Here is a 57,671-nt window from a genome sequence, read left to right as displayed (position 1 = left end):
TGTAGCCGGTCAGCCGGCAGAAGCCATCGTTGACTTCCACATAGCGACCGCTGTGGCGCTCGGTGATGGTGATGGCGTCCGGGCTGGAGTGAAATGCCTTGGCGAACTTCTCTTCACTGGACTTGAGCGCCGCTTCGGCCCGTTGCTGCTGGGTTATATCGCGCAGGGTCGTGACGCTGCAGGGCTGGTTGTCGACGCTGACCAGCCGGCTGGAAATCACACAGGTCAGTGGTGAGCCGTTGCGGTGGTTGACCACCACGGCGACATTGCTCAGGGCCTGTTCGCGGATAACCCGTTCGATGCGGTGGGCGCGTTCGATCGACTCGGCCCACAGGCCGATCTGTTCGGCGGTGCGGCCGATCACCTGTTCGGCGCTCCAGCCGAAGGTTTGGGTGAAGGCCGGGTTGATCTCGATGAACTGGCCAGTGTCCTGGCGGGTTACGCAGATCGGGTCGGGGCTGACCTGGAAAAGGCTGGCGAACTTCTCTTCCGAGGCGCTAAGGCGCAGTTCGCGCTCGACCTGCTCGGTGATGTCCAGAAGGGTGCCAGCCATGCGCAACGGGTTGCCGTGCTCGTCGCGGTACAGGCGAGCGCGGCTTTCGATGTAGCGTGAAGCGCCGTTTTCCAGTTGCACCCGGTAGGTTATCTGGTAGTTGCCTTCTGGGCCTTCGCGCAGGCTGCGGTAAGCCTGGCGCATGCCATCGCGTTCGTCCTGGGGCACGCCTTCGAAAAATGCGTCGAACGATTCGTGAAAGGGTATCGGGTCCAGCCCGTGCAATTGTGCGGCACGGGCCGAGCCATAGAGCATGCCGCTGGGTATGTGCCAGTCCCAGGTGCCCAGTTGCGCCGAGTCCAGGGCCAGGTCAAGGCGTTCCTGGCTATCCTTGAGCGCTTGCTCGGCGCGTTTGCGCTCGGACGTGTCGACGAAGGTGCTGAGCAGGAACGTCACCCCTTCCAGTTCGATGCCCTGGGCGCACAGGATGCCATCGTGGATCTTGCCGCTGCTGGCGCGCAACTGCACTTCCAAGATGGCCGGGCCGCCGCTGGCACGGGTCGCATCCAGTACCAGGTGGCGCTGCTCCGGGGTTGCCCAGAGGCCCAGCTCCAGGGTGGTCTTGCCGATCACTTGGTCACCGGGCCAGCCGAACATGTCTTCGAAATGCTGGTTGACTTCAAAAATCATGCCGTCGTGGTGGCGGGTGAGCAGAATTGCGTTGGGGCTCAGGTGGAACAGGGTGGCAAAGCGTTTCTCCGAGTTGATCAGGGCGGTTTCCCGCTCGCGCTGGCGGGTTATCTCGCGGATTACCCCGATCATCTGAGGCCGGCCCTGGCGGTCATGGGTCAGGCTGCCGTTGATTTCCAGCCAGTGCAGGCTGCCATCCGGCCAGCGGATGCGATGGCGCATGGCTTTCTCGGCCGGTTCACCGTTGACCACTGCCTGGAACAGTTGGCGTGTGCGGGCGCGATCTTCTTCCGGCAACAGGTCCAGGTAGTCGATGTCGTTGGGCAAGGGGCGCTGCGGATCGAAACCGAACAGTGCCTGGGTGCCGCGCGACCAGCTGACCCTGCCACTGTCGATGTCCCACAGCCAGGCGCCCAGGCGGGCACCATTGAGCGCAGCCAGCAATTGCGGAGCGTTCTGCCAGGCCAGTTCCGACTCCTGGGGGTCGGCCGCAGGGATGCGCGGCAGGCGCGGAAAGCGGTTTGCTGATTTGGGCATGGATACCAGACCTTTGGCGTTTGACGCGTCCCTGGTTGGAATTGCAGGGCTGACGACCGGTCAGGCGGCCCCTGCGTGACTGTCGAGCAGGGCCATGAAGGCCCTGGCGGCGTTCGATAGCGTTCGCTCGGTATGCAATATGTAGCCTAGCTGGCGTGACAGCTGTATGCCGGGTAAAGCGATGGGTGCAACCTGATCGTCGAGCATGGTGCGCGGGAGCACGCTCCAGGCCAGGCCGATCGAGACCATCATCTTGATGGTTTCCAGGTAGTTGGTGCTCATGGCGATGTTCGGGGCCAGGCCCTGGCTTTCGAACAGGCGCTGGACGATGTGGTGGGTGAAAGTATTGCCACCTGGAAATACCGCCGGATGGCGGGCAACGTCAGCCAGGCTGACCTGGGTATTGCTGGCCAGCGGGTGCTCGGGGGCGGCGACGAAGTCCAGTGCGTCGTCCCAGACGGGGATGGCCTTGATCAGGTGATGGGGCTCTGGCGCCAGGGTGATGACCGCTATCTCGGCGCGGCCATGCAGAACCTCGTCATAGGCCGCCTCTGAATCGAGGAACTGGATATCCAGCGCAACGGCCGGGTACTGGCGAGTGAATGCCCGCAGCAGCGGGGGCAGGCGGTGCAGGCCAATGTGATGGCTGGTGGCGAGGGTCAGGCGACCACTCACCTGCCCGGTCAGGTTGGTCAGCGCACGTCGGGTATCATCGAGGACGTTGAGGATCTGATAGGCACGCGGCAGCAGGGCACGGCCGGCTTCGGTCAGGGTCACCTCGCGGCCCAGGCGATCGAACAGGCGCACGTCCAGCTGTTGCTCCAGCCCGGCAATGCGCTTGCTGATGGCCGGTTGGGTCAGGTGCAGGCGTTCGCCGGCCCCGGAGAAGCTGCCGGTCTCGGCAATGGCAATGAAGGCGCTGAGGTTGGCCAGGTCCATCGTTCGAATTCCTGATGGTTATGCAAAGCATGAAAATTATGAATTTGAGTTATTCAATCTATCGCCATAGCATCGTCCGTACAAGCCAAGGGGTCTTTGGCATAGAAAGACGCTGATGAGGAACAGTCTGATGGCTGGCAAAACGCTCTACGACAAACTCTGGGAAGCCCATGAGGTCAAGCGCCGTGATGACGGCTCGTCCTTGATCTACATCGACCGCCATATCATTCACGAAGTGACCTCGCCCCAGGCCTTTGAAGGCCTGCGCCTGGCCAACCGCAAGCCGTGGCGCATCGATGCCAACATCGCTACCCCCGACCACAACGTGCCGACCACCCCGGAACGCAAGGGCGGGATCGAGGCCATCGTCGACCAGGTGTCGCGCCTGCAGGTGCAGACCCTCGATGAGAACTGTGACGAATACGGCATCGTCGAATTCAAGATGAATGACGTGCGCCAGGGCATCGTCCATGTCATCAGCCCCGAGCAGGGCGCCACCTTGCCCGGCATGACCGTGGTCTGTGGCGACTCGCACACTTCCACCCACGGCGCCTTCGGAGCCTTGGCCCATGGTATCGGCACCTCCGAGGTCGAGCATGTGCTCGCCACCCAGTGCCTGGTCGCCAAAAAGATGAAGAACATGCTGGTGCGCGTCGAGGGCACATTGCCTGCCGGCGTGACGGCCAAGGACATCGTGCTTGCCGTGATCGGCAAGATCGGTACCGCCGGTGGCAACGGCCACGCCATGGAATTTGCTGGCAGCGCCATCCGCGCCCTGTCCATGGAAGGCCGCATGACCATTTGCAACATGTCGATCGAGGCCGGTGCACGGGTTGGCCTGGTTGCGACCGATGCCACCACCATTGCCTACGTCGAAGGCCGCCCTTATGCGCCCAAAGGCGAGCAGTGGGAGCGTGCGGTCGAGGCGTGGAAAGACCTGGTATCCGATGACGATGCGGTATTCGACACCGTGGTCGAGCTCGATGCAGCGCAAATCAAGCCGCAGGTCAGCTGGGGCACGTCGCCCGAGATGGTCCTGGCCGTCGACCAGCGTGTGCCGGACCCTGCCGCCGAAGCCGATCTGGTCAAGCGTGGCTCGATCGAGCGCGCCCTCAAGTACATGGGCCTGAGCGCCAACCAGGCGATCACCGATATCCAACTGGACCGCGTGTTCATTGGCTCCTGCACCAACTCGCGGATCGAAGACCTGCGCGCCGCAGCCGAAATCGCCAAAGGCCGCAAGGTCGCTGCCACCGTCAAGCAGGCCATCGTCGTGCCGGGTTCGGGCCTGGTCAAGGCCCAGGCCGAGCGTGAAGGCCTGGACAAGATCTTCCTCGAGGCTGGTTTCGAATGGCGTGAGCCAGGCTGCTCGATGTGCCTGGCGATGAACCCGGACCGCCTGGAAAGCGGCGAGCATTGCGCGTCCACGTCCAACCGCAACTTCGAAGGCCGTCAGGGCGCCGGTGGCCGTACCCATCTGGTCAGCCCGGCCATGGCTGCCGCTGCGGCGGTGACTGGTCACTTCATCGATGTTCGCGAGTTGATCCAAGGGAGCGCAGCATGAAAGCCTTTACCCAGCACACCGGCCTCGTCGCGCCGTTGGACCGTGCCAACGTCGACACCGATCAGATCATTCCCAAGCAGTTCCTCAAGTCGATCAAGCGTACCGGCTTCGGCCCCAACCTGTTCGACGAGTGGCGTTACCTGGACGTCGGCCAGCCTTACCAGGACAACAGCAAGCGCCCGCTGAACAAAGAGTTCGTGCTCAACCACGAGCGCTACCAGGGTGCCAGTGTGTTGCTGGCGCGGGAGAACTTCGGCTGCGGTTCGAGCCGTGAGCACGCCCCTTGGGCGCTGGACGAATACGGCTTCCGCAGCGTGATCGCGCCGAGCTTCGCCGACATCTTTTTCAACAACAGCTTCAAGAACGGCTTGTTGCCGATCATTCTGAGCGATGAGGAAGTCGACGAGCTGTTCAAGCAGGTCGAAGCCAACCCTGGCTACCAGTTGACCATCGACCTGCAGGCACAGGCGGTGACCCGTCCGGATGGCAAGGTGCTGCACTTTGAGATCGACGCGTTCCGCAAGCACTGCCTGCTCAATGGCCTGGACGATATCGGCCTGACCTTGCAGGACGGCGAGGCGATCAAGGCGTTTGAAGGCAAACACCGCACCGCACAGCCTTGGCTGTTCCGTGATGCCTGAATGATGTAATCGGGTTTGCTGGCCTCATCGCCGGCAAGCCGGCCCCCACATCGACCCCGCACTGTGCAGTCGCGGTGGGAGCCGGCTTGCCGGCGATAGCGGCCGTAGAGACAACCCAAAATCAAAAGGAATGCGCCCATGACCAGCACCACCCACACCGATGTGGTCCAACGCCAGTTCGGCGAACAGGCCAGTGCCTACCTCAGCAGCGCCGTGCACGCCCAGGGCAGTGAGTTCGCCCTGCTGCAAGCCGAGCTGGCGGGGCAGGGTGCGGCTCGCGTGCTGGACCTAGGTTGTGGTGCCGGTCATGTCAGCTTCCACGTAGCGCCTCTGGTGGCAGAGGTGGTCGCCTACGACCTGTCGCAGTCGATGCTTGACGTGGTTGCCAGCGCCGCCGCCGAGCGCGGCCTGGGCAATATCACCACCGAGCATGGTGCCGCAGAATGTCTGCCGTTCGCCGATGCCTCGTTCGATTACGTCTTCAGCCGCTACTCGGCGCACCACTGGAGCGACCTGGGTGTGGCGTTGCGCGAAGTGCGTCGGGTGTTGAAGCCGGGCGGGGTGGCAGCCTTCATTGACGTGATGTCGCCGGGCAGCCCGTTGCTCGATACCTATTTGCAAACGGTTGAAGTGCTGCGCGACACCAGCCACGTACGCGATTATTCTGCCGCCCAGTGGCAGCGCCAGGTCAGCGAAGCTGGCCTGCATGCCCGCAGCCACACCCGTCAGCGCCTGCGCCTGGAGTGGGCCTCGTGGGTCGAGCGCATGCGCACGCCCGAGCCGCTGCGCGTGGCCATACGCCAGTTGCAGCAAGCCATGGGCGAGGAAGTGCGGCAGTATTACCAGATTGAGGCAGACGGCTCGTTCAGCACCGACGTGATCGTGTTGTGGGCAGAGCGCTGAGTTTTTTACGGTGCGGCCGGGCTGGCCGCACCGCTTGAATGGATAGAGGAAAGCATGAGCAAGCAGATTCTGATTCTCCCAGGTGATGGCATTGGTCCGGAAATCATGGCCGAGGCGGTCAAGGTGCTGGCGCTGGCCAACGACAAGTTCCAGCTCGGCTTGAGCCTCGAGCACGACGTGATCGGCGGTGCTGCCATCGACAAGCACGGCGTGCCGCTGGCCGACGAGACCCTGGAACGTGCGCGCCAGGCCGATGCCGTTCTGTTGGGCGCTGTGGGCGGGCCGAAGTGGGACAAGATCGAGCGGGACATCCGCCCTGAGCGCGGCCTGCTGAAAATCCGCTCGCAGCTGGGCCTGTTCGCCAACCTGCGCCCGGCCATCCTCTACCCGCAACTGGCCGATGCCTCGTCGCTCAAGCCGGAAATCGTCTCGGGCCTGGACATCCTCATCGTCCGTGAGCTGACCGGCGGCATCTACTTCGGTGCCCCGCGTGGCCAGCGTGAACTCGAAGGCGGCGAGCGTCAGGCCTACGACACCCTCCCGTACAGCGAGAGCGAAGTGCGCCGTATCGCCCGCGTCGGCTTCGACATGGCCCGCGTGCGTGGCAAGAAGCTGTGCTCGGTGGACAAGGCCAACGTCCTGGCCTCCAGCCAACTGTGGCGTGAAGTGGTCGAGGACGTGGCCAAGGACTACCCGGACGTAGAACTGAGCCACATGTATGTAGACAACGCCGCCATGCAACTGGTGCGCGCGCCCAAGCAGTTCGACGTGATGGTGACCGACAACATGTTCGGTGACATCCTGTCGGATGAAGCTTCCATGCTGACCGGTTCGATCGGCATGCTGCCTTCGGCGTCGCTCGATGCCAACAACAAGGGCATGTACGAGCCTTGCCACGGCTCGGCGCCGGACATCGCCGGCCAAGGCATTGCCAACCCGCTGGCGACCATTCTGTCGGTGTCGATGATGCTGCGTTACAGCTTCAACCAGCAGGCCGCAGCCGAGGCCATCGAGCAGGCGGTAAGCCAGGTCCTGGACCAGGGCCTGCGTACCGGTGACATCTGGTCGGCCGGTTGCAGCAAGGTAGGTACGCAGGAAATGGGCGACGCAGTAGTCGCAGCGCTGCGGAATCTGTAATCTCTCTGGCCCGCCACCGTTTTTGGTCGGTGGCGGCCCACTTTTAGCAAAGGTGTAGTTGCGATGAAACGTGTAGGTCTGATCGGTTGGCGCGGCATGGTCGGTTCCGTGCTCATGCAGCGGATGCTGGAGGAGCAGGATTTCGACCTTATCGAGCCGGTGTTCTTCACTACCTCCAATGTCGGTGGCCAGGGCCCGAACGTGGGCAAGGATATTGCTCCGCTCAAGGACGCTTATTCGATTGAAGAACTCAAGACCCTCGACGTGATCCTGACCTGTCAGGGCGGCGACTACACCAACGAGGTCTTCCCCAAGCTGCGTGAAGCCGGCTGGCAGGGGTACTGGATCGATGCTGCCTCGTCGCTGCGCATGCAGGACGATGCGGTGATCGTGCTCGACCCGGTCAACCGCAAGGTGATCGACCAGCAGCTCGATGCCGGCACCAAGAACTACATCGGCGGCAACTGCACCGTCAGCCTGATGCTGATGGGCCTTGGCGGCCTGTTCGAAGCGGGCCTGGTCGAGTGGATGAGCGCCATGACCTACCAGGCGGCGTCCGGTGCCGGTGCGCAGAACATGCGTGAGCTGATCAAGCAGATGGGTGCTACCCACGCGGCAGTTGCCGATGACCTGGCCAACCCGGCCAGCGCCATCCTCGACATCGACCGCAAGGTGGCCGAGGCCATGCGCAGCGAGGCCTACCCGGCCGAGAACTTCGGCGTGCCCCTGGCGGGCAGCCTGATCCCATGGATCGACAAGGAGCTGCCGAACGGCCAGAGCCGTGAAGAGTGGAAGGCCCAGGCCGAAACCAACAAGATCCTCGGCCGCTTCAAGAGCCCGATCCCGGTCGATGGCATCTGCGTGCGCATCGGCGCCATGCGCTGCCACAGCCAGGCACTGACCATCAAGCTGAACAAGGACGTGCCGCTGGCCGATATCGAAGGCATGATCAGCCAGCACAACCCGTGGGTGAAGCTGGTGCCGAACCAGCGCGAGATCAGCATGCAGGAGCTGACCCCGACCAACGTCACCGGTACCCTGAACATTCCGGTGGGCCGTTTGCGCAAGCTGAACATGGGCTCGCAGTATCTGGGCGCGTTCACCGTCGGCGATCAGCTGCTGTGGGGTGCTGCCGAGCCGCTGCGCCGCATGCTGCGGATTCTGCTCGAGCGTTGATCGTTCTGCGTTGAACAGAAAACCCGCGCTGGTGACAGCGCGGGTTTTTTTATGGTGCGCGCCCCACGGGGCCAGCACAGACAAAACGGTACAATCCGAGTAAAGTGCCGCCCCCCGCCGTTACAGCAAAAGGATCCTCTCCATGACCCAACCCCTGGACATCGCCGTCGTCGGCGCCACCGGTAGCGTCGGTGAAACCTTGGTACAGATTCTCGAAGAATTGCACTTCCCGGTCGGCACGCTGCACCTGCTGGCCAGCATGGAGTCGGCGGGCAGCAGCGTGATGTTCGCCGGCAAGAAGGTCAAAGTGCGTGAAGTCGACAGTTTCGATTTCACCCAGGTCAAACTGGCCTTCTTCGCCGCCAGCCCGGCCGTCAGCCGTAGCTTTGCCAGCAAGGCCCGTGAGGCCGGCTGCACGGTCATTGACCTGTCTGGCGGCCTGGATGACGCCCTGGCGGTCGTGCCTGAGGCCAACGCCGAGCGCATCGCCAGCCTGGCGCTGCCGGCGTGCATCGCCAGCCCCAGTGCTGCAGCCGTGGCCTTGGCCGTCGCGCTGGCGCCACTGAAGGGGCTGTTGGAGATCGAGCGTGTGCAGGTCATGGCCGCGCTCGCGGTGTCTGCCCAGGGCCGGGAGGCTGTCAACGAACTGGCCCGGCAGACCGCCGAGTTGCTCAACGCCCGCCCGCTGGAGCCGCGTTTCTTCGATCGCCAGGTGGCGTTCAACCTGCTGGCCCAGGTCGGTACGGCAGACGAACAGGGCCACACCGCGCTCGAACGCCGCCTGGTTGATGAGCTGCCGGTGCTGTTGGGGCAGCCGGAACTGAAGATTTCCGTGACCTGCGTTCAAGTCCCGGTGTTTTTTGGCGATAGCTTCAGTGTGGCGGTACAGAGCCGTAATCCGGTGGATCTTGTTGCGGTCAATGCCGCGCTGGAGGGTGCCGACAGTGTCGAGCTGGTCGAGCGGGATGATTATCCGACCCCGGTAGGGGACGCAGTAGGGCAAGACGTGGTCTATGTTGGTCGTGTACGCCATGGTGTTGACGAAGACCAGCAGCTCAACCTGTGGCTGACCACCGACAACCTGCGCAAGGGCGCTGCGCTCAACGCCGTGCAGGTGGCGCAATTGTTGATTAAACACATAGCGTAAAAGATACTGGCGAGCACTTTTGTCCCGCACCGCATGCGGTTTCGGGACGATTCATACAAGGGATGAGGTCATGCTTCGAATTCGCAAACTGGTTCTGGCCATGGCGGCAGCGTCGGCGCTGTCATCTGGCATGGCGAACGCCCTGGGGTTGGGTGAGCTGACGCTCAAGTCGGCGCAGAACCAGCCGCTGGACGCCGAGATCGAATTGCTCGATGTGCGCGACCTCACCGCTGCCGAAGTGGCACCAAGCCTGGCGCCGCCGGAAGAGTTCAGCAAGGCCGGGGTGGAGTATCCGGGCTACCTTGAGGACCTGAGCTTTACCCCGGTGATCAACCCCAATGGCAAGAGCGTGCTGCGGGTAACCTCCAGTCAGCCGCTGCCGGGCTCGGTGGTCAAGTTTCTGGTCCAGGTGATGTGGCCCCAGGGCCGCCTGCTGCGTGACTACAGTGTGCTGCTCGACCAGGCCAAGGCCCAGGGCGAGCAGCCTGCCGCGGCCAATGTCACCCCGGCAACCAGCAGCGCCGGCAGCTACACCACCAAACGCCGCGATACCCTTTGGCAGATTGCTGCGCGCAATACCCAAAGTGGTGGCTCGGTGCAGCAGACCATGATCGCCATTCAGGCGCTGAACCCGGATGCCTTTATCGGCAACAATATCAACCAGTTGAAGGTTGGCCAGGTGTTGCGCCTGCCCGATCGTCAGCAGGTCCAGAGCATCCCCCAGGCCGAGGCCAATCGCGAAGTGGCCGAACAGTACGCCGCCTGGCGTGAGGGCCGGCGCCTCGGCCCCCGCGCCAGGCAGTTGGACGCCACCCGTCGCGGCGCTGCCGATGCGGCGCCCGAGCGTATCGCCCGGGGCGACAACCTGCGCCTGGTCAGCCCAGGCAACCAGCCTGGCGCTGGCGATGCCAAGGCGCTCAACGACAAGCTGGCCGTGGCCCAGGAGAGCCTGGACACCAGCCGTCGTGACAATGAAGAACTCAAGAGCCGGATGAGCGACCTGCAGAGCCAGCTGGACAAGCTGCAGCGCCTGATTCAGCTCAAGAACGACCAGCTGGCACGCCTGGAGGCACAGGGTGCTGCCGGGGAGCCGGCATCGGCCGCCGCCTTGCCTGGTGAATCGGCCCCGGCGCAGCCTGCAGGCAACGCCCAGGTACCGCCCGCCGAGCCCGTCGTGGCACCGGCGCCGGCTGCCGTCGACACCGCGCCTGGCTCTGCCCCGGCTGGCGAGGATGCCCCAGCCGCCCAGCAGCCGGGCGCGCTGGATGAGATGCTGGGGAATCCGTTGGTGCTGGGCCTGATCGCAGGTTCCGCATTCCTCGTGCTGCTGTTGCTGCTGTTGCTGCTGGCGCGCCGACGCAAAGCCCAGCAGGAGGCCGAAAAGCACCTGCGTATGGCGCGGGCACTGGCCGAGGAGGGCGAGCGTAACCCCGACCTCGACCTGCCTTCGAGCAGCTTCGATGAGCTGGAAGTGTCGGCGCCTGGCGTAACCCTGTCGCCGGCGGTGGTAGCGGCTTCGGCTGCTGCAGCCGTTGCGGCGGAAAAACCCGTAGCCCCAGCCCCCGTTGCCGCGCCATCACCGGCACAGGACCCGAATGCCGAGCTGTTAGCTGAGGTCGAGCAGAGCCTGGCCAGCGGCCGTCTGAACCATGCGGCCGACCTGTTGGAGACGGCCGTCGCTGCGCAACCGGAGCATGATGGCCTGCGGTTGAAGCTGATGGAGGTTTATGCGCGCCAGGGTGACCACAGCGCATTCGTGGAGCAGGAGCGCAAGCTGCCGGGCAGCGAAGAAAATATCGCGCAGGTCAGTCAGCTCAAGGAGCATTACCCGGCCATGCTCGGCATCGCCGCAGCGGGGCTGGGGGCTGCGGCGCTGGCTGCCGAACTGGATGAGCAGTATGTGCAGGATCTGTTGCAGGATGAGGCGCAGCCGCCGGCAGAGGTCGATGCCGAGCCTGAGCCTGACGCTGTTGCTGAGCCTGAGCCTGAGCCTGAGCCTGAACCTGAACCGCAAGCCGAGGCCGATGCTCAAGCGCCTGCCCTTGATGACAATGGTCTGGACAGTGCCTTCGACCTTGACCTGGGTGACGATCTGCCCCTGAACGACCTTGAACCGCCGATGCTCGATGAAGCGGCGTTGACGGATCTGCAGGTAAATGACGAGCCGCTCGCCGCCGCTGATCCTGCCGTGCAGGAAGCAGATGCCGATGCCGACTTCGAAGCCTTGCTGGCGCAGGCTCAGGCCGAACCGCAGAGCGTCGATGATCTGGCGGACTTCGACCTGGACATGGGTGAGCCGAGCGTTGCCGAACCGGTCGAGGAAGAGCCGGTCGACGTTGCTGCCGAACTGGCCGCTTTCGATTCCATCCCTGAGTTCGACCCGATTTCCGAGCTGGAGCTGCCGGAAGACTTCGACCTGTCGCTGTCGCTGGATGACCAGTCACCGGCTGCCAAGAGCTTTGCTTCGGAGCTGAGCGACGTCAACGCCGAACTGGACAAGCTCTCGCAGAATCTCGAGTCGCCGTCGCTGGCGCCGCACTTCACCGCTGCAGATGCTGCCCAGGAGCCGGAACCTTTGGACGACCTGGACTTCGATTTCTTCTCCGGCAGCGACGAAGTGGCCACCAAGCTCGATCTGGCACGTGCCTATATCGACATGGGCGACCATCAGGGTGCGCGTGACATCCTCGATGAAGTGGTCAAGGATGGCGACGACACCCAGCGTCAGGAAGCCGAAGACATGCTGTCCCGGCTGGTCTGAAGGCCTCACCTGCAGCGTAAAACCAACGGCAGCCCAACAAGGCTGCCGTTGTCGTTATAATCCCCGGCACTTCGTATTGCCCCACAGGTTTCACGCTCTTGGACATCATCGACACCGCTGCCACCGAATCGGCCGCCGAAGGCTTCACCCGCATTGCCCTGGGCGTGGAATACAAGGGTTCGCGCTACCGCGGCTGGCAACGCCAGGCCAGCGGTGTGCCCAGTGTCCAGCAGGCACTGGAGCAAGCCCTGTCGAAAGTGGCCAACGAGCCCATCACGGTGGTCTGCGCCGGGCGTACCGACGCCGGTGTGCATGGGTGTGGGCAGATCGTGCATTTCGATACCCGCGCCAATCGCGACGAACGCGCCTGGACCCTGGGCAGCAACTTCAACCTGCCCCATGACATCAGTGTGGTCTGGTCGCGGCCGATGCCTGCGGATTTCCATGCGCGCTTCAAGGCCACCGCCCGGCGCTACCGTTATGTCATCTACAACGACCCGATCCGCCCGGCACACTTGGCCGAGGAAGTGACCTGGAATCACCGGCCGCTTGATGTAGAACGCATGGCCGATGCTGCGCAGTTCCTGCTGGGTACCCACGACTTCAGTGCCTTTCGCGCCAGCCAGTGCCAGGCCAAGTCGCCGATCAAGCATATCCATCACCTGCGGGTCACCCGTCACGGGCAGATGATCGTGCTGGATGTGCGGGCCACCGCTTTCCTGCACCATATGGTGCGCAACATTGCCGGCGTGCTGATGACCATTGGTGCAGGTGAGCGCCCTGCGGGCTGGGCCCGTGAAGTGCTGGAAGGGCGCAACCGGCGCGAAGGCGGTGTGACGGCCCATCCGTACGGCCTGTACCTGGTGCAGGTAGAGTACCCGGAGGAATTCCAGCTGCCACAGCGTTACATTGGCCCACACTTTCTGACTGGCTACGAGGCGTTGGCCGACTGACGGGCGAAAACGCTTTTGCTACCATCGGGCCTTTCAGTGTTTTCTCAGGGTTTGCAGTCCATGAGCAATGTTCGCAGCAAGATCTGCGGGATTACCCGCATAGAAGACGCGCTGGCCGCCGCCGAGGCGGGGGCCGATGCCATCGGCTTCGTTTTCTATGCCAAAAGCCCGCGCGCCGTCGACGTGCGCCAGGCGCGGGCGATCATGGCCGAGTTGCCACCCTTCGTGACTACGGTCGGCCTGTTCGTCAACGCCTCGCGCTGCGAACTCAACGAGATCCTCGAGGCTGTGCCGCTGGACCTGCTACAGTTCCACGGCGACGAAACCCCGGCTGACTGCGAAGGCTACCACCGCCCCTGGATCAAGGCGCTGCGAGTGCGCCCGGGTGACGACCTGGAGGCTGCCTGCCGGCACTATGCCGGTGCGCGTGGCATCCTGCTCGACACCTATGTTGCCGGCGTACCCGGTGGTACTGGCGAAGCGTTCGACTGGTCGCTGGTGCCTTCACGGCTGAGCAAGCCGATCATTCTCGCCGGAGGCTTGTCGGCCGGCAATGTCGGCCAGGCCATCGCCCAGGTACGGCCGTATGCGGTGGATGTCAGTGGTGGTGTGGAGCAGGCCAAGGGCATAAAGGACGCGGCGAAGATCGAAGCGTTCATGCGCGCGGTGAAACAGGCGTGATGCCAGATGTGACGGCTGGCTGCGCGCCATCGTCCATAGCTATCGCAGCCCTGCGGGGCGGCTGCCGGCATGCCGGTTGGCCAAAGAATACGTTGAAGACGGTGCGGTACGCAGGCAGCCCCTGTGGCCGGTTCGTCATCGTTTGACAGAAGAATTTGAGCTCAAAGGGCAGGGCATGGCCGGCCAGACTGGTCCCCGCCCGCCAATACTGGAGAAATAAAGCATGAGCAACTGGTTAGTCGACAAACTGATCCCTTCGATCATGCGTTCCGAGGTGAAGAAGAGCTCGGTGCCAGAAGGCCTGTGGCACAAGTGCCCAGCCTGTGAGGCCGTGCTGTATCGTCCGGAGCTGGAAAAGACCCTGGATGTCTGCCCCAAGTGCAACCACCACATGCGTATTGGCGCACGCCAGCGCATCGACATCTTCCTCGATGCTGAAGGCCGTGCCGAGCTGGGTGCCGAGCTGGAGCCGGTCGACCGCCTGAAATTCCGCGATGGCAAAAAGTACAAGGACCGCCTGGTCGGTGCCCAGAAGCAGACCGGCGAGAAGGACGCCCTGATCTCCATGAGCGGTACCCTGATGGGCATGCCGATCGTGGTCAGTGCCTTCGAATTTTCCTTCATGGGTGGTTCCATGGGCGCCGTCGTCGGTGAGCGTTTTGTCCGCGCCGCCAACCATGCCCTGGAAAACCGCTGCCCGATGATCTGCTTCTCGGCCTCCGGTGGTGCGCGCATGCAGGAAGCGCTGATCTCGCTGATGCAGATGGCCAAGACCTCGGCCGTGCTGGCCCGCCTGCGCGAAGAGGGCATTCCGTTCATCTCCGTATTGACCGATCCGGTCTACGGCGGTGTTTCCGCCAGTCTGGCGATGCTCGGCGATGTCATTGTCGGTGAGCCGAAGGCGCTGATCGGCTTTGCCGGCCCGCGCGTGATCGAGCAGACCGTGCGCGAAAAGCTGCCTGAGGGCTTCCAGCGCAGCGAGTTCCTGCTGGAGCACGGCGCCATCGACCTGATCATCTCGCGTGGCGAGCTGCGTCCACGCCTGGCGCGTCTGCTGGCGCAGATGACCGGCCAGGAAACTCCCGAGCAGGCACGCGAGGCCGCTGCGGTCGCCTGATGAAAGACAGAACCCTGGGCGAATGGCTCGCCTACCTCGAGCAGTTGCACCCCTCGGCCATCGACATGGGGCTGGAGCGTTCGCAAAAGGTGCTTGCACGATTGGCCCTGGGCAAGCTGGCGCCCCGTGTGGTGACCGTCACCGGCACCAACGGCAAAGGCTCGACCTGTGCCTTCGTGGCGTCGATGCTGCGTGCCCAGGGGCTCAAGGTTGGCGTGTACAGCTCGCCACACCTGTTGCGTTACAACGAACGGGTGCTGATCGATGGTCAGGAGGCCAGTGATGAGCGCCTGTGCGAAGCCTTTGCGGCCGTCGAGGCGGCGCGAGGCGAGATTTCCCTTACCTATTTCGAGATGGGCACCCTGGCGGCATTCTGGCTGTTCTACCAGTCCGGGCTGGATGCCGTGGTGCTTGAAGTAGGCCTGGGTGGTCGTCTGGATACCGTGAACGTCGTCGATGCCGACCTGGCCCTGGTGACCAGTATCGGCGTCGACCATGTCGATTACCTGGGCGATACCCGCGAGTTGGTAGCCTTCGAGAAGGCTGGCATCTTCCGCCCGGGCAAGCCGGCACTGTGCGGTGACCTGGATCCCCCTCGGCCACTGTTGGACAAGGCGCGTGAACTGGCGGCGCCGTTGTTCCTGCGGGGGCGTGACTTCGATCTGACCAGTGCCGATAGTACCTGGCACTGGCGCGGGACAGCAGCAGATGGCGCGGTGGTGGAGCTGTCAGGCCTGCCGCTGCTCGACCTGCCGATGGAGAACGCCACCCTGGCCCTGCAGGCTTATTTGCTGATGGGGCTGCCTTGGGATGCCGGGCAAATTCGTCAGGCGCTGCTCGATACCCGTATCACCGGGCGGCTGGACCGTCGCACGTTCAGTTGGCAAGGCAAGCGCGTGGAGCTGTTGCTGGATGTGGGGCATAACCCCCATGCAGCAGAATACCTGGCGCGTCGCCTGTCAGCGCGACCGCTCAAGGGCCGGCGCCTGGCAGTCTTCGGCCTGCTGGCGGACAAGGACCTGGCAGGCGTCCTGGCGCCGTTGCAGGGCCTGGTCGACGACTGGGCGGTGGCGCCTTTGCAGTCACCGCGCAGCCGTCCGGCCGCCGAACTCGTCGGCGCCTTGACGAACCTCGGCGCGTCGGTGAAGTCTTATTCCAGCGTCGGCGCCGCTCTTGATGGGCAATGCGCTCAGGCGACGGCGGATGACCAGATCCTGCTGTTCGGTTCGTTTTTCTGTGTTGCCGAGGCCCTGGAATGGCTGGGGCAGCAGGCCCTGGAGGGGTGAGTAGATGGCAGTGCTGGATAAAGGGATGAAACAGCGCATGGTGGGTGCGTTGGTGCTGGTGGCGCTGGCGGTGATTTTCTTGCCGATGCTGTTCACCCGCGAGGACGAAATGCGCCAGGTGCGCGTCGAGGCCCCGCAGGCTCCAGCGATGCCGAGCTTGCCTGAAGTCAAGGTAGAGCCGGTTGCAGTGCCCGAGCCGCAACCGCTGCCGCAAGAGCCGCAGCAGGCACCTGTGGTGGTCAATGAGTCCTCGGCCCCGGTGGCCACGCCGAGCCAGCCGATCACGCCTTCGCCGCAAACCCAGGCTCAAGTTCAGCCCAAGCCGCAGGCGCCTGCTCCGGCATCCAAGGCCCAGGTGCAGCCGGCCGCTACGCCTGCGCCAGCAGCAAGCGCTACCGCACCGTCGAAAATCGACGTCAACGGCTTGCCGGTGAGCTGGTCGATCCAGCTGGCCAGCCTGTCCAATCGCGCCGGAGCCGAGAACCTGCAGAAAACCCTGCGCAGCCAGGGTTACAATGCCTACATTCGTTCGGCCGGTGGCATGAATCGGGTGTATGTGGGTCCGCTGATCGAGCGTGCCGAGGCTGAGCGCCTGCGTGATGCAATCAATCGGCAGCAGAAGCTGAAGGGCTTTGTGATCCGTTTCCAGCCAGAACGCGGTTGATTTCAGGGGGCTGCCCTGCAGCCCATCTGCGGGCTGGCCAATCGGCCTGACATTCCGCTTACTCCCGGCCCTTTGCTCTGGTAAAATGCGCCGCCTCAAACGTCTGCAGGCAGCACCGTGGCATTTACCTGGGTTGATTGGGCGATCATCGCGATCATCGCCGTTTCCACACTGATCAGTCTCAAGCGCGGCTTCGTCAAGGAAGCCTTGTCCCTGCTCATCTGGATCATTGCCGGTGCAGTCGCCTGGATGTTCGGTGGGTCGCTCTCGGTGTATCTTGAAAGCTACATCCAGACCCCATCGATGCGCATCATCGCTGGCTGCGCCATTCTTTTCGTCGCCACCCTGCTGGTGGGCGCGATGGTCAATTTCCTGGTCGGTGAGCTGATCCGCGTGACCGGGCTGTCCGGTACCGATCGTTTTCTCGGCATGGCCTTCGGCGCGGCGCGCGGAGCCTTGCTGGTGGTGGTCGCCATCGGCCTGCTCAGCCTGGGGCCGGTGCAGCAGGATACCTGGTGGCAGGAATCTCGCCTGATACCACAGTTTCTATTGGTCGCTGACTGGTCGAAGAACCTGATCCTGGGTTTCACCAGCCAGTGGATGTCCAGTGGGGTGATCAGCACTCCGGCTGATCTCCCGTTCAAGGAACAGTTGCTCGGGCCTGCAAAGCCTTGAGCGCTATTCACTCAAGTTTCATCAAAGTAGGGGTTGCGTCGCATGTGTGGCATCGTCGGTATCGTCGGTAAGTCGAACGTCAATCAGGCGCTGTATGACGCGCTTACGGTCCTCCAGCACCGCGGCCAGGACGCTGCAGGTATCGTGACCAGCCACGACGGCCGGTTGTTCCTGCGCAAGGATAATGGCCTGGTGCGCGATGTCTTCCAGCAGCGCCACATGCAGCGCCTGGTAGGCCATATGGGTATCGGCCACGTCCGTTACCCGACTGCGGGCAGTTCGACCTCGGCCGAAGCCCAGCCGTTCTATGTCAACTCGCCGTACGGCATCACCCTGGCGCACAACGGCAACCTGACCAACGTCGAGCAGTTGGCCAAGGAGATCTACGAGTCCGACCTGCGCCACGTCAACACCAACTCCGACTCGGAAGTGCTGCTGAACGTGTTCGCCCATGAGCTGGCGGTGCGTGGCAAGCTGCAGCCCACCGAAGAAGACGTGTTCGCCGCCGTTTCCCACGTGCACAGCCGCTGCGTCGGCGGTTACGCCGTGGTGGCGATGGTCACCGGCTATGGCATTGTCGGCTTCCGTGACCCCAACGGCATTCGCCCGGTGGTGTTCGGCCAGCGTCATACCGACGAAGGCGTTGAATACATGATCGCCTCGGAAAGCGTTGCCCTGGACGTGCTCGGCTTCACCCTGATCAGCGACCTGGCGCCCGGCGAAGCGGTGTACATCACCGAAGAAGGCCAGCTGTACACCAAGCAGTGCGCTCAAAGCCCGAAACTGCAACCGTGCATCTTCGAGCACGTCTACCTGGCCCGTCCGGACTCGATCATGGATGGCGTTTCGGTATACAAGGCGCGCTTGCGCATGGGCGAGAAGCTGGCCGAGAAGATCCAGCGCGAGCGCCCGGACCACGACATCGATGTGGTCATCCCGATCCCTGACACCAGCCGCACCGCCGCCCTGGAGCTGGCCAACCACCTGGGCGTCAAGTTCCGCGAAGGCTTCGTGAAAAACCGCTACATTGGCCGTACCTTCATCATGCCCGGCCAGGCTGCACGCAAGAAATCGGTGCGCCAGAAGCTCAACGCCATCGAGCTGGAATTCCGCGGCAAGAACGTGATGCTGGTCGACGACTCGATCGTACGCGGCACCACCTGCAAGCAGATCATCCAGATGGCCCGCGAAGCCGGCGCGAAAAACGTCTACTTCTGTTCCGCGGCCCCTGCAGTGCGTTACCCCAACGTCTACGGCATCGACATGCCGAGCGCTCACGAACTGATCGCCCACAACCGCACTACCGATCAGGTGGCCGAGTTGATCGGCGCCGACTGGCTGGTCTATCAGGACCTGCCGGACCTGATCGAATCGGTCGGTGGCGGCAAGATCAAGATCGAGCACTTCGATTGCGCGGTGTTCAACGGTGAATACGTCACTGGCGACATCGACGAGGCCTACCTCGACCGCATCGAGCAGGCTCGCAATGACCTGGCCAAGGTGAAGAACCAGGCGGTCAGCGCGATCATCGACCTCTACAACAACTGATTTGGAGAGCGACGGCATGACGGATCAATGGGATGCCGGGCGACTGGACAGTGACCTCGAGGGTGTCGGCTTCGACACCCTGGCGGTGCGTGCCGGTCAGAACCGTACACCGGAGGCGGAGCACAGCGAAGCGCTGTTCCTGACCTCCAGCTATGTCTTCCGCACGGCCGCTGATGCGGCCGCGCGCTTTGCCGGTGAAACCCCGGGCAACGTCTACTCGCGCTACACCAACCCGACCGTGCGTGCCTTCGAGGAGCGCCTGGCGGCAATGGAAGGTGCCGAGCAGGCCGTGGCCACCTCTACCGGCATGGCGGCGATCCTCGCCGTGGTGATGTCGTTGTGCAGCGCCGGCGACCATGTGCTGGTGTCGCAGAGCGTGTTCGGCTCGACGATCAGCCTGTTCGAGAAGTACTTCAAGCGTTTCGGCGTACAAGTGGACTACGTGCCGCTGGTCGATCTGGCGGGTTGGGACAAGGCCATCAAGGCCAATACCAAGCTGCTGATCCTCGAGTCGCCTTCCAACCCGTTGGCCGAACTGGTGGACATTGCCGCGCTGGCCGAGATTGCCCATGCCCGTGGTGCCATGCTGGTGGTGGACAACTGCTTCAGCACCCCGGCGCTGCAGCAGCCGCTCAAGCTTGGCGCTGACATCGTGTTCCATTCCGCTACCAAGTTCATCGACGGCCAGGGCCGTTGCATGGGCGGTGTTGTGGCCGGGCGCAGCGAGCAGATGAAAGAAGTGGTGGGCTTTTTGCGCACCGCCGGCCCGACCCTCAGCCCGTTCAACGCCTGGATCTTCACCAAAGGCCTGGAAACCCTCAAGCTGCGCATGCGTGCGCACTGCCAGAGCGCTCAGCAACTGGCCGAGTGGCTGGAGCAGCAGGAGGGTATCGAGAAGGTGCATTACGCCGGCTTGCCAAGCCATCCGCAGCACGAACTGGCCAAGCGCCAGATGAGCGGCTTTGGTGCGGTGGTGAGTTTCGAGGTCAAGGGTGGCAAGGAAGGCGCCTGGCGCTTCATCGATGCCACGCGGGTGATCTCGATCACCACCAACCTGGGTGACAGCAAGACCACTATCGCGCACCCGGCCACCACCTCCCACGGCCGCCTGACGCCGCAGGAGCGTGAGGCTGCGGGTATTCGCGACAGCCTGATCCGCGTTGCCGTCGGCCTGGAAGACGTGGCTGACCTGCAAGCCGACCTTGCGCGTGGGCTGGCAGCGCTGTGATCGACTGGAAGGGCGGCGGGCCGGGCCATAACGGCCGGGTAGCCCTGGTAACCGGTGCCGCACGCGGCATCGGCCTGGGCGTTGCTGCCTGGTTGATCTGCGAGGGTTGGCAGGTGGTGCTGAGCGACCTGGACCGCCCTCGCGGCGCCAAGGTTGCCAAGGCCCTGGGTGAAAACGCCTGGTTCATCACCATGGACGTAGCCGACGAAGCCCAGGTCAGTGCCGGGGTTTCCGAGGTGTTGGGGCAGTTCGGGCGGCTGGACGCGCTGGTGTGCAACGCGGCCATCGCCAACCCGCACAACCAGACCCTGGAGAGCCTGAGCCTGGCGCAATGGAACCGTGTGCTGGCGGTCAACCTCAGCGGCCCGATGCTGTTGGCCAAGCACTGTGCGCCTTACTTGCGAGCGCACAATGGTGCGATCGTCAATCTGGCCTCGACCCGTGCCCGGCAGTCCGAGCCGGATACCGAGGCCTATGCAGCAAGCAAGGGCGGCCTGGTGGCGTTGACCCATGCCCTGGCCATGAGCCTGGGCCCGGAGATCCGCGTCAATGCCGTGAGCCCGGGCTGGATCGATACGCGCGACCCTGCGCAACGCCGTGCCGAGCCGTTGAGCGATGCCGACCATGCCCAGCATCCGACGGGCAGGGTAGGGACGGTGGAAGACGTGGCGGCCATGGTTGCTTGGCTGTTGTCGCGCCAGGCAGCTTTCGTCACTGGCCAGGAGTTCGTGGTCGATGGCGGCATGACGCGCAAGATGATCTATAGCTGAGCTGCAAGCTGCAAGCTGCAAGCTGCAAGAGGGGGCCGTGAGGTCCCTTCGTCATTTGCCGGGCTTGGAAATCGGGCCAGCACCACCTGGCTTTTTCTTGCGGCTTGCAGCTTGAAGCTTGCAACTGCTCTCCCACCCTTTTCAAAAAAAAAATCAACGGGGCTATTGACTTAGCATCGGCACCTGCGTAAATTTCGCGGCCTCAGCGAAGCAAACGCAACAAGCAACATCGCGAGGGTGATTAGCTCAGCCGGGAGAGCATCTGCCTTACAAGCAGAGGGTCGGCGGTTCGATCCCGTCATCACCCACCACTTCCTGAGCGTTCCTGGTGCACGATGCTTCGAAAGAGGCAGATGGCCAGAGAGGAACAAGGCCTGATAAGCCACTATGCGCAGCGGTAGTTCAGTCGGTTAGAATACCGGCCTGTCACGCCGGGGGTCGCGGGTTCGAGTCCCGTCCGCTGCGCCATTCTTCAGTAACAGATGGGTGCTTTGCACCGGTCTGAAGCCAAAAGGCAACATTGCCTCAGGCTGATCCCAGTTTCAATCAGGCGCAAGCCTGAACGATACGCAGCGGTAGTTCAGTCGGTTAGAATACCGGCCTGTCACGCCGGGGGTCGCGGGTTCGAGTCCCGTCCGCTGCGCCATCTTCGTTTCGAAGCCCCTTGAACGCTTCGAAGCAGCAAAAAGAGCGATCTTCGTGTCGCTTTTTTTGTGTCTGCCCTGAGGCTTTGTTCGCCGCAAGGGTAGATCACAGTTTCAACCGGGCGAAAGCCCGAGCGATACGCAGCGGTAGTTCAGTCGGTTAGAATACCGGCCTGTCACGCCGGGGGTCGCGGGTTCGAGTCCCGTCCGCTGCGCCATCTTCGCCTCGAAGCCCTTGAACGCTTCGAAGCAAAACGAGAAAGCGACCTTAGGGTCGCTTTTTTCGTTTACGCGCCTGCAAAGTCAACATTTACACGATGCTGACAGACTCTTCACCGTCGAACGGTTTCAGTGCAAGGGTGCTGTGATGCACAATAGGCACCTCTCGACTTACCCGGAATTCGCAATGACCAGATCATCCGTCTTTGGTGCGCTCGGGCTGGCCCTGGTGCTGGCGGGCGTGACCGGTTGCTCCTCGAAAAAAACCGCTATCTATGAGCATGAGAACTTCGATGACTCGGGCACCTTCTCGCGCAGTTTCCCGGTCAGTGAAGCCGGCTCGTGCGAGGCTGCCCGGCGTGCGCTGCTGAGCCAGGGTTACATCATCACCAGCAGCGGCGCCAACCAGATTGCCGGTAACAAAAGCTTCCAGCAGAACAGCGAGAACCACCTGCAGATCAGCTTCAGCGTGACCTGCGCGCCCGACAGCAGTGACGAACAGCGTTCGACCATGTTCGCCAACGCGTTGCAGGACCGCTACGCCCTCAAGAAGTCCAATACGTCCGCCAGCCTCGGCGTGGGTGTGCTGGGTTCTGTTTCGATGCCGATCGGCTCCAGTGACGATTCGATGGTCAAGGTCGCCAGCGAGACCGTGACCGCGCCGCAGTTCTACGAGCGTTACTTTGCTCTGGTGGAAAGCTACTTGCCCAAGCCCAAGCCGAAGAAGGTCAGCAAGGCCAAGGTTGAAGCGCCTGTGCCCAAGGCCGAGAACACAGCGCCTGCCTTGGGGTTGCCTGAGCAAGTTTCGCCAGCACCTGTGAGCGCTCCTTTGGCAGAGGCAGCACCTGCTCCTGCGCCTGCGCCAGCAACACCGGCGCCAGCAGAACCAGCACCTGCAGCTGAGGCGGTGGCCCCGGCAAGCGAGGCCCCAGCAGCGCCGGTGGTTGATGACAGCCAGGGTTCGCAACCGGTCGCACCGCCGGCGGCGCCTGCGCCGATTCAGGTGCAGCAGGATGCACAGCCTGCCGAGGCTGAAGCACCCTCACTCTGAATGATCTTCCCTGAACAGGCGTCGACACGGCCAATCATTCGCTGTTACAGATCACCAGACGATAACTTTCTGAACACCTGCTACGTTTACCACTCATAGGCTTGTCATCATTTCTTCATCCAGCCTGCCTAGGTTGGAAGGCATGACCAACGAAGATAAAAGAGTGAAGAGGGCGCAGGGTAATGGATGAATATCAGGAAGAGCTGCTCGAGTACCAAGCCTACGAGCTGGACACCCCGGAACCGGCCGACGACGCCACCGAGCTTTGACCGACCTGCCGCTGACTGCGGCGGAACCCCCCCGGTGTGAGGCCCGTCCAGCGCTTGAATGCGCGCTGGAAGGCCTCGGCCGATGCAAAACCCAACAGGTAGGCAATCTCGCCGAAGGTCAATTCCGTATCGCGGATATAGGCCTCGGCAAGGTCGCGCCGGGTGTCGTTGAGCAAGTCGCGAAAGCGCGTGCCTTCCTCTGCCAGTTTGCGCCGCAAGGTCCAGGCGGGCAGTTGCAGGCGCAGTGCCACTTCTTCCAGGCCGGGATCACGGCCACCGTTGAGCAGGGGGCCGAGCAAATGGGTGATGCGCTCCCCCAGGCTGCGCACCCGGGTGCGCTGCAGCATGTGCGTTTCACACAGTTGCAGCAGGTGCTGCCAGGTGCTCGGACAATGCTGGGGGTTGGCCAGCTCCAGCGTGGCCCGGCCCAGGCGCAGCCGGTTGCCACTGGCGCCAAACTGCACGGCGGTGCTGCACAATGGCTGGTACTGGGCGGCGTAGCCGGGTGCTTCGAATTCGATCTCCAGGCGCTCGGCCTGTATGGGCGTGTCGGTCAGGGCTGCAAGCTGGGCCAGCCAGCCGGTCAGCAGCGAGTCAACCACGAAACGGTTATAGGCGTTGTAGGGGCTGATTGAATAAAAGCGCAGCCATGCCCCTTGGGCGTCTTCCTGAAAACTCGAATGCCCGCGGTAGTTGGCGGCATACAGCGGCTCGAAACGCAGCAGTGTACGGGCGGCTTCGCCCAACGTAGGCGCCTGCGCGGCTGTGACGCCCGCCAGGCCGGCCTGGGCCAGCCGGCTCAGGCGTCCCATGTGCAGGCCCAGGGCAGGCTCCCCGCACAGCGCGATTGCAGCATGCCCCAAGTGCATGTAACGGGGGATCGACAGCCGTGCGCCGGCTTCGGCCAAGCGTGTTTCATCCAGCCCGTAACGGCGCAGCAGCGGCTGAGGATCGTGACCGAGGCCCTGGATGGCCTCAGCAAGTGGCTGGACGAAACCTACCGAGAGGTCGCCCAGGCGAACGCGGGGGCGGGACATACCCCTACAGCCACACGTTCAGCAGGCGTGCGCCCTGGCTGGGAGGGCCTGTAAGCAATTCGCCGCTCTGATGGGCGAAGCCTTGACCGTCGCTGCCCTGGTCCCAGAACTGCCCCCGCATGAATACACTCATGCTGCTGACCCCTTGGCCGGCAGCCTCGGTCAGGCGTTGCCAGGCGGTCTTCTCGCTCACTTCACCGCGCTGCAGGGCAAGCTCGGCCGCCGCATCCTGGTGCCGGTTGCCACGCCATGGCGCTTGCCAGCTGTCTTTGCCGCTCAGGAAAACCGGGTTGGCGATCAGTTGTACCTGTTGGTTCTCCAACTGCTGGTGGTTTTCCGGGTACCAGCTATCGCTGCCGATCAGCACGCCAAGACGCCCGGCCGGGGTTTGCACCACTTGTAGGGGTTGCTTGCGGCCATCATGGATGTAACGCCGTACCTGGCTGTCCGGGAATTGCTGGCGTTGTGGCTGGCCCAGCGGTGAACCATCGCTGGCGAACACCAGGCTGCTGTTGAACAACGGGCCGCCGCCGGTATGCAGCACGCCTTTTTCCACATAGGGGTCAGGCAGCACGATCGAGCCGGCCACCAAGGTCACGCCAAACTCCTTGGCCAGGCTGCCGAACAGCTGCTGGTAGTCGCGGGCCATCTGCTGAGCCTTCATGCGCAAGTGCGCGTCGGCCCGGCGGTCATCGCCGCTGGCCCGCACTATCGCCAGGCCATAGCGCAGCGGGTTGCTCAACTCCAGCCATTGCTCTGCCTCGCGGCTGCGGGTGACCTGGTACAGCTCGTTCTTTTCGCCGCGGGCCCACAGCCAGGTGCCAATGTGCTCCGGCAGCACCACCACCGTGCGCGGGCTTATCAGACCCTGGGCACGGGCTTGTTGCAGGTAGGCCGAGAGCTTGCGGTGCAGGCGTTGCAGGTTTTGATAGTCGCTTGGGTAAAGCAGGGGCTCGACGCCCAGCAGGTTGCCCTGCTCGCCGGGCACGCCGTGGTTCAACGCCAGTTCGATGCGCAGGTCGGAGAGGTAGTGGCCTTCCGGGCGCTGTTGGGTCCAGAAGCCATAGCCGCACAGGGCGGCGATCATTACCAGCGCCAAGGCGCTTGCCAATAGTTTTCGCATGCCTTTGATTTCGTTGATACTCGCAATGACGAGGCGGTGAACCAAGAAGTCGCTGAGCATTGTGTCACAGTCGTCTTGAGCGTGCCTCGCGCAGCCGTTGATTTCAACTGGATCTGGCAGGTGCAACTTTGTCGATGATCTGCTTTGCCAGGGCGTGGTAGAGGGAAACCGGCGAAATGCAACCGGAGATGCCGGCAGCCATCAATGTCACTGCCAGCATCGGGATGGCCAGGTCCGGACTATGCGTAAGTTCCAGAACAATGACCGATGCAGTCAACGGTGAACGCGTTACGCCTGCCAGGTAGGCGCCCATTCCCAGCAATGCACACGCCTGTGGGTCAACATTGGGGATCAGGCTCAACAGCGGCTGGAATGCCGCGCCGATGCTCAGCGAAGGCGAAAACAGGCCGCCCGGTATGCCGGAGAGGTAAGAGACGACATTGGCCAGAAACTTCCAGAGAAGGAAGCTGGCATCGGTGATCGGTCGGCCTTCGAGCAAGGCACGGGTCTCTTCGTAGCCGGTGCCGAACACATGGTTGCCAGAAACTAGCCCCAGCACTGCCAGCACCAGCCCGCAGATCGCCGCGAACCGCACCGGGTAGCGCCCGCGTAGTGTACACAGGCGGCCAAGTACGCCCTTATCGGTAGGCAGCACCAGCCTGGCGTAACACCCACCCAGCACTCCCCCCAACAGCGCGCATGCAGGCACCACACTCCAGCCCCAGCCTACGGGCATCCGCCCGCTTATTTCGCCAAAGTAGGCGTTGTGCCCCATCAGCCCCAGCGTGACCACGCCGCCAATCAGCACCGCCGTCAGCACCAGGCCGCTGAAGCGTTGCTCAAACGTGCGGCTCAGCTCTTCAATGGCAAAGACGACACCGGCCAGCGGGGTATTGAACGCGGCGGCTATGCCGGCTGCGCCGCCTGCGAGGATCAGGCCGGCAATCGCGCGGCGCCCGTGCAGGCCCAATCGCTGGCCGAAGGTGTAGAGCACGGCAGCGCCGATGTGAACCGTCGGCCCCTCTCGCCCGACCGAACCTCCTACCAGCAGGGCGCCCAAGGTCAGGCTCATGCGCGCGGCGGCAACGGGAATCGAAAGCAATCGGGCACGCAGGCGCCGGGATGGCATTTCCAGGGCAGCGATGACTTGAGGTATGCCGCTGCCCTTGGCGTTTTCAAACCAGCGCTGTGTCAAATACGCCAGAAGCGCGAACCCTAGGGGAGTGATGAGAAGGGGTGCCCAGGGCATCCATTCCAGCAGGCGTTCGAACGAAGCGAATGCAGCTTCGGCTAGCCAGGCGAACGCCAGTGCGACAAGCCCCACCAGCAGCGCCCCGATCCAGAACGCCAGGCGCTGGCGCCATTCTCGCCAGCGTGAACGGCCGAGAGGGAGGGAGGGGAGGCGGGTACGGTCGGGCATCGTCTACGCAGTGTCAGAGGGTAAAGCCACGAGTATGACGTGTATTACTGGGGTGGCAAACCCGACAGAGGTGTTACTCAGGCAGGACGGGCGGACGCCCGGCGCCTTCGCCCGGTACCGTCCCGCCAGGCGGGCTCGACATGCGCAGCGATTTGAGATTTTTTTCCTCGGGCGTTACGGTTCATGGCTGTACAAGTGCACAGGCTCGGCAAACGGAGATCTGCCTGGCTGCTAATCTGGGCAGATGTCGTGGTGCCGGGGCACCCTGTGCTCATCGTTTTACAAGGAGAACTGCCGTAATGACAGCAGCCGACAAACCCAGGAGCACGCTCAATCCACCCGTCTTTTACACCAGCGCGATACTCATTTTTCTGCTGGTCTTGTACGCCACGGCATTCCAGGAGCATGCCCAGGCCCTGTTCGAACAAGTCCAGCAATGGATCATCACCAACGCCAGCTGGTTCTACATTCTCACCGTAGCGCTGGTGTTGATCAGCGTGGTGTTTCTGGCCGTCAGCCGCTACGGCGACATCAAGCTGGGGCCTGATCACAGCGAGCCTGATTACCGAAAGAGCAGCTGGTTCGCCATGCTGTTCTCGGCAGGCATGGGCATCGGCCTGATGTTCTTTGGCGTGGCCGAGCCGGTGATGCATTTCACCACACCGCCTGTGGGCGACCCTGGCACAGTCGCCGCGGCTCGCGAAGCTATGAAGATCACCTTCTTCCATTGGGGCCTGCATGCCTGGGCGATCTATGCCATCGTCGCGCTCATTCTGGCCTATTTCAGTTTCCGCAATGGCTTGCCACTGACTTTGCGCTCGGCGCTCTATCCGCTGATCGGTGAACGGATATACGGGCCTATCGGGCACGCCGTGGATGTCTTCGCCATCCTCGGCACGGTGTTCGGTGTGGCGACCTCGCTGGGTTATGGGGTACTGCAGATCAACAGCGGTTTCCACCATGTGTTCGGTCTGCCGGTAAACGCCACGGTCCAGGTCATTCTCATCACCGCCACCTGCGCGTTGGCGACGCTGTCGGTGGCCAGCGGGCTGGACAAGGGTATTCGCATCCTTTCCGAGCTCAACCTGAGCCTGGCTGTAATCCTGATGCTGTTCGTGCTGTTGCTGGGGCCCACCGTGTTTCTGCTGCAGGCCTACGTGCAGAATACCGGTGCCTACCTTTCCGACATCGTCAACAAGACCTTCAACCTCTACGCCTATGAACCCACTGACTGGATCGGTGGCTGGACCCTGCTGTACTGGGGCTGGTGGCTGTCCTGGTCGCCCTTTGTAGGCCTGTTCATCGCACGCATTTCCCGGGGGCGGACCATTCGTGAGTTCGTCTGCGGTGTACTGTTCGTACCCGCAGGCTTCACCTTGCTCTGGATGACGGTGTTCGGTGACTCAGCGATACACATGATCCTCAACGAGGGTGTCAAGGACCTGGCCGCTGTGGTCGATCAGGACAGTTCCCTGGCCCTGTTCGCCTTTCTCGAGCACTTCCCGTTCTCCAGTGTCATTTCGTTGATAGCGGTGCTCATGGTGGTGGTGTTCTTCGTCACCTCGGCGGACTCCGGCGCGCTTGTGGTCGATATGCTGGCCTCGTCGGGGCAAGGCCATTCGCCTTTGTGGCAACGCATCTTCTGGTCGGTCAGCATAGGCGCGGTCGCCATTGCGCTGCTGCTGGCCAACGGCCTCAAGGCGCTGCAGACCGCGACCATTGCCAGTGCCTTGCCCTTCGCCGCCATTTTGCTGATCGCGATCTGGGGCCTGTTCAGGGCACTCAGCCTCGATGCCACCCGCCGCGGGCTGCGCAACCAGGCATTGCCCGGCCCCCGGCATACGCGCCAGCCCCACGGCGGGTGGCAGCGGCGACTGCGCAATATCGCCATGATGCCGCGGCGGGCCCATGTGTCCCGCTTCATAGCCGAAGTGGTGAAGCCTGCCTGTGAAGAAGTCGCCCTGGAATTGCGCAAGCAGGGCTATGAAGTTGCGGTGAACGAGCGCGAAGATGGGCGCGTGATGCTTGAGCTCTCCCATGCTGGAGAAGGGCGCTTCCTGTATGAGGTACGCCCGCGCGCATTCAACACGCCCAGTTTCGTCATGCAGGATACCGACGAGGGTTCCGATACCCGCAAATACTTCCGTGCTGAAGTCCATCTGCGCGAAGGGGGCCAGGATTACGACATCATGGGATGGAGCCGGGACGATGTGATCGGCGACATTCTCGATCAGTACGAGCGCCACCTGCACTACCTGCACGTCGTCAGCTGATCAGCACTTGCACTGCCCTGTCAGCGCGTTCAGGGCAGTGCTTTGCGCTGATCTGCGGCATCACCCGGTTCGCATGCCCAGAAATCCACGGCAGCAATGGTGTGGGTCGGTGGTCCCAGCCAGTGGGAAAGGGGCTGGCAACGGCCCTTGACGCACAATTGATAGTCGCCGGCCTCCGGCGTGCGTCCGGCATGCAGAGGTTGCAGCGGGGGCAGATGACGATGGTAGTGCCATGCCCCATCACGCAGGCGAGCGTCGTCCGGGATCTCCATGCCGGCACCGCTGCCCCGCACCCGAGCCTCCTGCAGCACGAGGCCTGCGGGTGTCACCTGATAATCCTCCTCCCAGCGGACCTTCTCCACACTGTGCTGCCAGGCCAGGGTAACCTCCTGCAACGGCAGGCTTGCCCAAACCACACCGGCAAGCCCGATGCACAGGCTGGTCATGCAGGTTGCCGCGGCAATGGCCGGCTGCGCCAGTAGTGCCAGCCCATGACGGCAATGCCCAGGGCGAAGCCGACCTCGTCGCTGATCGGCAAGGCAAGAATCAGTGCTACGCCAGCCATGAATGCCAACAGCCGTTCCCACCATGGCATGGGCATGCGCCAGTGGCCGGTGGCTGCGCACCCCCAGAGTGCCACTGCAAACATGGCCTTGATCAGCATGTACAGCGTTGCGCCGAGGCTGTCGCCTTGCATCATCAACGCCGGGTCATACACCGCCATGAACGGTACGACGAAACCGGCCAATGCAATGCGCACAGCCCAGAAGCTGATCAACAGTCCTTTCTCCTTGGCGATGGGGGCGGCGGCAAAGCAGGCTAATGCCACCGGCGGCGTCAGGTCGGCAAGGATGCCGAAATAAAACACGAACATGTGCGAAACGATCAGCGGCACGCCAAGCTCCAGCAGGGCCGGAGCAGCGATGGAACTGGTGATGATGTAATTGGGAATGGTCGGGATACCCATGCCCAGTACCAGGCAGGTCAACATGGTCAGAAGCAGGGACAGGAACAGGTTTTCGCGGCCCAGGTCGAGAATGTAGCCGGCGAAGGTCGTGGCCAGGCCGGTGAGCGAGGTGACACCGATGATCACCCCGACCAAGGCGCATGCAATACCGACAGGTACCGCGTGGCGCGCACCTTCGGCCAGGGCCATGACGCAGGCACGAAGTGTGGCACGGCCACCCTGTATGAACGCGCAGGCGATGGCGAGCGAGGCAATCACCAGCAGGATGACACCGATGCCCATACGGAAGAATCCTGAACAGATGACCCCCAGCGCAACCCAAAAGGCCGCCCGCAGCCATGTCTGTTGTGCCCGCAGGATGATTGCCGAACCAAGAATGACGATGGCAGTCAGTGCCAGGCCGACCATTCCCGAATACAGCGGTGTGCGGCCGGAGAACAACAGGCCGACCAGCACTATCAGAGGGATCAGCAGGAACCAGCGTTGGCGCACTGCATCCCAGGCACTCGGGCATTGCTCGCGGGGTAGCCCATGCAGCTGGCTGCGCCGGGCTTCCAGGTGCACCATCCAGTAGACCGAGCCGAAATACAGCAAGGCCGGAATGAGCGCGGCCTTCGCCACTTCGGCATAGGGTACGTTGATGGTCTCGGCCATGATGAACGCCACCGCGCCCATGACCGGTGGCATCAACTGGCTGCCCATGCTTGCGGTCGCCTCCACGCCACCGGCAAATGCCGGCTTGTAGCCGAAGCGCTTCATCAGCGGGATGGTGAATTGCCCGGTGGTGACCACGTTCGCCACCCCTGAGCCGGTGATGGTCCCCATCAGCGCCGAGGAGAATACCGAGACTTTGGCCGGCCCCCCGCTGCGATGGCCGAACAGGCCCATGGCAAAGTCAGTGAACAGCCGGATCATGCCGGCCTGTTCAAGGAACGCGCCGAACAGGATGAACAGGTAGATATAGGTCGCCGAGACATAGGTGGGCGTGCCATAGAGCCCCTCGGTTCCAAAGGCCAGTTGGTTGACGATCTGATCGAGGCCGTAGCCGCGATGCGCAAGGTCACCGGGCAGGTGCTCGCCGAGCAGCCCGTAGGCCAGAAAAAGAGCGCAAATGATGGGCAGTGCGATACCCATCACCCGACGCGCTGCCTCGAAAACCAGGCCGATCAGGAGCAGGCCGAACACCAGGTCACTTGTGGTCAGTTCCCCGGAGCGTTGAATCAACTCCCCTTCGAAGTGCCACTGGTAGGCAGCGGTGGCCATGCCCGCCAGGCCCAGCAGCCAGCCAAGCGGTTGCCACGGCCTGCGATGACCAGTGAACGCGTAGCTCAGGTACACGACCAGCAGCAAGAACCCCACGTGTACTGCCCGCAGTACCTGACTGGAAATCAGCGGAAAAGCCGCCGTTGCGATCTGAAAGGTCGAAAATGCCAGGGCCACGGCAAAAAGCGTGGCAGGCCAACGGTCAGTACTGGCTTGCAGACCTTGCCCGGTATCACTCATGTGCCGCTCCCCCATGGGTCGAGTCAATAGTCAGGGGAGCAGGTTTTTCTCTTTGAAGTACCGTTCTGCGCCTGGATGCAGTGGAATGGGCAGGTTTCTCGCAGCATTCTGTGCCTGGATATCGTTTGCTGCCGAGTGGGCGGTGACCAGGCGCGGCAGGTTTTCGAAGATCAGCCGGGTCATGTCGTAGGCCATGTCATCGCTGATATCGGCGCGTGTGACCAGGATGTTGGTGATGGCTGCGGTTGGCACGTCAGCATCCTGGCCATCGTATGTCTTGGCGGGAATGGTCGCGGGTTGATAGGCACTGTTGCCGATTTTGCTCACGATGGCGGCTGGCACGGGTACGAACACTACCGGCAGGGTAGCGGCCAGGTCACGGATTGCCGCCTGACCGAGCCCGGAAGATTGCAGTGTGGCGTCCAGCTGACGGTTCTTGATCAGCTCTACGGATTCGGCATACGGCAGGTATTCGACCTTGCCCATGTCCTGGTAGCTGAGCCCTGCTGCCTTGAAGATGGCGCGGGCGTTGAGCTCGGTGCCGGACTTCGGCGCACCGACCGAGATACGTTTGCCTTTGAGGTCTTCCAGCGAGGTGATGCCTGACTCCTTGCTGGCGACGATCTGGATGTAGTTGGGGTAGGTGCCGGCGATGGCACGCAGTTTCTTCAAAGGTGCCTTGAAGCCGGCTTCGGCATCTCCGTTCCAGGCATCCGCCACCGAATCTCCCAGCGCGAACGCCAGTTCGCCACGGCCGGCTTGCAGCAGGTTGAGGTTTTCCACCGATGCCTTGGTGGCTTGCACTGAGGTCTTGCTGCCCTCGATGCCATGGCTGTAGATCTGTGATATCCCCACGCCGATGGGATAGTAGACGCCGCTGGTGCCACCTGTGAGGATGTTGATGAAGGTTGGCGCGGCCTGGGCTGTTGCGCAAGCTGCCAGTACGGTGCTGGCCAATGCCAGGCGAAGGGCTCGGTTCATGGGGATATTCTCCGCTTATTGTTCTAGTTCCCTGCGTCAGTAAACCTAGAACGAATAAACGGATCCTGCCCGGATTTATTGCTGCCCCCACGTGCTGCCCTGCAATCAGAACCTCCAGAAGGCAGGCGCGACGAGCACCAGCACGGTGAGAATCTCGAGCCGGCCTAGCAGCATGCCGATGGTCAGTAGCCACTTCGCAGCGTCCGGTAGTGAGCTGAAGTTGCCGGCCGGCCCGATCACGCTGCCCAGCCCTGGCCCGACGTTGCACACAGCTGTCGCCGCGCCACTCAGGGCAGTGGTCCAGTCAAGCCCTATCAGGGTCAGCGCCAGGGCGATCACGGCAATGGTGACGGAAAAGAAGAAGGAGAACGTCAGCAATGAGCGCACGATTTCTTCATCAATGGGGTGACCATTGTACTTCTTCGAGATCATCGCCCGCGGGTGAATCAGCTGTTTCAAACTGCTGACCAGCAGTGACGCGGCGACTTGAAAGCGGAATATTTTCAGTCCGCCGGCTGTGGAGCCCGAACATCCACCGACAAAAGTCAGGTAGAAGAACAACAGCATGGCGAAGCTGCCCCAGAGCGTGTAGTCCCCTACCGCAATGCCGGTGGTCGTAACGATCGACGTCACATTGACCGCCACGATGCGAAAAGCATCCCACCACGAAAAGTCGCTGTGCCAGCAGAGCCAGGTCCCTACCGTGACCCAGACAAGCAGGAGAAAGCCGAGAAAGCCACGCACCTGATGGTCCTTGAACAGGATGCGCCGGTGGCCACGCAAGGTCGCTACATACAGGGCGAAGGGCAGGCTTCCCAGGATCATGATCACTACCGCCACCCAATGCACAGCGGGCTGAGTCCAGTGGCCAAGCGATGCATCGGACGTCGAAAAGCCACCCGTGGAGATCAGCGACATCGAATGATTGATGGCGTCGAAAGGGGTCATGCCGGCGGCCCACAGGGCCAATGTACCGAGTGCTGTCAGCCCCAGGTAGATCACCAGGATCATTTTTGCCGCGACGTGTGAACGGGGCGTCACTTTGTCCGACCAGTCCGAGGACTCGGTCTGGAACAGGCGCATGCCGCCCACGCGCAGCAACGGCAAGATCGCGACGGCCATGCCGATGAAGCCTATGCCTCCCAGCCAGTGCAGCAGCGATCGCCAGATCAGCAGGCCGGGCGATGCGCTGTCCAGGCCGGTAAGTACCGTCGAGCCCGTGGTGGTGATGCCCGACATGGTCTCAAAGAATGCATCTGTGTAGCTGATATGCCGGATGAACACCATGGGCAGGGCTGCGAACGCGCAGACGATGACCCAGCTGGCTGTGGTCAGGAAGTACATGTCTCGGGCCCTTAGCTGCGGCGCATCGGGTATGCCACGAGCCACCAGCACAAGGCCTGCGCACAGGGCTATGAGGCTGGACCAGAGGAAGGCACCGAGGTCGTCGCTAAGGCCATACAGCAGCAGCGTGGCCATGGGGATGACCATGCTGACCGCCAGGGTAATCAGGAATACGCCGATGATGAAGGCGATGAAGCGCAAAGCAGGCAGAGGCATCGAGCAGGCTCACAGGGGCAATGACCGGCAGTATCGACTGCCATTGCATAATGTCGAGTAAAAAAGGCGTAAAAGTGCGGGTGTATCTCACCGCCGGTACTGCAGTTCGCCTGTGCAGGATGATCAGTAAGTTGTCAGTTTCGATCATTGAGCGCATTCAAACGGCTGTTTAATGTCGTTGGCAGATAAACGACGGGGCCCGCCGAGGCACCCGCATTCCGTGATCACGCCACATGGGGAACCGTTCCATGGCTGCCGACCGCTATCCGCACTTGCTGGCCCCGCTCGACCTGGGCTTCACCACCTTGGCTAACCGCACCCTGATGGGGTCGATGCACACAGGCCTTGAGGAGCGTCCCGGTGGCTTCGAACGCATGGCTGCGTATTTTGCAGAGCGTGCCCGTGGCGGCGTTGGGCTGATGGTCACTGGTGGTATCGCGCCCAACGATGAAGGGGGCGTGTATTCCGGTGCAGCCAAGTTGAGCACCGAGGAGGAGGCTGACAAGCACCGCATCGTCACCGAGGCCGTGCATGCCGCTGGCGGCAAGATTTGCCTGCAGATCCTGCATGCCGGGCGCTATGCCTACAGCCCCCGGCAGGTGGCGCCCAGTGCGATCCAGGCGCCGATCAACCCGTTCAAGCCTAAAGAGCTGGACGAGGCCGGGATCGAGAAGCAGATCGCCGATTTCGTCAATTGTGCCGTGCTGGCACAGCGCGCCGGTTACGACGGCGTCGAAATCATGGGGTCGGAAGGCTACTTCATCAACCAGTTCCTTGCCGCCCACACCAACCACCGTACTGACCGCTGGGGCGGCAGCTATGAAAACCGCATGCGCCTGGCGGTCGAGATCGTCAGCCGGGTGCGCGAGGCCGTGGGGCCGAATTTCATCATCATCTTCCGCCTGTCGATGCTCGACCTGGTCGAGGGCGGCAGCACCTGGGACGAGATCGAGTTGCTGGCCAAAGCCGTCGAGCGGGCTGGCGCGACCCTCATCAACACGGGGATCGGCTGGCACGAGGCGCGTATCCCGACCATCGCCACCAAGGTGCCGCGTGCCGCGTTCAGCAAAGTCACCGCCAAGCTGCGCGGGGCGGTGACCATTCCGTTGATCACCACCAACCGCATCAATACCCCCGAAGTGGCTGAGGCCGTGCTGGCCGAGGGCGATGCCGACATGGTATCGATGGCCAGACCGTTCCTGGCCGACCCGGAGTTCGTCAACAAGGCGGCGCAGGGGCGCGGCGATGAAATCAATACCTGCATCGGCTGTAACCAGGCGTGCCTGGATCATACGTTCGGCGGCAAGCTGACCAGTTGCCTGGTCAACCCTCGGGCCTGCCACGAAACCGAACTCAATTATCTGCCAGTCAACACGGTCAAGCGCATTGCTGTAGTGGGTGCCGGCCCGGCAGGCCTTGCGGCTGCCACCGTAGCCGCAGAGCGCGGCCACGAGGTGACGCTGTTCGACGCGGCCAGCGAAATTGGCGGGCAGTTCAACGTGGCCAAGCGGGTGCCGGGCAAGGAGGAGTTCTTCGAGACCCTGCGCTATTTCGGCAACAAGTTGAAAAGCACCGGTGTCGACCTGCGGTTGAACACTCGGGTCGATGTGCCGGCCCTGCTGGAAGGCGCTTTCGACGAGATCATCCTGGCCACCGGCATTGCGCCGCGTACGCCAGCCATTCCAGGCGTCGAGCACGCCAAAGTGCTCAGCTACCTGGACGTACTGCTCCAGCGCAAGCCGGTGGGTGAGTCGGTTGCGGTGATCGGTGCTGGCGGCATCGGTTTTGACGTCAGCGAATACCTGGTGCATCAGGGCGTGGCCAGCAGCCAGGACCGGGAGGCGTTCTGGAAGGAGTGGGGCATCGACCGCGACCTGCAGGCGCGAGGCGGCGTGGCGGGCATCAAGCCCGAGCCGCATGCACCGGCACGGCAGGTGTACCTGCTGCAGCGCAAGAAGGCCAAGGTGGGCGATGGCCTGGGCAAGACCACCGGCTGGATCCACCGCACGGGCCTGAAAAACAAGCAGGTACAGATGCTCAACAGCGTCGAGTACCTGAGGATCGACGATGCGGGCCTGCACATCCGCGTAGCTGAAGGTGAGCCGCAGGTACTGGCGGTGGACAACGTGGTGATCTGCGCCGGGCAGGAGCCGCTGCGGGAGCTGCACGAAGGGCTGCTGGCTGCGGGGCAGTCGGTACACCTGATCGGCGGCGCGGATGTGGCGGCCGAGCTGGATGCCAAACGGGCGATCAACCAGGGCTCGCGTCTGGCTGCAGAGCTTTGAGATGGCCGGGGCCGCAAAGCGGCCCCGGGTTTTCACTGGTAGACTGACGGCCTCGCATCTGGCGCTCAAACATGTCTACCCGCTTCCATGAACTTCCCCAGGCGCCATTACAGCCCCTCGAACTTGCCTGGCTGAAAAGCGCCAACGTTGATGTCGCCATCCTGCGCCTGGACCTGATCGACCCTCTGATCAGCGGCAACAAATGGTTCAAGCTGCGCCACCACCTGCTGCACGCCCACGCCTCGGGCGCCGCCGGGCTGATCAGCCTCGGCGGCAATCACTCCAACCACCTCCATGCCCTGGCCGCCGCCGGCAAGCGCTTCGGCTTCGCCACCGCTGGTCTGTTGCGCGGCCATGCCCAGGACACCCCCACGGTGCGTGATCTGCAGGCGTTGGGGATGCAATTGCACTGGCTTGGTTACGCAGGCTACCGTGCCCGTCATGACCCCGGCTTCTGGGCACCTTGGCAAGCGCTGTATCCCGGCTGGCACTGCATCCCCGAAGGCGGTGGCGGGCAGGCTGGTGCCCAGGGGTGTGCATTGATCGTCGAGCAGGCCAAGGCCCAGTTGGGCACATTGGGTTGGCCGGACTATGACGCCTGGTGGCTGGCCGCTGGCACCGGGACCACGCTGGCTGGCCTGGTGCTGGCCGAGGCCGGCGCGCACAGGGTGCATGGCGCCCTGGCAGTGCCGCTGGACCATGGTGTACCCGAGACCATAAAGGCGCTGGCCGGTACGGCCGGGTACCAGTTGCACGAGGCCTGCCGAGAGGGTTTTGCCAGGCTCGATGATGAGCTGCAGGCTTTCATCGAACAGGCTGAGGCCAGCACGGGTGTCCCTTTAGAGGCGCTTTACACCGGCAAGGCACTGATGGCCCTGCGTGGGCAGGTCGAGGCCGGGCTGTTCAAGCCCAGCACTCGCCTGATCTTTTTGCACACCGGTGGCCTGCAGGGCCGACGCGGCTACTTGTAAGGCAGCATGCGCAGCAGCGTGTTGTCGCGCACTACGTAGTGATGATAAAGCCCGGCCAGCGCGTGCAGGCCGATCAGCCAGTACCCCCAACTGCCCACGCGTTCATGCCAGCCTTTGATGAACTTGGCCAGGTCCGGATCCGCAGCGATAAGGTGCGGCAACTCCAGGCCATAGAAGGGCACCGGTTTGTCGGCGGCACTGAGGATCAGCCAGCCGGCCAGCGGCAAGCCGATCATCAACAGGTACAGCGCCAGGTGCATCACGTGAGCAAGCCCGGTCTGCCAGGCGGGAGGCTTGGGCACAATGGGCGGCGCAGGGCGGAGCAGGCGCACGGCCAGGCGCAGCCAAACCAGCACGAACACCGTCAGGCCGAGCATGAAGTGCAGGTCCTTCATCAGGTTGCGCTCGGCGCTGTCCTTGGGGAACAGGCCACGCAACTCGATGCAGGCGTAGACAGCGGCCAGCAGCACCAGCATCAGCCAATGCAGGGCGATGGACAGGCGTGCGTAGTGGGGCGCGGGGCTGGATGAAACCATGGGTGGTCCTCGTCATCAGGTCGAAAGTGGCGCTCTTGGCGGCGCTCAGAGGTAACTGTAATCGTTGCTGCAATTAAATCTTTGCGCTGGGTCGGTGAAATTGTGTTTGCGGCCTGCTGCTCTCAATGCCGGGGTGGTTTACCCGCTAAGGTGCAAGTGCGGCCAGCTGTCAGCCACCAGAAACACGCGGTCCACCTCATGCCATTCGCCTTCCGGGCCTGGTTCAAGCCGGACCAGCATCTGCGCCGGTGCTTGCGGGTCAAGCCCCTCAAGCCATTGAGCGAACTGCCCCGCGGCCCAGCCTTGATCTGCCTCGAACCTTGCCGGTGCCAGCCAGGCATGGCGGGGCAGGGGCTGCCAGCGTCCCACCTTGGCCAGTGCCCAATCCCGCCGCCGCAACCACCGCCCGCGCAGGTGCAGCGGGTTGGCCCCTGCAGGCGATTCGGCGTGCCCAAACCACGGATAGAACAGATACCCCGCCAGCCACAGGTGTGCCTGTACCTGGCCAATACCAAGCCCGGCCAGCGCCTCACGGCTTTGTGCGTCTGCCGACATGGGCAATTGGTGCCCGGCCAGGTGCGCCAGTTTGGTGCCCAGCCGGTCATGGCAACCCGGCCCGAGCCACTGCGCGGGGTCATGGCCTTGGCCGTCCGTTGGCCCCAGGTAGAGCTTTATGGCCAGCTCCAGATGGTGGGTGCCGTCGGCATCGCGCAGCACAATATCCAACTCGCCCAGCGTGCGCCCACCGGTACGGATCGCCAGGTTGGCCGCCAGCAGCTCGACACCGGGCGCCTGGCCCAGGGCGAACTGCCACAGGCCTTCGTAGTACAGGCCCAGGCGCCGGCTGGTGCTGTTTGCCAGCCACTCACGCAGGGGCTGATCGTCGGCATCCAGCGCCTGTAACCAGTCTTTCAGGCGCTGGGGGTCTACCGCCCAGGTGCTGCCGGCCAGCGGATGGCGCTGGGGGCAGGGCGGTGTGCTCAGCAGCGGTGGCGACAGCAGCGTCCAGGCCAAGTCGCGCACGGCGGCTCGGCGCAATTGGCGAGGCAGGTCGTGGAGTTCGGCGAAAGGCATCATGCTGCGAGCATAGCCGGTTTGCCGCTGCCCGGTCGTTTCGCCCATAATCGCGGCATAGTCACCCGCCGCAGAGCCTTGCAGGAGCCCCATGGAGCAATTTCGCAATATCGGTATCATCGGCCGCCTTGGCAGCTCGCAGGTGCTCGACACCATTCGCCGACTGAAAAAATTCCTCCTCGAGCGCCACCTGCACGTGATCCTCGAGGACACCATTGCCGAAGTGCTGCCTGGCCACGGCCTGCAGACCTCCACGCGCAAGTTGCTGGGCGAAGTATGCGACCTGGTCATCGTCGTCGGCGGTGACGGCAGCCTGCTCGGCGCCGCGCGTGCTCTGGCACGGCACAACATCCCTGTCCTGGGGATCAACCGCGGCAACCTGGGCTTCCTCACCGATATCCGTCCGGACGAGCTGGAAGAAAAGGTCGCCGCAGTGCTTGACGGCCACTACCTGGTGGAAAACCGCTTCCTGCTGCAGGCCGAGGTGCGCCGCCACCACGAGGCCATCGGCCAGGGCGATGCGCTCAACGATGTGGTCCTGCACCCGGGCAAGTCGACGCGGATGATCGAGTTCGAGATCTACATCGACGGCCAGTTCGTCTGCAGCCAGAAGGCCGACGGCCTGATCGTCGCCACCCCCACCGGCTCGACCGCCTACGCGCTGTCGGCCGGCGGCCCGATCATGCACCCCAAGCTCGACGCCATTGTCATTGTGCCCATGTACCCGCACACGCTGTCGGGCCGCCCGATCGTGGTCGACGGCAACAGTGAGCTGAAGATCGTGGTGTCCAAGGACCTGCAGATCTACCCGCAGGTATCCTGTGACGGTCAGAACCACTTCACCTGCGCCCCCGGCGATACCATCACCGTGAGCAAGAAGCCGCAGAAACTGCGCCTGATCCACCCGCTGGGCCACAATTACTACGAGGTTTGCCGCACCAAGCTCGGTTGGGGCAGCCGCCTGGGGGGCAGGGACGACTGATGTTCGATCCGGCGCGAAGTTTCGACATCATCGGTGACGTGCATGGCTGTGCGCTGACCCTCGAACGCCTGCTCGACACCCTCGGCTACAAGCGTGTCGGTGGCGTCTGGTGCCACCCGCGGCGTCAGGCGCTGTTCCTCGGCGACATCGTCGACCGCGGCCCGCGTATCCGCGAGGCGCTGCACATCGTCCACGACATGGTCGAGGCCGGCCAGGCCTTCTGTATCATGGGCAACCACGAATACAACGCCCTGGGCTGGGTAACCCCGGCGCTGCCCGGCAGCGGCAAGGCCTACGTGCGCGAGCACACGCCGCGCCATGCCCGCCTGATCGACGAGACCCTGACCCAGTTCGCCCACCACCCCGGTGACTGGCACGATTTTCTGCAGTGGTTCTACGACATGCCGCTGTTCGTCGACGCCGGGCGGTTCCGCCTGGTGCATGCCTGCTGGGACCCGCGGCTGATCGACCCGCTGCGCCAGCAATACCCCGACGGGCGCATCGACGAACACTTCATCCAGGCCTCGGCCGTGCCCGGCAGCTTCGCCTCCACGGTCTGCAACCGCCTGTTGCGCGGCACCGACATGCGCCTGCCGGACGGCCTGACGTTGACCGGCGGCGATGGCCTGACCCGCGCCTTCTTCCGTACCAAGTTCTGGGAAGAAGACCCGAAGACCTATGGCGACATCGTCTTCCAGCCTGACGCGCTGCCCGATGAGGTGGCCCGCACGCCGCTCAGCCACACCGAGAAAAATGCCTTGCTACGCTATGCCGAAGAGGAGCCGCTGCTGTTCGTCGGCCATTACTGGCGCAGCGGCCGCCCGGCGCCGATCCGCCCCAACCTGGCCTGCCTGGACTACAGTGCGGTGCTGTACGGCAAGCTGGCGGCCTATCGGCTGGATGATGAAACCCGGATCGACCCGCACAAGTTCGTCTGGGTCGACGTCGATCGACCGCAGGCCAATCAATGAATATCGTCGAAGTGATACGCCTGCCGCTGTCGGTCGACCTCAGCGGCTTCGTGCACCTGCTGCAACGCCTGCAGGTGCCGCACCGGGTCAGCGAAGAAGGCGAAGCCCAGGTCCTCTGGGCACCGGAAACCATGGCTGCGGATGTCCTTGAGCTGTACCAGCGCTACCCAGACGGCAACGCTGATGTCGAGCTTGCGCAGGCCCCTGCGCAAGGCGACTTGCCGGCGAAAGGGCCGACACTGGCCGAGCAGGCAAAAGCCTGCAAGGTCACCGCCGCCGTTCTCTTGCTGTGCCTGATCGTCGCTGGCCTTACCGGCCTGGGCGACAACCTCGTCACCATCAGCTGGTTCACCTTCCTCGACTACCGCGTCCAGGGTGAATACCTGCACTTCACGCCGCTGGCCCAGGGCCTTGCCGAAGGCCAATGGTGGCGCCTGGTGTCGCCGATGCTGCTGCACTTCGGCGTACTGCACCTGGCCATGAACGGCATGTGGTACTGGGAACTGGGCAAGCGCATCGAACTGCGCCAGGGCCCTTGGTTGCTGGCTGGCCTGACCTTGCTGTTCAGCCTGGTGTCCAACCTGGCCCAGCACTACACCAGTGGCCCGAGCCTGTTCGGCGGCCTGTCCGGGGTGCTGTACGGCTTGCTCGGCCATGTCTGGCTGTACCAGTGGCTGGCGCCCAACCCACACTTCAGCCTGCCCAAGGGCGTGCTGGTGATGATGCTCATCTGGCTGGTCATCTGCCTGACCGGTGTGGTCGGCCAACTCGGTTTTGGCCAGATCGCCAACGCCGCGCACGTCGGCGGGCTGCTCATCGGATGCCTGACGGGCCTCTTGGGTGGTGCGCTGGCGCGGCGTAAACTGTCCGCTTGATTTAGGAGACGCTATGTCCACGTTCGCGCAAATGATCGAAAACATCACGCCGCAGATCTACGAAAGCCTGAAAACGGCCGTGGAAATCGGCAAATGGTCCGATGGCCGCAAGCTCACCGCCGAGCAGAAGGAGCTGTCGCTGCAGGCGGTGATCGCCTGGGAGATGAAAAACCTGCCAGAAGACCAGCGTACCGGCTACATGGGGCCCCAGGAGTGCGCATCGAAGTCTGCGCCGATCCCTAACATTCTGTTCAAGTCGGACTCGGTACATTGATCGAACTCGCTCGTGGCTCTTTGAGCAAGATGGCGGTAAGCCTGGAAGCACCCGTGGTGCAGTACAGTTTTCGCCTGGATGACACGCAGGTGCCGGTCAACCCGCTGATCGGCCAGACCCTGCGCCTGCAATACCTCGGCGCCATTCACTGCAGCCATTGCGGCAAACGCACCAAGACCAGCTTCAGCCAGGGTTACTGCTACCCGTGCATGACCAAGCTGGCCCAGTGCGACATGTGCATCATGGCGCCGGAACGCTGCCACTACGACGCCGGCACCTGCCGCGAGCCGTCCTGGGGCGAGCAGTTCTGCATGACCGACCACGTGGTCTACCTGGCCAACTCGTCCGGGGTCAAGGTTGGCATCACCCGCGCTACGCAGTTGCCCACCCGCTGGCTTGACCAGGGTGCGAGCCAGGCGTTGCCGATCATGCGCGTGGCGACCCGCCAGCAATCGGGCCTGGTCGAAGACGTATTGCGCAGCCAGGTGCCGGACCGCACCAATTGGCGCGCGCTGCTCAAGGGCGACGCCGAGGTGCTCGACCTGGTGGCCATTCGCGAGCAGATCTTCGATGCCTGCGCCGATGGCCTGCGCGATCTGCAGGCGCGCTTCGGCCTGCAGGCGATCCAGCCGCTGCCCGATGCCGAAGTGGTGCAGATGAAATACCCGGTCCAGGCCTACCCGAAAAAGATCGTCAGCTTCAACCTCGACAAGGACCCGGTGGTGGAAGGCACGCTGCTGGGCATCAAGGGGCAGTACCTGATCTTCGACACCGGCGTGATCAATATTCGCAAGTACACGGCCTACCAGTTGGCCGTGCTCCAGTAAAAAGGACCTGCACATGCGTACCGAACAACCGCAAGTGATCTACCTCAAGGACTACCAGGCGCCCGAGTACCTGATCGACGAGACGCACCTGACCTTCGAGCTGTTCGAGGACCACACGCTGGTCCATGCGCAACTGGTCATGCGCCGCAATCCGGCACGCGGTGCCGGCCTGCCGCCACTGGTGCTCGACGGCCAGCAGCTCGAGCTGCTGCGCGCCTCGCTGGACGATCAGCAACTGCAGGCGAGCGACTACCAGCTCGAAGCCGACAGCCTCACGCTGCACCCCAAGGCCGAGCGTTTCACCCTCGACACCAGCGTGAAGATCCACCCCGAGAGCAACACAGCGCTGGAAGGCCTGTACAAGTCCGGCAAGATGTTCTGCACCCAGTGCGAGGCCGAGGGTTTCCGCAAGATCACTTACTACCTCGACCGCCCGGACGTGATGAGCACCTTCACCACCACGGTGATCGCCGAGCAGCATCGCTACCCGGTGCTGCTGTCCAACGGCAACCCGATCGGCAGCGGGCCGGCTGAAGATGGCCGCCATTGGGCGACCTGGGAAGACCCGTTCATGAAGCCGGCCTACCTGTTCGCGCTGGTGGCCGGTGACCTGTGGTGCGTCGAGGACACGTTCGTGCGCCAGTCCGGCCGCGACGTGACCCTGCGCATCTATGTCGAACCCGAGAACATCGACAAGTGCGACCACGCCATGGTCAGCCTGAAGAAGTCCATGCGCTGGGACGAGGAAGTCTATGGCCGTGAGTACGACCTGGACATCTTCATGATCGTCGCGGTCAACGACTTCAACATGGGCGCCATGGAAAACAAGGGCCTGAACATCTTCAACTCCAGCTGCGTGCTGGCCCGCGCCGAAACCGCCACCGATGCTGCCCACCAGCGTGTCGAAGGCGTGGTCGCCCACGAGTATTTCCACAACTGGTCGGGCAACCGCGTGACCTGCCGCGACTGGTTCCAGTTGTCGCTCAAGGAAGGTTTCACGGTGTTCCGCGACGCCGAATTCAGCGCCGACATGAACTCGCGCACGGTCAAGCGCATCGAGGACGTCGCCTACCTGCGAACCCACCAGTTTGCCGAAGATGCAGGGCCCATGGCCCACCCGGTGCGCCCGGACAGTTTCATCGAGATTTCCAACTTCTACACCCTGACCGTGTACGAGAAGGGCGCCGAAGTGGTGCGCATGGTCCGTACCCTGCTGGGCGCCGAGGGTTTCCGCAAGGGCAGCGACCTGTACTTCGAACGCCATGATGGCCAGGCGGTGACCACCGATGACTTCATCAAAGCCATGGAAGACGCCAACGGCGTCGACCTCACCCAGTTCAAGCGCTGGTACAGCCAGGCCGGCACGCCGCGCCTGGATGTCAGCGAGGTCTACGACGCCACAGCACAAACCTACAGCCTGACCTTCCGCCAGAGCTGCCCGCAGACGCCGGACAAGGCCGAGAAACTGCCGTTCGTGATCCCGGTGGAGCTGGGCCTGCTGGATGCCGAGGGCAACGACCTGCCACTGCGCCTGGCCGGTGAGGCCGCCGCTGTTGGTACTGGCCGCGTACTGTCGGTGACCGAGGCCGAGCAGACGTTCACTTTCGAAGGTATCCAGGCCAAGCCGCTGCCATCGCTGCTGCGCGGCTTCAGTGCGCCGGTGAAGCTGAGCTTCCCGTACGACCGTGACCAGTTGATGTTCCTGATGCAGCACGACAGCGATGGCTTCAACCGCTGGGAAGCGGGTCAGCAACTGTCGGTACAGGTACTGCAGCAGTTGATCGGCCAGCATCAGCGTGGTGAAGCACTGAAACTCGATCAGCGCTTGATCACTGCCCTGGGCACTGTTCTGGCCAACGAGTCGCTGGACGCCGCGATGGTTGCCGAGATGCTGTCGCTGCCGGGCGAAGCCTACCTGACCGAGATCAGCCAGGTGGCTGATGTCGACGCCATCCACACGGCACGCGAATTCGCCCGCCGGCAGATCGCCGAGCAGTTGTTCGATGGCCTGTGGGCGCGCTATCAGGCGCACCGCGAGGTTTCGCGCAACACCGCCTACGTCGCCGCAGCCGAGCACTTCGCCCGTCGCAGCCTGCAGAACATTGCTCTGTCGTACCTGATGCTCAGCGGTAAACCGCAGGTGCTGGCAGCGACCCTTGAGCAATTCGACAACTGCGACAACATGACTGAACGGCTGACGGCGCTGGCCGTGCTGGTCAATTCGCCGTTCGAGGCCGAGCGTGCCAAGGCCCTGGAAACGTTCGCCGAGCACTTCAAGGACAACCCGCTGGTCATGGATCAGTGGTTCAGTGTGCAGGCAGCCAGTGCCTTGCCGGGCGGGCTGGCGCGGGTCAAGGCGCTGATGCAGCACCCGGCGTTCACCCTGAAAAACCCGAACAAGGTGCGTGCGCTGGTCGGTGCGTTTGCCGGACAGAACCTGGTCAACTTCCATGCGGCCGATGGCTCGGGTTATCGCTTCCTGGCGGACCTTGTGATCGAACTGAATGCGCTGAACCCGCAGATCGCTTCGCGTCAACTGGCACCGCTGACCCGCTGGCGCAAGTATGACGACGCGCGCCAGGCGCTGATGAAGGGCGAGCTGGAGCGGATTCTCGCTTCCGGGGCGCTGTCCAGCGATGTGTATGAAGTGGTGAGCAAAAGCCTGGCATAAAGTCTGGGATCTCCCACAGGTAATGCACAAGCCTTCAGGGCGGTGCAGTACCTGTGGGAGTCGGCTTGCCGGCGATTGGGCTGTGCAACAGCCCCTTGTTTCTGGTTAACAAAACATAACGTCCCGCTCGTTGTATTCCCGCAAACATCCCCGCTACGATGGCCCGAAGCTATTGCAGGCCTCTACCACAAGGTTTTCGCAGTACCTGCAAGGCACAGACCCACCAAGAACAACAAACAGGGGACGGTCATGAGGGAGCGGGTAATGACGCAGGCCAGGCGCGGTGCCTGGCCGTTGGCGGCCGGCGCAATGCTGGCGCTGGCACTGGGGATGTGGGCGGGCAGCACGCAAGCCGCCGCTGCCCAGGAGTATTCCACCGAATCGGCAAAGGCCAGCCAGAGCCTGCTGATCGATGCCGCTCATGCTGGCAAGCGCCTGGTGGTAGTGGGCGATCGCGGCCACATTCTGTTCTCCGATGACCAGGGCAAGACCTGGACCCAGGCCCGGGTGCCTACCCGGCAATTGCTCACCGCAGTGTTCTTCGTCGACGACAAGCGTGGCTGGGCAGTCGGGCACGATGCGCAGATCCTCGCCAGCAACGATGGCGGTGCGACCTGGAGCAAGCAGTTCGAAGACCTTGCCCGTGAAGCCCCGTTGCTCGATGTCACTTTCCTCGATGCCCAGCACGGCTTTGCCGTGGGCGCTTACGGCGCACTGCTGGAAACCCGCGATGGCGGCCAGCACTGGCAGGACGTCGCCGAGCGCCTGGACAACCCCGACCAGATGCACCTCAACGGTATTGCCCAGATCAGGGATGCCGGCCTGTTCATCGTCGGCGAGCAGGGCAGCATGTTTCGCTCCAGCGACAGCGGCCAGAGCTGGAGCAAGCTCGATGGCCCCTACGAGGGCTCGCTGTTCGGCGTGATCGGCACCGCCCAGCCGCAGACACTGCTGGCCTACGGCCTGCGCGGCAACCTGTTCCGCTCTACGGACTTTGGTGATAGCTGGCAGCCGATCGAACTCAAGGCCGCGCGCGGCAACCTCGAATTCGGCCTGGCAAGCGCTACGCTTCTGGATGATGGCAGCCTGATACTGGTCGGCAATGGCGGCAGCGTGCTGCGCAGCATTGATGACGGGCAGAGCTTCACTGTCTACAACCGCGCCGACCGCATTGCCCTGGCCGGTGTCAGTGGCCTGGCCAATGGCGGCTTGCTGCTGGTAGGGCAGGGCGGTTTACATCTGGCCACCGGCGAAGGTGCCGACCAGGCAGCCGAGGAGCCTCGCCCATGACCAGCCGAGAGAGCATCATGCAGCCCCACCACCAAGACAAACCCACGCTGCTGGAACGGCTGATCTTCAACAACCGCCCGGTGGTCATCGCCCTGTGCGTGCTGGTGAGCATCTTCCTGTTCTGGCAGGCCGCGCAGATTCGCCCCTCGACCAGTTTCGAGAAGATGATTCCGCTCGAGCATCCGTTCATCGAGCAGATGATGGAGCACCGCAACGACCTGGCCAACCTCGGCAACACCGTGCGCATTTCGGTCGAGGCGGTCAACGGCGACATTTTCGACAAGAATTACATGGAGACCCTGCGCCAGATCCATGATGAGGTGTTCTACATCCCCGGCGTCGACCGCGCGGGCCTCAAGTCGTTGTGGAGCCCCAGCGTGCGCTGGAGTGAAGTCACCGAGGAGGGGTTCTCCGGCGGCGAGGTAATCCCCAATACCTACAACGGTTCGCAAGACAGCCTCGACTCACTGCGCGACAACGTGCTCAAGTCCGGCCAGGTCGGGCGCCTGGTGGGCAACAACTTCAAGTCCAGCATCGTCGATGTACCCTTGCTGGAAAGCTACCCCGATCCGCAGGACCCCGGGAAGCAGGTCAAGCTGGACTACCAGCAGTTCTCGCACCTGCTCGAGGAGAAAATTCGCGACAAGTTCCAGGCGCAGAACCCCAATGTGAAGGTGCACATCGTCGGCTTCGCCAAAAAGGTCGGTGATCTGATCGACGGCCTGGTGATGGTAGCGATGTTCTTTGGGGTGGCGTTGGTCATCACCTGGGTCCTGCTCTACTGGTTCACCTGGTGCATCCGCAGCACCATCGCCGTGCTGATCACCACCCTGGTGGCAGTGGTCTGGCAATTGGGCCTGATGCATGTGGTGGGCTTTGGCCTGGACCCTTACTCGATGCTGGTGCCGTTCCTGATCTTTGCCATCGGCATTTCCCATGGGGTGCAGAAGATCAACGGCATCGCCCTGCAGTCCAGTGATGCCGAGAATGCCCTGACCGCTGCCCGGCGCACCTTCCGTCAGCTGTTCCTGCCCGGGATGATCGCGATTCTCGCCGATGCGGTGGGCTTCATTACCCTGCTGATCATCGACATCGGCGTGATCCGCGAGCTGGCCATCGGTGCGTCGATCGGCGTGGCGGTGATCGTCTTCACCAACCTGATCCTGCTGCCGGTAGCCATCTCCTACATCGGCATCAGCAAAAAGGCCATCGAGCGCAGCAAGAAGGACGCCACCCGGGAGCATCCGTTCTGGCGCCTGCTGTCGAACTTCGCCAGCGCCAAGGTGGCACCGGTGTCCATCGCGCTGGCCCTGGTCGCCTTCGCTGGTGGCCTGTGGTACAGCCAGAACCTGAAGATCGGCGACCTCGACCAGGGCGCGCCGGAGCTGCGCCCGGACTCGCGCTACAACCAGGACAACAACTTCATCATCAGCAACTACTCGACCAGCTCCGATGTGCTGGTGGTGATGGTCAAGACGCCGGCGGAGAGCTGCTCGATCCACTCGACCATGGCACCGATCGACGAGCTGATGTGGACCATGGAGAACACCCCCGGCGTGCAGTCGGCGATCTCTCTGGTGACGGTGTCCAAGCAGGTGATCAAGGGCATGAACGAGGGCAGCCTGAAATGGGAAACCCTGTCGCGCAACCCGGACATCCTCAACAACTCCATCGCCCGCGCCGACGGCCTGTACAACGCCGACTGCTCGCTGGCGCCGGTGCTGGTGTTCCTCAACGACCACAAGGCCGAAACCCTGGAACGTGTCACCAGCGCTGCCAAGGCGTTTGCCGAAAGCCATGACAAGGACGGCTTGCAGTTCCTGCTGGCGGCGGGCAACGCCGGGATCGAGGCTGCGACCAACGAGGTGATCAAGTCGGCCGAGCTGACCATCCTGATCCTGGTGTACATCTGCGTGGCGGTGATGTGCCTGATCACCTTCCGCTCCTTTGCTGCCACCCTGTGCATCGTGCTGCCGCTGGTGCTGACCTCGGTACTGGGCAATGCGCTGATGGCCTTCATGGGGATCGGGGTGAAGGTCGCCACCTTGCCGGTGGTGGCGTTGGGCGTGGGTATCGGTGTCGATTATGGCATCTACATCTACAGCCGCCTGGAAAGCTTCCTGCGTGCCGGCCTGCCGCTGCAGGAAGCTTATTACCAGACCCTGCGTTCGACCGGCAAGGCGGTACTGTTCACCGGCCTGTGCCTGGCCATCGGCGTGTGCACCTGGATCTTCTCGGCCATCAAGTTCCAGGCCGACATGGGCCTGATGCTGACCTTCATGCTGCTGTGGAACATGTTCGGTGCGCTGTGGCTGCTGCCGGCACTGGCGCGGTTCCTGATCAAGCCCGAGAAGATGGCAGGCAAGCAGGGCGGTTCGATCTTCGCCCATTGAATGGTGGAGGGCCGCTTTGCGGCCCAATCTCCGGTTTGTCGTGGCGACGAACTGCGGCGACTGGGCTGCAAAGCGGCGCGAAGGCTATACTGTCGCCTCTTTTTCAGCTGGTACCTTCATGTCTCCCCTCGCCACCGCCCTCGCATCCTGCGACATGCTACTGATCGATGGCCTGCACGCCTTCGACTTCAACCTTGATGAAACAGGCCTGACGGTCGAATGCATGGACGGCCGCCAACACCGGCGTTGGGCCTTCACTGCCGAACAGGTCGCCGCTGCCATCGGCGCCGGTGACGAGTGGCAACTGCACGATGCCCAGGGCGAGCATCGTCTAGTCTGTATGAGTGCCTTTCGCGCCCCGGATGAAGACGACGATGAACCCGACCTGGACGAGCCTGCTGGCCGCTAGCCTCATGAGCCTGACTTTGAATGCCCAGGCCGTCACGCTGCTGGTGGGCAGTTATACCGATGGTGCGAGCCAAGGTATCTACCGTTACCAGTTCGACAGCAAGACTGGCCTCATCGGCCCTGCGCCGCAGCAGGTGGTCAAGAGCGTCAGCCCTTCCTGGCTGGTGCTTTCGGCGGATCAGCGGCAACTGTTCGCGGTCAACGAGGCGCCAAAGGGCCACGCCAGCAGTTTCAGCGTGAGCAGCAAGGGTGAGATCAAGCCGCTGAACCAGGTTGCCACCCGTGGCGACGAACCGACGCATGCCAGCCTCAGCCGCGACCAGCGTTACTTGTTCGTTGCCAACTACGCCGTTGCTCCAGACCCGGGCGGCAGCCTGGTGGTGATACCGGTGGCCAAAGACGGCAAACTCAAGGATGTGGTGCAGCAGGCCGGACACGAGCCCAGTGGGGTGAACCCCGAGCGCCAGGCCGGTGCCCATGTGCATTCAGTGGTGCTGTCGCCGGACGGTAGTCACCTGTATGCCAGTGACCTGGGGGCCGACAGGGTATTCATCTACCGCTACGACGGCGCCAGCACCGACCGCCCGCTAAGCCCGGCCATCCCCGCATCGGTCGACCTGCCAGCTGGCAGTGGCCCGCGTCACCTGTTGTTCGATGCCAAGGGGCGGCATGCCTATCTGACGCTGGAAATGAGCGCCGAAGTGGTCATGTTCGATGTCGAGGATGCTGCCCTGCGCGAACGCCAGCGCCTGCCGCTGACCGAGCAGCAGGACGTGGCGGCCAAGGCGGCAGGCGGCCTGCACCTCTCGGCGGACGGGCGCTTTCTGTATGTGAGCAACCGCGGCACGGCCAATGAGATCGTTGCATTCAGTGTGGGCAAGGATGATGGGCAGCTGGCCTTCCTGCAGCGTCGTTCTGTGGAGGGCGACCACCCGCGGGAGTTTGCCCTGGACCCGAGTGACAATTTCCTGCTGGTGGCCAACCAGAAGAGCAACCAGATCGTGGTCATGCGCCGCGATCCGCGTACGGGCAAGCTGGGTGAGACTGTGCAGACCCTGGCGCAGGACGCACCTTCGGATTTGAAGTTCATCGAGTGACTATCGATCAGGGGCGCGCCATCACTGCGTTGAACAGGTCAGACGCCAACCATCCCTCCAGCCAGCTGCGCACACGCGGATAGTTCGCCTCGGCGAACCACTGCGGCTCGACCCCGGCAAACTGGCGCATCAGGGGCAGCAGTGCGGCGTCGACCAGGCTTGGATGGTGGGCCAGCAGGTAGGGCCGGCCCTCTAGCAGGTGTTCAAGCGCCGCCAGCCAGGCCTCGGCCTGCTGACGGTAATGTTCGCGTGTGTGCTCGGGGTATCGCTCGGCATATTTGTACAGGTTGACCTGCGCCTTGAATTCGCTGTCGTTGCGGGCAATAAGTCGGTCAGCCTGTTGTGCGGCTGCAGGGTCAGCCTGCAGCCGCCAGTCCTGCGGGTCATTGCGCTCGAGCGCCCAGCGCATGATGTCCAGGCTTTCCTCTAGCAGGCATTCGCCGGTGTCGAGCACCGGCACCGTCCCCTTGGGTGACAAAGCCAGCAACTCGGCCGGCTTGTTCTTCATTGCCACTTCGCGGATGTGTACCTCGCACCCGGCATAGCGCAGTGCCAGGCGCGCACGCATGGCCCATGGGCAACGGCGAAACGAGTAAAGGATCACCCGCATACCTCGACATCACTCAGGCCGTTACCCTGGCGCCGCACCTGGATCTGCACCGGAATGCGTTCGTGCATCTCTTGCACATGGGAGATCACCGCCACCTTGCGGCCCTGTGCCTGAAGGCCGTCGAGGGCGTCCATGGCCAATTGCAGCGACTCGGGGTCGAGGCTGCCGAACCCCTCGTCGATGAACAGCGACTCGATACGCAGGGTGCTCGACGCCATTGACGCCAGGCCCAGGGCCAGGGCCAGCGAGACCAGGAAGGTTTCACCGCCAGACAAGGAGTGCACCGAGCGCAGTTCGTCGCCCATCTCGGTGTCCAGCACCAGCAGCCCCAGGGCGCTGCCGCCACGTTTCAGGCGGTAGCGCCGCGCCAGTTGGCGCAACTGGGCGTTGGCATGGTGCAGCAGCAGGTCAAGGTTGTAGCCCTGGGCGATCTTGCGGAACACATCGCCGGAGGCCGAGCCGATCAGTGCATTCAGGCGTGCCCAGCGCTGCCACTGCTCGCGGGCCTGTTCGATTTCGGCGGCCAGGGCCTGGTGCGCCTGCTGGCGGCGTTGGTCATCGGCCTGTTGCGCGCGCAGTTCGGCGCACTGTTGTTCCTGAACGTTGAGGTGCTGCTGGAGCTCGGCCAGGGTCTGCTCCAGGTCGTCAGCGGACAGCTCGCCCTGTGTCTGGGCGTTATGCTGCTCAAGCCGCTGTTCACGCTCCTGCAGCAGCACGCGAGCTTGTTCGATGGCTTTCTCTGCGTGCTGCAGCTGCTGGCGCAGGGCCCCAAGTTGCGCATCGTCGATGGCCAGCAGGCGATCGAGGCCACTGTCATCCAGCTCGGGGTGCTCGCTGCGCCACTGGGCGATTGCGCCCTGCAACTGCTGACACTCCTGCTCCAGTGCCTGCTGCCGTTGGGCGTTGGCATCAAGCTCGGCGGCCAGTTTCACGCCCTGGGTCCGCAGGTCCTGCAGGCGCTGCGCGGTGTCGGCATCGGCCGCACGGGCCTGCTCCAGTTGTGCCTCCAGGTGCTGTTGCCAGGCTTCTGCACTGGCATGTTGGCCTAGCAGTTCGGCGAGGTTGGCCTGCGCCTGCTGGCGCTGCTCGACAAGGCTGGCCAGTGTCTGCTGCAACTGCTGCTGCGCCTGCAGGCGTGTCTGCTGCTGGTCGCGCAGCTTGTCCAGCTGTACCTGGCGGGCTTGCTGTTCTTCCTGCTCGTCTTTGCGCTGCTCCAGCTGTTGCAAACGCTGGGCGATCTGCTGATCGAGGCCGAGGAAGGCATTGGCTGGGTCGTCGCTTAGGGCCTTCAGGACATCATCCGGCAGCACACTGGCCAGGTCATCCAGGCCTTGCTGCAACTGCTGTTCGTCGCTGGCCAGAGCCTGGTGTTGGTGGTCCAGGTGGCGCTGGGCCTGCTGTTGCGCTTCATGCGCCGCCTGCAATTGCTGGTTGAGGCGGGCAGCCTCTTTTTGCAAGGCGAGCAGGGCGCTCTGGCGTTTCTCGTCCTTGGCAATTTCATCGTCCAGGCGCTGCAGCTGGTTGGCCAGCCAGGCCGTGCGGGCTTTGTCGTCCTGGGGGGCGAGGGCAGGCCACAGGCTGTGAGCCTGCACCTGCGCAACCAATGGCTGCAATTGCTCGCTCAGTTGTACCTGTTGCTGCTGGTAGTCCTTGAGCTGGGCGTTGACCACGCCAAGCTGGGTGCGCAGTTCCACCAGCTTGCCATTGAGGGATTCGACCTGCTTCTGCGCCGCGTCCTCTTCGGCCTGGTCATGCCGGCCCAGGCTTTGCAGCAGCGCTTCAGGCTGGTGGAATGGGTGTTCGGCGCTGCCACACACCGGGCAGGGCTCGCCGTCGCGCAACTGGCCACGCAGCTCTTCGACGCTGGTGTTACGCGCCAGGCGCTGGCGCTCCAGCAGTTGGCGGGTGAGGGTGAGCGCCTGCTCGGCGGCCTCAAGCTCGGCCTTGGCTGCAGTCCCTTCGCCGATCAGTTGCTGGCGTTGTTGCATGGCCTGCTGCTGGCGCTCACGTATGGCCTCAAGTTGCTGGCGCAACTCCAGCTCGCGGCCATGCAGGCGCGACAGTGTTTCGACGGCACGCTGCTGTTTGCGATTGTCCTGGAGCATGCCGCCGAGCAGGTCGATCTGCTCGGCCAGCGCCTGTGGTTCGGCCTTGGCTTCGCGGAACAGCAGTTCGTAATGGTCGCGCTGCGCCTGCAACTGCACGTTGGCCTGGCTGGCCTGAGCCTGCAGGCCCGGCAGCTCTTCGCGGCCCTTGCTCAGCCGCCCGCCGATCAGCATCACTTGCTTGAGTTGGGGCAGGTAGGCCTGCCAGGCGTTTGCCAACCCGGCGAGGTGTTGGCTACCGGCCAGTGCCTCGTCGATCTGTGCCAGCTGTTGCAGGCTGCGTTGCTGATTTTCTTCCAGCTGCTGCTGTTGCTGCTGCCCTTCGGCGACGTGCTGGTCGGCCTGCTGGCTGGCCGTGCGTTGCGTTGTCAGCTCATTGTCCAGCCGTGCCAGGCTGTCCTGGCCGGCGAACGCCTGGCGCAGGCGCGGGGTGTTTTCGCTGTGCTGGGCCTGGCTGTCGGCGAGCGACTGGCGGGCCGCCAGCAGCGCCTGTTGCAGTTCGCCGGTGCGTGTCTGCAGCTCGCCTTGCTGCTGGTGTTGCGCTGCGATCTGCGCAGCCAAGGGCGCCAGTTGCGCGGTCAGTACTTGCTGGCGGTGGAACTGGTGGCGCTGCGGTGCCAGGCGCTCCAGGCGTTGCAGGTCGAGGCGTTGCTCGGCCAGGGCTTGCCAGCCTTGCTCGGCAGCCTGCAAGGCCGCGCTGGCTTCGTTGTGCTGGGCTTGCAGTTGGCGCTGTTCGTTGAGCCAGTTGCGCTGTTGCTCCAATTGGCGCTGCCGCGCCTGGTGGTTCTTGAATTGTTGCTGCGCCTGCTCCAGGCGCTCGTCGAGTTCGGCGCGGGCCTCTGCGACCATCGGTAGCAGGTGGCTGGCACGGTCTTTCAGTGCGTTGTGCGCTTCGCCGGTTTCCCGCGCCTTGGTGAAGGCGCGCTGGCCGAGGCGGGTGTAGATGGCGGTGTTGGTAAGCTTTTCCAGCAGCTCGCTGCGTTCTCTGTCGTCGGCCTTGAGGAAGGCACTGAACTCGCTTTGGGCCAGCATCACCGCGCGGGTGAACTGCTCGAAGTTCAGGCCCAGGCGGGCTTCGATCAGCTGCTTGTATTCGTTCTTGCCGCTGCCCAGCACCTGCTCGCTGTCAAGGTCGTAGAGGCTCTGGCGGCTGAGCTGCAGCTTGCCGTTGGCTTTGTCGCGGGCGCGGTTGGCCTCCCAGCGTGCGCGGTAGCGGTGGCCGTCGATGCCGATGAAATCGACCTCGGCAAAGCCGCTGCCGGTACCGCGGCGCAGCAGGTTGCGCGGGTCGGATGTGGGGATGTCGCCATTGGCGTCCGGCACCTTGGCTTCGCGGCCGATGGCGTTGAGCCGCGGCACGGTGCCGAACAGGGCCAGGCACAGGGCGTCGAGCAGGGTGCTCTTGCCGGCACCGGTCGGCCCGGTGATGGCGAACAGCCCGGCACTGGCCAGGGGTTCGGCGGTGAAGTCGATGTCGACCGGGCCGGCCAGGGATGCCAGGTTCTTCAGGCGGATGGCGAGAATCTTCATGGCTGTTCCTCTTCCAGCTGAACGTCCTGCAGCAACAGGGCGAAGTCGGCCAGGGCCTGTTCGTCGACGGGGTTGCCATAGGCCTGTTCCCAGGCGCGGCTGAACAGGTCCTGCGGGGTCATCTGCGACAGTTCGACGAACTCAAGATCGCTTTCTTCGTCGTTACCACGGCCAGCATATTCGGCGCCGATGCGGATCAGTCGCACCGCTTTGCCTTCCAATGCGCTTTCGATTTGCTGGCGCAGGTCGGGCTGCGGCTCGTCCAAGAGCACACGCACTTCGAGCCAGGGCTGGCGGTTGGGGTCTTCGAGCAGGTCGATCACCGGCAGCTCGGCCAGTTGCTCCAGCAGCTCGCCCAACGGCGCAGGGCCGATGCGCTGCAGGGCCACGGCGCGCGGCACCGGGCGCGCTTCGACGCTGACCAGTTCAGTGCCCTCGAGCTCGACTTCCAGCACCTGGTGCGGGTAATTGATTTCAGCGAACGACAATGGGATCGGCGAGCCGCTGTAGCGGATGCGGGTTTCGCGGTTGACCTTCTGCGGCTTGTGCAGGTGGCCCAGGGCAACGTAGCTGATGGCCTTGTCGAACAGTTTGGCCGGAAGGGCCTCGGCGTTACCGATGATCAGGCTGCGCTCGGAGTCTTCGGACACAGCACCGCCGGCCATGTGCGCGTGGCTGATGGCGACCAGCGCCTGGTCCTTCTTGCGTTTTTTCTGCGCGGCCGCGATCAGTTGCTGGTGCACCTGGTTGATGCCCTGCAGGTAGTCGTCGCCCAACTGCGGGCCGGTGACCTCGGCCGGGCGCAGGAAGGGCAGGGCCAGGCACCAGGCGGCCACCTTGCCGCGGCCGTTGGTCAGTGGGATCAGCAGGCGTTCGGCATCCAGCTGGCCTTCGTCGAGCCAATGCACACGGCCCAGCGCGTGGGTGCGCAGGCGGCGCATGAGCGCGGCGGGCAGCTCGATGCGCGAGCCGGAGTCATGGTTGCCGGCGATCATCACGATATCCAGCTTCGGCTGTTGCTCGTGGGCCTGGACGATGAAGTCGTAAAGCCGCTCCTGGGCTTTGACCGGTGGGTTGACCGTGTCGAAGATATCACCGGCGATCAGCAGCGCGTCGGGCTGGCGCAAGCGCAGCTGGCCGAGTAGCCAGTCGAGGAAGCAGGCGTGTTCGAAGTCGCGTTCCTGGCCGTGCAGGCTTTGGCCCAGGTGCCAGTCGGAGGTGTGAAACAGACGCATGGATGACCTGTTGGATTGGGACATGAAGGCTTCGGCATCTGGCGTCATGACAGCGCCAAGGTAGCCCTCGAAGGAGGGCGGTATGGTAACTCAAGTGGCTTGGCGATTGTCTGAGCCGGGCAGTGTTCGATGCGTTGAAAGGGAGGGCAGTGCGCTACAGGGACATTCCATTATGCGAACGGGTCGACATAGTGGCCATTTGCTCGCTTGTTGCCGGCCATCGCCGATGATCTAATCTTCGCCCCGGCCGCGGCGCTTGCGATGCTGCTGGTGTGGGCTACCGGAACCAATTTGAAAAGGAATTTTTATGCAAAGCACGCCACAAATCCAGGCCGATTACGCCAACCTCAAGCCTAAATGGCAGGAGCGTTTCGCTTTCTTCGATCAGCATGGAGGGCCACGTGAAACGAGTTACAAAGCTGCTTTTCGCGCCTTGCCGTTTCGCAAGAAACTGTTGATCAACAACAATTTCCTCGGATTCTTCTTTGGCCCGATCTACTGGTTCGTCCTGGGCATGTGGAAGAAGAACCTGGTCATGCTGGCCATCATTATGGGCATCGGGCTGCTTGAAGGCGTTTACGAGGCTGCCACGGGTAATGCGGTGCCTCGGGCGCTGGACCAGGGCATCAGTGTGGCCTTTGCCGTGCTGTATGGCATGTTGACCAATTATGCCTATTACCTGAAACAGACCAAAGGGGAGCAGGGCTGGAACCCGTTTCAGGGGCATCGGTTCATCTGATCGCTGCCGGTGATCAGCGGGGGAAGGGTCAGGATTGCATCCGGGCTGAGAGGGGCCTGTCTTTAGTGCTGCGCCCCTCTCCCAATCACTTCGGATAAAGCGGCGGCAAGCTCCCCGGCTCACCCGAAGGCAACAACACCTGTTCCGCCGGTGGAATCGTGCCAATCGCCCGCCACAAATCCTCCCCCTGCCAATACTGCCCACTCTCGCTGTAAAGCGCCCCGTTCAACCCATCCAGCGCATCCGACAGCGGCACGAACCGCGCCGCCATCTCCGCCAAGGTCTCCGGCTGCTGCCGCGCCCAGGCGTCGAGTGCCTGGCGGGTGGCCTGTGGGTCGTTGGCCTGGCAGGCGCGCTTGAGGTCGTCCAGCAGGGTGCGTGGGCTTGGGCCGGTCTGCGCGGCGCGCAGTACCGCTGGTTGCGAGCGGGCGCGCCACCACAGGGTAAAACCGAGCGCCGTGGTGAGGGCGAAAATCACGGTGCAGAGTTGCCAAGGCCAGAGCAGATGGCTGGCGCTGCCGGCATCGCCTACCGGGGTGTCGGCGCTCAGGGCAGGGTTGTCCTGCACGTTCAGGTTACGCGCCGGCAGGCTGCTGTGCTCCAGATGGTCCTCGCGGGTATTCCACCAGGTGACTTCCAGCGCCGGCAGGGCAAGTTCGCCGCTGTGGGTGGGCACCAGTGCCTCGCGCTCCTCGCGGTTGGCGGTCATGCCGCGCTCGCTGATTTCGTTGCGCAGCAGCGGTTGGTCCGGGTAGCGGCGCAGCCCGGCGATTTCCGTGGCGGGCAATTGCGGCAACTGGGTGCTGGACAGCCCTTCGGCGCGCAGCGTGATGCTGCGGGT

At 63.3% G+C, this 57,671-nt stretch carries 46 protein-coding genes and 4 tRNA genes (2 of these 50 running past the window's edge); 35 read left to right on the top strand and 15 right to left on the bottom strand.

The genetic code is table 11. The annotated features are described in order from the left end of the window. Together NGJ21_RS04935 and NGJ21_RS04930 are read right to left on the bottom strand one after the other, a co-directional pair. Positions 1–1,720, bottom strand: partial view of a PAS domain S-box protein gene (locus NGJ21_RS04935; protein WP_115275631.1) — the 5' portion only. It extends 1,577 nt beyond the left edge of the window; 1,720 of the gene's 3,297 nt are visible here — the first part of the coding sequence; the start codon lies at positions 1,718–1,720; its stop codon lies beyond the left edge, outside the window. A gap of 60 nt (positions 1,721–1,780) precedes the next feature. Then, entirely contained in the window at positions 1,781–2,659 is an 879-nt protein-coding gene (locus NGJ21_RS04930) for a LysR family transcriptional regulator (protein WP_251961901.1), read from the bottom strand. Positions 2,660–2,789: 130 nt separating this feature from the next. On the opposite strand from NGJ21_RS04930, the gene leuC reads away from it, so the two are divergent. From leuC to NGJ21_RS04825, 21 genes are all read left to right on the top strand, one after another. Then, complete coding sequence (gene leuC / locus NGJ21_RS04925) at positions 2,790–4,223, top strand: 3-isopropylmalate dehydratase large subunit (protein WP_046786538.1); 1,434 nt, start codon at positions 2,790–2,792, stop codon at positions 4,221–4,223. Further along, positions 4,220–4,864 carry a 3-isopropylmalate dehydratase small subunit gene (gene leuD / locus NGJ21_RS04920; RefSeq protein ID WP_046786537.1) on the top strand — a complete coding sequence of 215 codons (645 nt, stop codon included), beginning with the start codon at positions 4,220–4,222 and terminating at the stop codon, positions 4,862–4,864. The genes leuC and leuD overlap by 4 nt, the downstream gene beginning before the upstream one ends. 138 nt (positions 4,865–5,002) lie before the next feature. After that, complete coding sequence (locus tag NGJ21_RS04915) at positions 5,003–5,767, top strand: class I SAM-dependent methyltransferase (RefSeq protein WP_046786536.1); 765 nt, start codon at positions 5,003–5,005, stop codon at positions 5,765–5,767. Between the two features lie 54 nt (positions 5,768–5,821). Then, positions 5,822–6,904 carry a 3-isopropylmalate dehydrogenase gene (gene leuB / locus NGJ21_RS04910; RefSeq protein ID WP_115275634.1) on the top strand — a complete coding sequence of 361 codons (1,083 nt, stop codon included), beginning with the start codon at positions 5,822–5,824 and terminating at the stop codon, positions 6,902–6,904. A gap of 63 nt (positions 6,905–6,967) precedes the next feature. Next, positions 6,968–8,080, top strand: a complete 1,113-nt coding sequence (asd, locus tag NGJ21_RS04905; RefSeq protein ID WP_046786534.1) for an aspartate-semialdehyde dehydrogenase — start codon at positions 6,968–6,970, stop codon at positions 8,078–8,080. A 142-nt stretch (positions 8,081–8,222) separates the two neighbouring features. Then, positions 8,223–9,227, top strand: a complete 1,005-nt coding sequence (locus tag NGJ21_RS04900) for an aspartate-semialdehyde dehydrogenase (protein ID WP_119688532.1) — start codon at positions 8,223–8,225, stop codon at positions 9,225–9,227. A gap of 70 nt (positions 9,228–9,297) precedes the next feature. Beyond that, positions 9,298–11,988, top strand: coding sequence for a motility hub landmark protein FimV (locus NGJ21_RS04895; RefSeq protein ID WP_251961900.1), 2,691 nt, complete (start codon positions 9,298–9,300; stop codon positions 11,986–11,988). 98 nt (positions 11,989–12,086) lie between these two features. After that, the gene (gene truA, locus NGJ21_RS04890; protein ID WP_046786531.1) at positions 12,087–12,941 is read left to right on the top strand and encodes a tRNA pseudouridine(38-40) synthase TruA; all 855 of its coding nucleotides are present in this window, start codon (positions 12,087–12,089) and stop codon (positions 12,939–12,941) included. A gap of 60 nt (positions 12,942–13,001) precedes the next feature. After that, the gene (locus NGJ21_RS04885) at positions 13,002–13,622 is read left to right on the top strand and encodes a phosphoribosylanthranilate isomerase (RefSeq protein ID WP_012313464.1); all 621 of its coding nucleotides are present in this window, start codon (positions 13,002–13,004) and stop codon (positions 13,620–13,622) included. Positions 13,623–13,845: 223 nt separating this feature from the next. Beyond that, positions 13,846–14,739, top strand: coding sequence for an acetyl-CoA carboxylase, carboxyltransferase subunit beta (accD, locus tag NGJ21_RS04880; RefSeq protein WP_012313465.1), 894 nt, complete (start codon positions 13,846–13,848; stop codon positions 14,737–14,739). After that, positions 14,739–16,025: a bifunctional tetrahydrofolate synthase/dihydrofolate synthase gene (gene folC, locus NGJ21_RS04875; protein WP_174141812.1), complete on the top strand. Its 1,287-nt coding sequence runs from the start codon at positions 14,739–14,741 to the stop codon at positions 16,023–16,025. Before accD ends, folC begins: the two co-directional genes overlap by 1 nt. 4 nt (positions 16,026–16,029) lie before the next feature. Beyond that, positions 16,030–16,689, top strand: a complete 660-nt coding sequence (locus NGJ21_RS04870; protein WP_115275640.1) for an SPOR domain-containing protein — start codon at positions 16,030–16,032, stop codon at positions 16,687–16,689. A gap of 117 nt (positions 16,690–16,806) precedes the next feature. Then, positions 16,807–17,364, top strand: a complete 558-nt coding sequence (locus tag NGJ21_RS04865) for a CvpA family protein (protein ID WP_012313468.1) — start codon at positions 16,807–16,809, stop codon at positions 17,362–17,364. Positions 17,365–17,406: 42 nt separating this feature from the next. Continuing rightward, complete coding sequence (gene purF / locus NGJ21_RS04860; protein WP_251961899.1) at positions 17,407–18,912, top strand: amidophosphoribosyltransferase; 1,506 nt, start codon at positions 17,407–17,409, stop codon at positions 18,910–18,912. A gap of 16 nt (positions 18,913–18,928) precedes the next feature. After that, the gene (locus tag NGJ21_RS04855) at positions 18,929–20,140 is read left to right on the top strand and encodes an O-succinylhomoserine sulfhydrylase (protein WP_039603172.1); all 1,212 of its coding nucleotides are present in this window, start codon (positions 18,929–18,931) and stop codon (positions 20,138–20,140) included. Next, a complete protein-coding gene (locus tag NGJ21_RS04850) occupies positions 20,137–20,910 on the top strand; it encodes an SDR family oxidoreductase (RefSeq protein ID WP_251961898.1) in 774 nt (257 codons plus the stop codon). Before NGJ21_RS04855 ends, NGJ21_RS04850 begins: the two co-directional genes overlap by 4 nt. Positions 20,911–21,145: 235 nt before the next feature. Further along, positions 21,146–21,221: transfer RNA gene (locus NGJ21_RS04845), tRNA-Val, on the top strand. Between the two features lie 80 nt (positions 21,222–21,301). After that, positions 21,302–21,378 (top strand) — tRNA-Asp (locus tag NGJ21_RS04840). 101 nt (positions 21,379–21,479) lie between these two features. After that, positions 21,480–21,556: transfer RNA gene (locus NGJ21_RS04835), tRNA-Asp, on the top strand. A 139-nt stretch (positions 21,557–21,695) separates the two neighbouring features. Further along, positions 21,696–21,772: transfer RNA gene (locus tag NGJ21_RS04830), tRNA-Asp, on the top strand. Between the two features lie 188 nt (positions 21,773–21,960). Then, positions 21,961–22,824 carry a DUF2242 domain-containing protein gene (locus NGJ21_RS04825; protein WP_237859594.1) on the top strand — a complete coding sequence of 288 codons (864 nt, stop codon included), beginning with the start codon at positions 21,961–21,963 and terminating at the stop codon, positions 22,822–22,824. Between the two features lie 220 nt (positions 22,825–23,044). On the opposite strand, the gene NGJ21_RS04820 is transcribed toward NGJ21_RS04825, so the two are convergent. The 3 genes from NGJ21_RS04820 to NGJ21_RS04810 all read right to left on the bottom strand — a co-directional run bounded on the left by NGJ21_RS04820 (position 23,045) and on the right by NGJ21_RS04810 (position 26,673). Then, complete coding sequence (locus tag NGJ21_RS04820) at positions 23,045–24,130, bottom strand: AraC family transcriptional regulator (RefSeq protein WP_237859592.1); 1,086 nt, start codon at positions 24,128–24,130, stop codon at positions 23,045–23,047. A gap of 4 nt (positions 24,131–24,134) precedes the next feature. Further along, on the bottom strand, positions 24,135–25,253 hold the full coding sequence (locus NGJ21_RS04815; protein WP_046786699.1) for a nitrilase-related carbon-nitrogen hydrolase: 1,119 nt from the start codon (positions 25,251–25,253) through the stop codon (positions 24,135–24,137). A gap of 103 nt (positions 25,254–25,356) precedes the next feature. Beyond that, complete coding sequence (locus NGJ21_RS04810; protein WP_231386142.1) at positions 25,357–26,673, bottom strand: chloride channel protein; 1,317 nt, start codon at positions 26,671–26,673, stop codon at positions 25,357–25,359. A gap of 299 nt (positions 26,674–26,972) precedes the next feature. On the opposite strand from NGJ21_RS04810, the gene NGJ21_RS04805 reads away from it, so the two are divergent. Then, on the top strand, positions 26,973–28,946 hold the full coding sequence (locus tag NGJ21_RS04805) for a BCCT family transporter (protein WP_115275644.1): 1,974 nt from the start codon (positions 26,973–26,975) through the stop codon (positions 28,944–28,946). Between the two features lie 29 nt (positions 28,947–28,975). Here NGJ21_RS04805 and NGJ21_RS04800 read toward each other — a convergent pair whose 3' ends face one another. The 4 genes from NGJ21_RS04800 to NGJ21_RS04785 all read right to left on the bottom strand — a co-directional run bounded on the left by NGJ21_RS04800 (position 28,976) and on the right by NGJ21_RS04785 (position 33,957). Beyond that, positions 28,976–29,392, bottom strand: a complete 417-nt coding sequence (locus NGJ21_RS04800) for a DUF1850 domain-containing protein (RefSeq protein WP_046786522.1) — start codon at positions 29,390–29,392, stop codon at positions 28,976–28,978. After that, entirely contained in the window at positions 29,389–31,416 is a 2,028-nt protein-coding gene (locus NGJ21_RS04795) for a TRAP transporter permease (RefSeq protein WP_204920490.1), read from the bottom strand. The genes NGJ21_RS04800 and NGJ21_RS04795 overlap by 4 nt, the downstream gene beginning before the upstream one ends. Before the next feature lie 30 nt (positions 31,417–31,446). Then, on the bottom strand, positions 31,447–32,397 hold the full coding sequence (locus NGJ21_RS04790; RefSeq protein ID WP_204920492.1) for a TAXI family TRAP transporter solute-binding subunit: 951 nt from the start codon (positions 32,395–32,397) through the stop codon (positions 31,447–31,449). A gap of 105 nt (positions 32,398–32,502) precedes the next feature. After that, entirely contained in the window at positions 32,503–33,957 is a 1,455-nt protein-coding gene (locus NGJ21_RS04785; protein WP_125924855.1) for a TrkH family potassium uptake protein, read from the bottom strand. Positions 33,958–34,205: 248 nt separating this feature from the next. Here NGJ21_RS04785 and NGJ21_RS04780 point away from each other — a divergent pair, with 248 nt between their 5' ends. Together NGJ21_RS04780 and NGJ21_RS04775 are read left to right on the top strand one after the other, a co-directional pair. Beyond that, a complete protein-coding gene (locus tag NGJ21_RS04780) occupies positions 34,206–36,242 on the top strand; it encodes an NADPH-dependent 2,4-dienoyl-CoA reductase (RefSeq protein ID WP_174141811.1) in 2,037 nt (678 codons plus the stop codon). 71 nt (positions 36,243–36,313) lie between these two features. Beyond that, positions 36,314–37,213 (top strand): 1-aminocyclopropane-1-carboxylate deaminase/D-cysteine desulfhydrase, encoded by a 900-nt coding sequence (locus NGJ21_RS04775; protein WP_251961897.1) that lies wholly within the window; start codon positions 36,314–36,316, stop codon positions 37,211–37,213. On the opposite strand, the gene NGJ21_RS04770 is transcribed toward NGJ21_RS04775, so the two are convergent. Then, on the bottom strand, positions 37,204–37,749 hold the full coding sequence (locus NGJ21_RS04770) for a cytochrome b (protein WP_119688545.1): 546 nt from the start codon (positions 37,747–37,749) through the stop codon (positions 37,204–37,206). The two genes, NGJ21_RS04775 and NGJ21_RS04770, sit on opposite strands and share 10 nt — an antisense overlap. A 138-nt stretch (positions 37,750–37,887) precedes the next feature. Further along, positions 37,888–38,916, bottom strand: coding sequence for a DUF1853 family protein (locus NGJ21_RS04765; protein WP_251961896.1), 1,029 nt, complete (start codon positions 38,914–38,916; stop codon positions 37,888–37,890). Here NGJ21_RS04765 and NGJ21_RS04760 point away from each other — a divergent pair. The 10 genes from NGJ21_RS04760 (at position 38,915) to NGJ21_RS04715 (ending at position 50,611) form a co-directional block, all read left to right on the top strand. Continuing rightward, positions 38,915–39,805 (top strand): NAD(+) kinase, encoded by an 891-nt coding sequence (locus NGJ21_RS04760; protein WP_012313480.1) that lies wholly within the window; start codon positions 38,915–38,917, stop codon positions 39,803–39,805. The genes NGJ21_RS04765 and NGJ21_RS04760 overlap by 2 nt on opposite strands. Then, positions 39,805–40,776 (top strand): metallophosphoesterase, encoded by a 972-nt coding sequence (locus NGJ21_RS04755; RefSeq protein ID WP_046786515.1) that lies wholly within the window; start codon positions 39,805–39,807, stop codon positions 40,774–40,776. The genes NGJ21_RS04760 and NGJ21_RS04755 overlap by 1 nt, the downstream gene beginning before the upstream one ends. Further along, positions 40,773–41,651, top strand: a complete 879-nt coding sequence (locus NGJ21_RS04750) for a rhomboid family intramembrane serine protease (RefSeq protein ID WP_251961895.1) — start codon at positions 40,773–40,775, stop codon at positions 41,649–41,651. The genes NGJ21_RS04755 and NGJ21_RS04750 overlap by 4 nt, the downstream gene beginning before the upstream one ends. Before the next feature lie 13 nt (positions 41,652–41,664). Continuing rightward, positions 41,665–41,925: a YeaC family protein gene (locus NGJ21_RS04745; RefSeq protein WP_046786513.1), complete on the top strand. Its 261-nt coding sequence runs from the start codon at positions 41,665–41,667 to the stop codon at positions 41,923–41,925. Then, a complete protein-coding gene (locus NGJ21_RS04740) occupies positions 41,922–42,752 on the top strand; it encodes a DUF2797 domain-containing protein (RefSeq protein ID WP_046786512.1) in 831 nt (276 codons plus the stop codon). Before NGJ21_RS04745 ends, NGJ21_RS04740 begins: the two co-directional genes overlap by 4 nt. A gap of 13 nt (positions 42,753–42,765) precedes the next feature. Then, a complete protein-coding gene (gene pepN, locus NGJ21_RS04735; protein ID WP_251961894.1) occupies positions 42,766–45,423 on the top strand; it encodes an aminopeptidase N in 2,658 nt (885 codons plus the stop codon). 249 nt (positions 45,424–45,672) lie between these two features. Then, on the top strand, positions 45,673–46,713 hold the full coding sequence (locus NGJ21_RS04730; RefSeq protein ID WP_115275652.1) for a WD40/YVTN/BNR-like repeat-containing protein: 1,041 nt from the start codon (positions 45,673–45,675) through the stop codon (positions 46,711–46,713). Continuing rightward, entirely contained in the window at positions 46,710–49,106 is a 2,397-nt protein-coding gene (locus tag NGJ21_RS04725; protein WP_371316851.1) for an efflux RND transporter permease subunit, read from the top strand. Before NGJ21_RS04730 ends, NGJ21_RS04725 begins: the two co-directional genes overlap by 4 nt. Positions 49,107–49,224: 118 nt before the next feature. Beyond that, complete coding sequence (locus NGJ21_RS04720) at positions 49,225–49,515, top strand: DUF5629 family protein (protein WP_115275578.1); 291 nt, start codon at positions 49,225–49,227, stop codon at positions 49,513–49,515. After that, entirely contained in the window at positions 49,481–50,611 is a 1,131-nt protein-coding gene (locus NGJ21_RS04715) for a lactonase family protein (protein WP_251961893.1), read from the top strand. Before NGJ21_RS04720 ends, NGJ21_RS04715 begins: the two co-directional genes overlap by 35 nt. Positions 50,612–50,618: 7 nt before the next feature. On the opposite strand, the gene NGJ21_RS04710 is transcribed toward NGJ21_RS04715, so the two are convergent. From NGJ21_RS04710 to NGJ21_RS04700, 3 genes are read right to left on the bottom strand one after another with little or no spacing between them, the layout of a single operon-like run. Further along, positions 50,619–51,215: a glutathione S-transferase gene (locus NGJ21_RS04710; RefSeq protein WP_251962012.1), complete on the bottom strand. Its 597-nt coding sequence runs from the start codon at positions 51,213–51,215 to the stop codon at positions 50,619–50,621. Then, positions 51,212–54,856, bottom strand: a complete 3,645-nt coding sequence (locus tag NGJ21_RS04705; RefSeq protein ID WP_251961892.1) for an AAA family ATPase — start codon at positions 54,854–54,856, stop codon at positions 51,212–51,214. Before NGJ21_RS04705 ends, NGJ21_RS04710 begins: the two co-directional genes overlap by 4 nt. Beyond that, complete coding sequence (locus NGJ21_RS04700) at positions 54,853–56,091, bottom strand: exonuclease SbcCD subunit D C-terminal domain-containing protein (RefSeq protein ID WP_115275439.1); 1,239 nt, start codon at positions 56,089–56,091, stop codon at positions 54,853–54,855. Before NGJ21_RS04700 ends, NGJ21_RS04705 begins: the two co-directional genes overlap by 4 nt. 307 nt (positions 56,092–56,398) lie before the next feature. Between NGJ21_RS04700 and NGJ21_RS04695 the strand changes: the two genes are divergently transcribed. Beyond that, the gene (locus tag NGJ21_RS04695) at positions 56,399–56,830 is read left to right on the top strand and encodes a DUF2628 domain-containing protein (RefSeq protein WP_046786507.1); all 432 of its coding nucleotides are present in this window, start codon (positions 56,399–56,401) and stop codon (positions 56,828–56,830) included. 85 nt (positions 56,831–56,915) lie between these two features. On the opposite strand, the gene NGJ21_RS04690 is transcribed toward NGJ21_RS04695, so the two are convergent. Then, on the bottom strand, positions 56,916–57,671 hold the final stretch of the coding sequence (locus tag NGJ21_RS04690) for a BatD family protein (RefSeq protein ID WP_119688549.1). It continues 870 nt past the right edge of the window; 756 of the gene's 1,626 nt are visible here — the last part of the coding sequence; its start codon lies beyond the right edge, outside the window — the gene reads right to left on this strand; it ends in the stop codon at positions 56,916–56,918.

The organism is Pseudomonas sp. Marseille-Q5299 (assembly GCF_943737035.1).
In the GTDB taxonomy this organism is placed as follows: domain Bacteria; phylum Pseudomonadota; class Gammaproteobacteria; order Pseudomonadales; family Pseudomonadaceae; genus Aquipseudomonas; species Aquipseudomonas putida_E.
The sequence above is the reverse complement of the archived record's forward strand: the minus strand, read 5'-3'. Positions and strand labels throughout refer to the sequence as shown.

Excerpts from the sequence above, each read along its gene's own strand:
- NGJ21_RS04720 (WP_115275578.1), top strand. The coding sequence starts at position 49,225 with ATGTCTCCCCTCGCCACCGCCCTCGCATCCTGCGACATGCTACTGATC.
- NGJ21_RS04805 (WP_115275644.1), top strand. The coding sequence starts at position 26,973 with ATGACAGCAGCCGACAAACCCAGGAGCACGCTCAATCCACCCGTCTTT.
- NGJ21_RS04810 (WP_231386142.1), bottom strand. The coding sequence starts at position 26,673 with ATGCCCGACCGTACCCGCCTCCCCTCCCTCCCTCTCGGCCGTTCACGC.
- NGJ21_RS04770 (WP_119688545.1), bottom strand. The coding sequence starts at position 37,749 with ATGGTTTCATCCAGCCCCGCGCCCCACTACGCACGCCTGTCCATCGCC.
- asd (WP_046786534.1), top strand. The coding sequence starts at position 6,968 with ATGAAACGTGTAGGTCTGATCGGTTGGCGCGGCATGGTCGGTTCCGTG.
- NGJ21_RS04825 (WP_237859594.1), top strand. The coding sequence starts at position 21,961 with ATGACCAGATCATCCGTCTTTGGTGCGCTCGGGCTGGCCCTGGTGCTG.
- NGJ21_RS04760 (WP_012313480.1), top strand. The coding sequence starts at position 38,915 with ATGGAGCAATTTCGCAATATCGGTATCATCGGCCGCCTTGGCAGCTCG.
- NGJ21_RS04700 (WP_115275439.1), bottom strand. The coding sequence starts at position 56,091 with ATGCGTCTGTTTCACACCTCCGACTGGCACCTGGGCCAAAGCCTGCAC.
- NGJ21_RS04795 (WP_204920490.1), bottom strand. The coding sequence starts at position 31,416 with ATGAGTGATACCGGGCAAGGTCTGCAAGCCAGTACTGACCGTTGGCCT.
- NGJ21_RS04705 (WP_251961892.1), bottom strand. The coding sequence starts at position 54,856 with ATGAAGATTCTCGCCATCCGCCTGAAGAACCTGGCATCCCTGGCCGGC.
- NGJ21_RS04695 (WP_046786507.1), top strand. The coding sequence starts at position 56,399 with ATGCAAAGCACGCCACAAATCCAGGCCGATTACGCCAACCTCAAGCCT.
- NGJ21_RS04930 (WP_251961901.1), bottom strand. The coding sequence starts at position 2,659 with ATGGACCTGGCCAACCTCAGCGCCTTCATTGCCATTGCCGAGACCGGC.
- NGJ21_RS04885 (WP_012313464.1), top strand. The coding sequence starts at position 13,002 with ATGAGCAATGTTCGCAGCAAGATCTGCGGGATTACCCGCATAGAAGAC.
- NGJ21_RS04900 (WP_119688532.1), top strand. The coding sequence starts at position 8,223 with ATGACCCAACCCCTGGACATCGCCGTCGTCGGCGCCACCGGTAGCGTC.
- NGJ21_RS04815 (WP_046786699.1), bottom strand. The coding sequence starts at position 25,253 with ATGCGAAAACTATTGGCAAGCGCCTTGGCGCTGGTAATGATCGCCGCC.
- leuD (WP_046786537.1), top strand. The coding sequence starts at position 4,220 with ATGAAAGCCTTTACCCAGCACACCGGCCTCGTCGCGCCGTTGGACCGT.
- NGJ21_RS04785 (WP_125924855.1), bottom strand. The coding sequence starts at position 33,957 with ATGCCTCTGCCTGCTTTGCGCTTCATCGCCTTCATCATCGGCGTATTC.
- NGJ21_RS04895 (WP_251961900.1), top strand. The coding sequence starts at position 9,298 with ATGCTTCGAATTCGCAAACTGGTTCTGGCCATGGCGGCAGCGTCGGCG.
- accD (WP_012313465.1), top strand. The coding sequence starts at position 13,846 with ATGAGCAACTGGTTAGTCGACAAACTGATCCCTTCGATCATGCGTTCC.
- NGJ21_RS04800 (WP_046786522.1), bottom strand. The coding sequence starts at position 29,392 with ATGACCAGCCTGTGCATCGGGCTTGCCGGTGTGGTTTGGGCAAGCCTG.
- NGJ21_RS04790 (WP_204920492.1), bottom strand. The coding sequence starts at position 32,397 with ATGAACCGAGCCCTTCGCCTGGCATTGGCCAGCACCGTACTGGCAGCT.
- purF (WP_251961899.1), top strand. The coding sequence starts at position 17,407 with ATGTGTGGCATCGTCGGTATCGTCGGTAAGTCGAACGTCAATCAGGCG.
- NGJ21_RS04780 (WP_174141811.1), top strand. The coding sequence starts at position 34,206 with ATGGCTGCCGACCGCTATCCGCACTTGCTGGCCCCGCTCGACCTGGGC.
- NGJ21_RS04730 (WP_115275652.1), top strand. The coding sequence starts at position 45,673 with ATGAGGGAGCGGGTAATGACGCAGGCCAGGCGCGGTGCCTGGCCGTTG.
- NGJ21_RS04775 (WP_251961897.1), top strand. The coding sequence starts at position 36,314 with ATGTCTACCCGCTTCCATGAACTTCCCCAGGCGCCATTACAGCCCCTC.
- NGJ21_RS04855 (WP_039603172.1), top strand. The coding sequence starts at position 18,929 with ATGACGGATCAATGGGATGCCGGGCGACTGGACAGTGACCTCGAGGGT.
- folC (WP_174141812.1), top strand. The coding sequence starts at position 14,739 with ATGAAAGACAGAACCCTGGGCGAATGGCTCGCCTACCTCGAGCAGTTG.
- NGJ21_RS04725 (WP_371316851.1), top strand. The coding sequence starts at position 46,710 with ATGACCAGCCGAGAGAGCATCATGCAGCCCCACCACCAAGACAAACCC.
- leuB (WP_115275634.1), top strand. The coding sequence starts at position 5,822 with ATGAGCAAGCAGATTCTGATTCTCCCAGGTGATGGCATTGGTCCGGAA.
- NGJ21_RS04745 (WP_046786513.1), top strand. The coding sequence starts at position 41,665 with ATGTCCACGTTCGCGCAAATGATCGAAAACATCACGCCGCAGATCTAC.
- NGJ21_RS04750 (WP_251961895.1), top strand. The coding sequence starts at position 40,773 with ATGAATATCGTCGAAGTGATACGCCTGCCGCTGTCGGTCGACCTCAGC.
- NGJ21_RS04765 (WP_251961896.1), bottom strand. The coding sequence starts at position 38,916 with ATGGGGCTCCTGCAAGGCTCTGCGGCGGGTGACTATGCCGCGATTATG.
- NGJ21_RS04715 (WP_251961893.1), top strand. The coding sequence starts at position 49,481 with ATGAACCCGACCTGGACGAGCCTGCTGGCCGCTAGCCTCATGAGCCTG.
- pepN (WP_251961894.1), top strand. The coding sequence starts at position 42,766 with ATGCGTACCGAACAACCGCAAGTGATCTACCTCAAGGACTACCAGGCG.
- NGJ21_RS04915 (WP_046786536.1), top strand. The coding sequence starts at position 5,003 with ATGACCAGCACCACCCACACCGATGTGGTCCAACGCCAGTTCGGCGAA.
- NGJ21_RS04870 (WP_115275640.1), top strand. The coding sequence starts at position 16,030 with ATGGCAGTGCTGGATAAAGGGATGAAACAGCGCATGGTGGGTGCGTTG.
- NGJ21_RS04755 (WP_046786515.1), top strand. The coding sequence starts at position 39,805 with ATGTTCGATCCGGCGCGAAGTTTCGACATCATCGGTGACGTGCATGGC.
- leuC (WP_046786538.1), top strand. The coding sequence starts at position 2,790 with ATGGCTGGCAAAACGCTCTACGACAAACTCTGGGAAGCCCATGAGGTC.
- NGJ21_RS04820 (WP_237859592.1), bottom strand. The coding sequence starts at position 24,130 with ATGTCCCGCCCCCGCGTTCGCCTGGGCGACCTCTCGGTAGGTTTCGTC.